At 37.3% G+C, this 57,671-nt stretch carries 56 protein-coding genes, 1 tRNA gene, 1 pseudogene, 1 riboswitch and 1 other annotated feature (2 of these 60 cut by a window edge); of the genes and pseudogenes, 42 read left to right on the top strand and 16 right to left on the bottom strand.

The genetic code is table 11. The features are described from left to right. On the top strand, positions 1 to 231 hold the 3' end of the coding sequence (gene thrC, locus RV04_RS05950) for a threonine synthase (RefSeq protein WP_071857555.1). 828 nt of this gene lie to the left of the window's left edge; only the last 231 of its 1,059 coding nucleotides appear in the window; its start codon lies off the left edge, out of view; its stop codon occupies positions 229 to 231. Next, positions 228 to 1,091, top strand: a complete 864-nt coding sequence (thrB, locus tag RV04_RS05955) for a homoserine kinase (protein ID WP_071857556.1) — start codon at positions 228 to 230, stop codon at positions 1,089 to 1,091. The genes thrC and thrB overlap by 4 nt, the downstream gene beginning before the upstream one ends. 385 nt (positions 1,092 to 1,476) lie before the next feature. Here thrB and RV04_RS05960 read toward each other — a convergent pair whose 3' ends face one another. Further along, a complete protein-coding gene (locus tag RV04_RS05960; RefSeq protein WP_071857557.1) occupies positions 1,477 to 2,340 on the bottom strand; it encodes a pyruvate, water dikinase regulatory protein in 864 nt (287 codons plus the stop codon). A gap of 83 nt (positions 2,341 to 2,423) precedes the next feature. Between RV04_RS05960 and RV04_RS05965 the strand changes: the two genes are divergently transcribed. From RV04_RS05965 to glyS, 11 genes are all read left to right on the top strand, one after another. Continuing rightward, a complete protein-coding gene (locus RV04_RS05965) occupies positions 2,424 to 2,861 on the top strand; it encodes a Fur family transcriptional regulator (protein WP_071857558.1) in 438 nt (145 codons plus the stop codon). 138 nt (positions 2,862 to 2,999) lie between these two features. Further along, on the top strand, positions 3,000 to 3,176 hold the full coding sequence (gene rpsU, locus RV04_RS05970) for a 30S ribosomal protein S21 (RefSeq protein ID WP_002356740.1): 177 nt from the start codon (positions 3,000 to 3,002) through the stop codon (positions 3,174 to 3,176). Positions 3,177 to 3,196: 20 nt separating this feature from the next. Further along, a complete protein-coding gene (locus RV04_RS05975; RefSeq protein ID WP_071857559.1) occupies positions 3,197 to 3,640 on the top strand; it encodes a GatB/YqeY domain-containing protein in 444 nt (147 codons plus the stop codon). Between the two features lie 257 nt (positions 3,641 to 3,897). Further along, positions 3,898 to 4,818: a PhoH family protein gene (locus RV04_RS05980; RefSeq protein WP_245791065.1), complete on the top strand. Its 921-nt coding sequence runs from the start codon at positions 3,898 to 3,900 to the stop codon at positions 4,816 to 4,818. A 14-nt stretch (positions 4,819 to 4,832) separates the two neighbouring features. Next, on the top strand, positions 4,833 to 7,037 hold the full coding sequence (locus RV04_RS05985) for an HD family phosphohydrolase (protein ID WP_071857561.1): 2,205 nt from the start codon (positions 4,833 to 4,835) through the stop codon (positions 7,035 to 7,037). After that, a complete protein-coding gene (gene ybeY, locus RV04_RS05990; RefSeq protein ID WP_071857562.1) occupies positions 7,037 to 7,510 on the top strand; it encodes an rRNA maturation RNase YbeY in 474 nt (157 codons plus the stop codon). Before RV04_RS05985 ends, ybeY begins: the two co-directional genes overlap by 1 nt. Next, positions 7,488 to 7,883, top strand: coding sequence for a diacylglycerol kinase family protein (locus RV04_RS05995; RefSeq protein WP_071857563.1), 396 nt, complete (start codon positions 7,488 to 7,490; stop codon positions 7,881 to 7,883). Before ybeY ends, RV04_RS05995 begins: the two co-directional genes overlap by 23 nt. 95 nt (positions 7,884 to 7,978) lie before the next feature. Further along, positions 7,979 to 8,878, top strand: coding sequence for a GTPase Era (gene era, locus RV04_RS06000; RefSeq protein WP_071857564.1), 900 nt, complete (start codon positions 7,979 to 7,981; stop codon positions 8,876 to 8,878). A gap of 82 nt (positions 8,879 to 8,960) precedes the next feature. Continuing rightward, positions 8,961 to 9,740, top strand: coding sequence for a DNA repair protein RecO (gene recO / locus RV04_RS06005; RefSeq protein ID WP_071857565.1), 780 nt, complete (start codon positions 8,961 to 8,963; stop codon positions 9,738 to 9,740). An 817-nt stretch (positions 9,741 to 10,557) separates the two neighbouring features. Further along, on the top strand, positions 10,558 to 11,445 hold the full coding sequence (gene glyQ / locus RV04_RS06015) for a glycine--tRNA ligase subunit alpha (protein ID WP_071857567.1): 888 nt from the start codon (positions 10,558 to 10,560) through the stop codon (positions 11,443 to 11,445). A gap of 1 nt (position 11,446) precedes the next feature. Next, entirely contained in the window at positions 11,447 to 13,525 is a 2,079-nt protein-coding gene (gene glyS, locus RV04_RS06020) for a glycine--tRNA ligase subunit beta (RefSeq protein WP_071857568.1), read from the top strand. 38 nt (positions 13,526 to 13,563) lie between these two features. Here glyS and RV04_RS06025 read toward each other — a convergent pair. From RV04_RS06025 to RV04_RS06040, 4 genes and pseudogenes are all read right to left on the bottom strand, one after another. After that, positions 13,564 to 14,505 (bottom strand): annotated as a pseudogene (locus tag RV04_RS06025) (AEC family transporter). 48 nt (positions 14,506 to 14,553) lie between these two features. Then, positions 14,554 to 16,488: a fructose-1,6-bisphosphatase gene (locus RV04_RS06030; protein ID WP_071857569.1), complete on the bottom strand. Its 1,935-nt coding sequence runs from the start codon at positions 16,486 to 16,488 to the stop codon at positions 14,554 to 14,556. A 9-nt stretch (positions 16,489 to 16,497) separates the two neighbouring features. Beyond that, the gene (locus tag RV04_RS06035) at positions 16,498 to 17,316 is read right to left on the bottom strand and encodes a pyruvate, water dikinase regulatory protein (protein ID WP_071857570.1); all 819 of its coding nucleotides are present in this window, start codon (positions 17,314 to 17,316) and stop codon (positions 16,498 to 16,500) included. 11 nt (positions 17,317 to 17,327) lie between these two features. Further along, positions 17,328 to 17,957 (bottom strand): helix-turn-helix transcriptional regulator, encoded by a 630-nt coding sequence (locus tag RV04_RS06040; protein WP_071857571.1) that lies wholly within the window; start codon positions 17,955 to 17,957, stop codon positions 17,328 to 17,330. Positions 17,958 to 18,189: 232 nt separating this feature from the next. On the opposite strand from RV04_RS06040, the gene RV04_RS06045 reads away from it, so the two are divergent. Next, a tRNA-Glu gene (locus tag RV04_RS06045) sits at positions 18,190 to 18,261 on the top strand. Between the two features lie 87 nt (positions 18,262 to 18,348). Here the strand turns inward: RV04_RS06045 and yidC are convergent. Together yidC and RV04_RS06055 are read right to left on the bottom strand one after the other, a co-directional pair. Further along, positions 18,349 to 19,284, bottom strand: coding sequence for a membrane protein insertase YidC (yidC, locus tag RV04_RS06050; RefSeq protein WP_071857572.1), 936 nt, complete (start codon positions 19,282 to 19,284; stop codon positions 18,349 to 18,351). A 105-nt stretch (positions 19,285 to 19,389) separates the two neighbouring features. Then, positions 19,390 to 19,662 carry an acylphosphatase gene (locus RV04_RS06055; RefSeq protein WP_071857573.1) on the bottom strand — a complete coding sequence of 91 codons (273 nt, stop codon included), beginning with the start codon at positions 19,660 to 19,662 and terminating at the stop codon, positions 19,390 to 19,392. Positions 19,663 to 19,811: 149 nt separating this feature from the next. On the opposite strand from RV04_RS06055, the gene RV04_RS06060 reads away from it, so the two are divergent. From RV04_RS06060 to efp, 4 genes are all read left to right on the top strand, one after another. Further along, entirely contained in the window at positions 19,812 to 20,576 is a 765-nt protein-coding gene (locus RV04_RS06060) for a TrmH family RNA methyltransferase (RefSeq protein ID WP_071857574.1), read from the top strand. 128 nt (positions 20,577 to 20,704) lie between these two features. After that, the gene (locus RV04_RS06065; RefSeq protein ID WP_071857575.1) at positions 20,705 to 21,202 is read left to right on the top strand and encodes an HD domain-containing protein; all 498 of its coding nucleotides are present in this window, start codon (positions 20,705 to 20,707) and stop codon (positions 21,200 to 21,202) included. Between the two features lie 83 nt (positions 21,203 to 21,285). Next, positions 21,286 to 21,918, top strand: a complete 633-nt coding sequence (locus tag RV04_RS06070; protein ID WP_071857576.1) for a YczE/YyaS/YitT family protein — start codon at positions 21,286 to 21,288, stop codon at positions 21,916 to 21,918. Positions 21,919 to 22,014: 96 nt separating this feature from the next. Beyond that, a complete protein-coding gene (gene efp / locus RV04_RS06075; RefSeq protein ID WP_071857577.1) occupies positions 22,015 to 22,578 on the top strand; it encodes an elongation factor P in 564 nt (187 codons plus the stop codon). A 49-nt stretch (positions 22,579 to 22,627) separates the two neighbouring features. Here the strand turns inward: efp and RV04_RS06080 are convergent, their stop codons facing one another. After that, positions 22,628 to 23,527, bottom strand: coding sequence for a WaaS/CpsH family glycosyltransferase (locus RV04_RS06080; protein ID WP_071857578.1), 900 nt, complete (start codon positions 23,525 to 23,527; stop codon positions 22,628 to 22,630). A 175-nt stretch (positions 23,528 to 23,702) separates the two neighbouring features. Continuing rightward, the gene (locus tag RV04_RS06085) at positions 23,703 to 24,251 is read right to left on the bottom strand and encodes a folate family ECF transporter S component (protein ID WP_071857579.1); all 549 of its coding nucleotides are present in this window, start codon (positions 24,249 to 24,251) and stop codon (positions 23,703 to 23,705) included. A 26-nt stretch (positions 24,252 to 24,277) separates the two neighbouring features. Then, positions 24,278 to 24,379, bottom strand: a riboswitch (THF riboswitch). A gap of 172 nt (positions 24,380 to 24,551) precedes the next feature. On the opposite strand from RV04_RS06085, the gene RV04_RS06090 reads away from it, so the two are divergent. Together RV04_RS06090 and aroD are read left to right on the top strand one after the other, a co-directional pair. Further along, the gene (locus RV04_RS06090; protein WP_071857580.1) at positions 24,552 to 25,316 is read left to right on the top strand and encodes a formate/nitrite transporter family protein; all 765 of its coding nucleotides are present in this window, start codon (positions 24,552 to 24,554) and stop codon (positions 25,314 to 25,316) included. 225 nt (positions 25,317 to 25,541) lie between these two features. After that, positions 25,542 to 26,288, top strand: coding sequence for a type I 3-dehydroquinate dehydratase (gene aroD / locus RV04_RS06095; protein ID WP_071857581.1), 747 nt, complete (start codon positions 25,542 to 25,544; stop codon positions 26,286 to 26,288). A 39-nt stretch (positions 26,289 to 26,327) separates the two neighbouring features. On the opposite strand, the gene RV04_RS06100 is transcribed toward aroD, so the two are convergent. After that, positions 26,328 to 28,235, bottom strand: a complete 1,908-nt coding sequence (locus RV04_RS06100; RefSeq protein WP_071857582.1) for a M13 family metallopeptidase — start codon at positions 28,233 to 28,235, stop codon at positions 26,328 to 26,330. A gap of 187 nt (positions 28,236 to 28,422) precedes the next feature. Between RV04_RS06100 and RV04_RS06105 the strand changes: the two genes are divergently transcribed. The 6 genes from RV04_RS06105 to RV04_RS06130 all read left to right on the top strand — a co-directional run bounded on the left by RV04_RS06105 (position 28,423) and on the right by RV04_RS06130 (position 33,319). Further along, positions 28,423 to 28,983, top strand: a complete 561-nt coding sequence (locus RV04_RS06105; RefSeq protein ID WP_071857583.1) for a hypothetical protein — start codon at positions 28,423 to 28,425, stop codon at positions 28,981 to 28,983. A 108-nt stretch (positions 28,984 to 29,091) separates the two neighbouring features. Continuing rightward, positions 29,092 to 30,063, top strand: coding sequence for a ribose-phosphate diphosphokinase (locus RV04_RS06110; protein WP_071857584.1), 972 nt, complete (start codon positions 29,092 to 29,094; stop codon positions 30,061 to 30,063). A gap of 142 nt (positions 30,064 to 30,205) precedes the next feature. After that, positions 30,206 to 31,351, top strand: a complete 1,146-nt coding sequence (locus tag RV04_RS06115) for a cysteine desulfurase family protein (RefSeq protein WP_071857585.1) — start codon at positions 30,206 to 30,208, stop codon at positions 31,349 to 31,351. Positions 31,352 to 31,414: 63 nt separating this feature from the next. After that, on the top strand, positions 31,415 to 31,762 hold the full coding sequence (locus RV04_RS06120) for a DUF1831 domain-containing protein (protein WP_071857586.1): 348 nt from the start codon (positions 31,415 to 31,417) through the stop codon (positions 31,760 to 31,762). Between the two features lie 221 nt (positions 31,763 to 31,983). After that, on the top strand, positions 31,984 to 32,622 hold the full coding sequence (locus tag RV04_RS06125; RefSeq protein WP_071857587.1) for a hypothetical protein: 639 nt from the start codon (positions 31,984 to 31,986) through the stop codon (positions 32,620 to 32,622). 91 nt (positions 32,623 to 32,713) lie between these two features. Next, complete coding sequence (locus RV04_RS06130) at positions 32,714 to 33,319, top strand: metallophosphoesterase (RefSeq protein ID WP_071857588.1); 606 nt, start codon at positions 32,714 to 32,716, stop codon at positions 33,317 to 33,319. Positions 33,320 to 33,366: 47 nt separating this feature from the next. On the opposite strand, the gene RV04_RS06135 is transcribed toward RV04_RS06130, so the two are convergent. Continuing rightward, positions 33,367 to 34,740 carry a PH domain-containing protein gene (locus RV04_RS06135; protein WP_071857589.1) on the bottom strand — a complete coding sequence of 458 codons (1,374 nt, stop codon included), beginning with the start codon at positions 34,738 to 34,740 and terminating at the stop codon, positions 33,367 to 33,369. After that, on the bottom strand, positions 34,740 to 35,114 hold the full coding sequence (locus tag RV04_RS06140; protein ID WP_071857590.1) for a GntR family transcriptional regulator: 375 nt from the start codon (positions 35,112 to 35,114) through the stop codon (positions 34,740 to 34,742). The genes RV04_RS06135 and RV04_RS06140 overlap by 1 nt, the downstream gene beginning before the upstream one ends. A 181-nt stretch (positions 35,115 to 35,295) precedes the next feature. Between RV04_RS06140 and mnmA the strand changes: the two genes are divergently transcribed. Further along, the gene (mnmA, locus tag RV04_RS06145; RefSeq protein WP_071857591.1) at positions 35,296 to 36,414 is read left to right on the top strand and encodes a tRNA 2-thiouridine(34) synthase MnmA; all 1,119 of its coding nucleotides are present in this window, start codon (positions 35,296 to 35,298) and stop codon (positions 36,412 to 36,414) included. Positions 36,415 to 36,495: 81 nt separating this feature from the next. Here mnmA and RV04_RS06150 read toward each other — a convergent pair whose 3' ends face one another. Both RV04_RS06150 and RV04_RS06155 read right to left on the bottom strand, forming a co-directional pair. Beyond that, a complete protein-coding gene (locus RV04_RS06150; RefSeq protein ID WP_245791057.1) occupies positions 36,496 to 36,744 on the bottom strand; it encodes a hypothetical protein in 249 nt (82 codons plus the stop codon). 59 nt (positions 36,745 to 36,803) lie between these two features. Beyond that, complete coding sequence (locus RV04_RS06155) at positions 36,804 to 38,057, bottom strand: multidrug efflux MFS transporter (RefSeq protein WP_379952968.1); 1,254 nt, start codon at positions 38,055 to 38,057, stop codon at positions 36,804 to 36,806. A 238-nt stretch (positions 38,058 to 38,295) separates the two neighbouring features. On the opposite strand from RV04_RS06155, the gene RV04_RS06160 reads away from it, so the two are divergent. Together RV04_RS06160 and RV04_RS06165 are read left to right on the top strand one after the other, a co-directional pair. After that, positions 38,296 to 38,667 carry a DUF1033 family protein gene (locus RV04_RS06160; protein WP_071857593.1) on the top strand — a complete coding sequence of 124 codons (372 nt, stop codon included), beginning with the start codon at positions 38,296 to 38,298 and terminating at the stop codon, positions 38,665 to 38,667. Then, a complete protein-coding gene (locus RV04_RS06165) occupies positions 38,606 to 40,681 on the top strand; it encodes a DNA topoisomerase III (RefSeq protein WP_071857594.1) in 2,076 nt (691 codons plus the stop codon). The genes RV04_RS06160 and RV04_RS06165 overlap by 62 nt, the downstream gene beginning before the upstream one ends. 56 nt (positions 40,682 to 40,737) lie before the next feature. Here RV04_RS06165 and RV04_RS06170 read toward each other — a convergent pair whose 3' ends face one another. Continuing rightward, a complete protein-coding gene (locus tag RV04_RS06170) occupies positions 40,738 to 41,661 on the bottom strand; it encodes a ketopantoate reductase family protein (protein ID WP_071857595.1) in 924 nt (307 codons plus the stop codon). Between the two features lie 146 nt (positions 41,662 to 41,807). Between RV04_RS06170 and RV04_RS06175 the strand changes: the two genes are divergently transcribed. The 13 genes from RV04_RS06175 to rlmN all read left to right on the top strand — a co-directional run bounded on the left by RV04_RS06175 (position 41,808) and on the right by rlmN (position 57,376). Next, complete coding sequence (locus RV04_RS06175; RefSeq protein WP_071857596.1) at positions 41,808 to 42,302, top strand: TetR/AcrR family transcriptional regulator; 495 nt, start codon at positions 41,808 to 41,810, stop codon at positions 42,300 to 42,302. Between the two features lie 75 nt (positions 42,303 to 42,377). After that, positions 42,378 to 45,056, top strand: a complete 2,679-nt coding sequence (locus RV04_RS06180; protein WP_071857597.1) for a sigma-54-dependent transcriptional regulator — start codon at positions 42,378 to 42,380, stop codon at positions 45,054 to 45,056. Positions 45,057 to 45,175: 119 nt separating this feature from the next. Further along, the gene (locus RV04_RS06185; protein WP_071857598.1) at positions 45,176 to 45,493 is read left to right on the top strand and encodes a PTS sugar transporter subunit IIB; all 318 of its coding nucleotides are present in this window, start codon (positions 45,176 to 45,178) and stop codon (positions 45,491 to 45,493) included. Between the two features lie 19 nt (positions 45,494 to 45,512). After that, entirely contained in the window at positions 45,513 to 45,842 is a 330-nt protein-coding gene (locus tag RV04_RS06190) for a PTS lactose/cellobiose transporter subunit IIA (RefSeq protein ID WP_071857599.1), read from the top strand. A gap of 11 nt (positions 45,843 to 45,853) precedes the next feature. After that, entirely contained in the window at positions 45,854 to 46,996 is a 1,143-nt protein-coding gene (locus RV04_RS06195; protein WP_071857600.1) for a GNAT family N-acetyltransferase, read from the top strand. A gap of 24 nt (positions 46,997 to 47,020) precedes the next feature. Further along, positions 47,021 to 48,274, top strand: a complete 1,254-nt coding sequence (locus RV04_RS06200; RefSeq protein ID WP_071857601.1) for a PTS sugar transporter subunit IIC — start codon at positions 47,021 to 47,023, stop codon at positions 48,272 to 48,274. Positions 48,275 to 48,360: 86 nt separating this feature from the next. After that, positions 48,361 to 49,749, top strand: a complete 1,389-nt coding sequence (locus RV04_RS06205; protein ID WP_071857602.1) for a glycoside hydrolase family 1 protein — start codon at positions 48,361 to 48,363, stop codon at positions 49,747 to 49,749. Between the two features lie 36 nt (positions 49,750 to 49,785). Continuing rightward, entirely contained in the window at positions 49,786 to 50,877 is a 1,092-nt protein-coding gene (locus RV04_RS06210; RefSeq protein ID WP_071857603.1) for a DUF871 domain-containing protein, read from the top strand. A 79-nt stretch (positions 50,878 to 50,956) separates the two neighbouring features. Beyond that, positions 50,957 to 51,182 (top strand) — a binding site (T-box leader). A 240-nt stretch (positions 51,183 to 51,422) separates the two neighbouring features. Continuing rightward, complete coding sequence (locus tag RV04_RS06215) at positions 51,423 to 52,064, top strand: amino acid ABC transporter permease (protein WP_071857604.1); 642 nt, start codon at positions 51,423 to 51,425, stop codon at positions 52,062 to 52,064. A 13-nt stretch (positions 52,065 to 52,077) separates the two neighbouring features. Beyond that, positions 52,078 to 52,713 (top strand): amino acid ABC transporter ATP-binding protein, encoded by a 636-nt coding sequence (locus RV04_RS06220; protein WP_071857605.1) that lies wholly within the window; start codon positions 52,078 to 52,080, stop codon positions 52,711 to 52,713. 33 nt (positions 52,714 to 52,746) lie between these two features. After that, complete coding sequence (locus RV04_RS06225) at positions 52,747 to 53,577, top strand: amino acid ABC transporter substrate-binding protein (protein ID WP_071857606.1); 831 nt, start codon at positions 52,747 to 52,749, stop codon at positions 53,575 to 53,577. A 75-nt stretch (positions 53,578 to 53,652) separates the two neighbouring features. After that, on the top strand, positions 53,653 to 56,088 hold the full coding sequence (locus RV04_RS06230) for an FtsK/SpoIIIE family DNA translocase (RefSeq protein ID WP_071857607.1): 2,436 nt from the start codon (positions 53,653 to 53,655) through the stop codon (positions 56,086 to 56,088). A gap of 220 nt (positions 56,089 to 56,308) precedes the next feature. Continuing rightward, the gene (gene rlmN, locus RV04_RS06235) at positions 56,309 to 57,376 is read left to right on the top strand and encodes a dual-specificity RNA methyltransferase RlmN (RefSeq protein ID WP_071857608.1); all 1,068 of its coding nucleotides are present in this window, start codon (positions 56,309 to 56,311) and stop codon (positions 57,374 to 57,376) included. 50 nt (positions 57,377 to 57,426) lie between these two features. On the opposite strand, the gene RV04_RS06240 is transcribed toward rlmN, so the two are convergent. Next, a protein-coding gene (locus tag RV04_RS06240; RefSeq protein WP_071857609.1) for a DUF2798 domain-containing protein crosses the window boundary here: on the bottom strand, positions 57,427 to 57,671 show its 3' portion. Its footprint extends 235 nt past the window's final position; the window shows 245 of its 480 coding nt (coding positions 236-480); the start codon falls outside the window, past its right edge; it ends in the stop codon at positions 57,427 to 57,429.

The raw sequence follows: 57,671 nt of genomic DNA on the forward strand, positions 1-57,671 counted from the left end.
TCACAAGAAGGAATCTTTGTCGAACCTGGCTCAGCGGCCTCTTTAGCAGGCGTGATCCAACACGTTAAAAACGGTCGAATCAAACCTGGAGAGACAGTTGTTACTGTTTTTACCGGTAACGGATTGAAAGATCCTGACACTGCGATCAATCAAACAACGATTAAAATCAATAAAATGAGTGATCTTGAGGACATGCGGAGACATCTGCGTGAAGGAGTGGCGGCGTTATGAAAATCAGGGTCCCCGCAACGAGTGCCAATTTAGGTCCAGGTTTTGATTCTTGTGGAATCGCTTTGTCACAATATTTAACGATTGAGATCGGTCGTGAAACCAATCAATGGCAGATTGATCATCATTTAGGAGATGCGATTCCTTCAGATCAAACTAATTTGTTGATCAAAATTGCGTTAGGATTAGCGCCACATTTAAAACCACATCATCTGACGATGACTTCGGATATTCCGATTGCCCGTGGCTTAGGTAGTAGTTCATCAGTTGTAGTGGCGGGAATTGAATTAGCCAATCGCTTAGGAAATTTGGGGATGACGACTGAGCGTAAAGTTGCTTATGCAACAAAAATCGAAGGACATCCAGATAATGTTGCACCAGCTATTTGTGGGGATTTTGTAGTTGCAAGTTACAACGAAGGTGAAGTCAACTTTGTAAAACATTATTTCCCTGAGTGTGATGTGATTGCTTACATTCCAAACCATGAGTTATTGACTGCTAACAGTCGTGCCGCTTTGCCAATAGAAATGAGCTATCGTGATGCCGTTAAGGCTAGCTCAATCGGAAATGTTATGATTGCAGCAATCTTAAATGGTAATCTTCCATTAGCCGGAAAAATGATGGAACGTGATATTTTACATGAGAAATATCGCTTACGTTTGGTTCCTCATCTGGTTGAGATCCGTAAAATCTGTAAAGTTTATGGAGGGTATGGAAGCTTTTTAAGTGGTGCAGGCCCAACCGTTTTAGTATTATCGGCACCAGAAAAAACTAAAAAGCTAGTACATGCCTTGAAAGGCATCGATGTAAAAGCCACGATTGAAGTCCTTTCAATCGAAAAAGAAGGCATTCAAATATTTTAAATACGTAGCAATCCGCCAAGCGAATATGTATAAAAAGTGCATTGAGCCAAGGTGTACCACTGAAAAACCCAGCCTTTCATAATAGAAAGGCTGGATTTTTTGATTAGTCATTATTAAATGAATCACAAGTCCGATAAATCTAATAAAATCCGTTATAAAAATCAGGGGTAGACGGTAATTTTAATATCAGAAGATGAACACGATATTATTATACGAGAACATTTGCGTATGGGACGGACACATTAGAATACGAAGGTGGAAAATCAATCATTATCGGCGAGTACATGCGCATTTGTTTTACCGTAATTGGTTGAATGCTACCCCGTATCATTGTCAGAAATTCCCGAAAGGCAAAAAAAAAGAGAAAGCTGAGAGCATAGTAAGCTCAGCTTTCTGGATCTTCTTCTTCCATAAAGTAATAGCTATGATCGTCAAGGTCTAAGGCATTCATGATCATCGCAGCTGTTTCTTCGATTGAAAGTGTTGCTACATTGATGATCTCACACCCCAACTTATGGTAAAGATCATGAGCAAATTTTAATTCCGCTTGAATTTTTTCCCGATCTGAATAGGCTGTTTCAGGATTCAGACCGTAAGCACGCATGCGTTCTTTACGAATACCGATTAAAACTTCAGGATCATTGGTCAGACCAACAATTTTTTTCGGATCGATTTCAAATAATTGTTTTGGAATATGTGCTTGAGGAATCAAGGGTAGATTGGCTACTTTTAGGTTTTTATTGGCTAGATATAAACTTAATGGTGTTTTTGATGTCCGCGAAACACCTAGTAAAACGACATCTGCTTCTAAAAAACCACGGGGATCTTTTCCATCATCGTATTTTACAGCAAATTCCATCGCTTTGATTCGTTTGAAGTAATTATCATTTAAATGGTGCAAGGCACCGCGTTCGCCAGAAGGTTCTATCTGTGCGCGTTTTCCGATTTCATTGACGACAGGATTTAATAGATCCATCGTAAATAAATCTTCGTGGGCACAAAATTCTTGCGCGATTTTTGAAAGCTTTGGATCGATCAATGTATAGATGATCATGCCATTTTCGGCTTTTGCATCGTTCAATGCTTTCATGAGTAATTCTTCACTGTGGATAAAAGTTCGTCGAAATAAACAAAACTCAACGGTTGGATATTGCGCCATCGAAGCTTGTGCTAATTTAGAAGCAGTTTCTCCAGCAGAATCGGAGATGATAAAAATAGTGACTAAGTCATTTTGTTTTTCACTGTCCATAAAGGAATCCCCCTTGCAATCGATAATGATCTATTATACCATACAGGTTGTTCGGAATCATTACACTTGAGATGAGGGATATTATGGAACAGATGACGTTATTAGAAAAAGCCTTAGTAAAGGTAAAAGAAAATGGGTTTAAATATACAAAAAAGCGTGAGACGCTATTAGACTATTTGATCAAACGTAACCGGTATGTATCTGCTCGTGAAGTTTATGATTACTTGAATGAACAATTTCCGGGTTTAAGCTATGATACAGTTTATCGTAATTTACGAGAATTTTGTGAGATTGGCTTGATTGAAGACACTGAATTGCAAGGAGAAATGAAGTTCCGCTTTAGTTGTAGCGGAAATTTTGAGCATCACCACCATTTTATTTGTACGGTTTGTGGCAAAACTAAAGAGATCTATATGTGTCCAATGAACTTCTTTGAAGAACAGTTGAGTGGATGCGAGATTGAAGGCCATCGTTTTGAACTCTATGGACGTTGCGAAAATTGTCAAAAACTTAATGAATAAATTAAAAATTAAAATCATCGGGCACCTTGACTCAAAATAGCCCATTAGATATAATGACTTATGGACGGTCTTGTTTTTTGAAATTATATTCCAAAAACAAAAACGGTTACATTTCAAGCCCGGAGGGAGGGAATTTATATGTCAAAAACAGTGGTTCGTAAAAATGAATCTCTTGACGATGCTCTTCGTCGCTTCAAACGTTCCGTTTCAAAAGCAGGGACTCTACAAGAATCTCGCAAACGTGAATTTTATGAAAAACCAAGTGTGAAACGTAAGAAAAAATCAGAAGCAGCTAGAAAACGTAAGAAATTCTAGTCTGTGATTGGAGTGATTCGATGTCACTACTTACTACCTTGAATGAAGACATGAAGCAAGCGATGCGAGCAAAGGATAAAGAGTCTTTGCAAGTGATCCGGATGCTTAAAGCTTCGATTCAAAATGAGCAGATCAAAAAAGGTCAGGAATTAGATGATGAAGAAGAATTGACCGTTTTATCTCGTGAGATGAAACAGCGTCGCGATTCTTTGACTGAGTTTGAAAAAGCTGATCGCACCGATTTGGCTGATAAAGTCAAAAAGGAAATCGTAATTGTCGAAAAATATTTGCCCGCTCAACTTTCAGAAGCTGAGATTCGTGCAATTGTTCAAGAAGCAATTACAAAAACAGGAGCGACTTCACCAAAGGAATTTGGTAAAGTGATGGGTGCAGTGATGCCGAAAGTCAAAGGTAAAGCCGATGGCAATCAAGTCAATGCAATCGTTAAAGAGCTTCTGCAATAGCAGCAATCATGAGTCGAGAGAATTTTCTCTCGGCTTTTTTCTCGTTTAAATAGACTAATGGCCTGAAACTTGGAAGAATCTCATACTTAAATAACTAAAGGATGGATGATTTTTTTAGCAAAAGTTTAGACAATTTTTCTTTTATTTAGAGTGTGGTATTATAGGTAGGAATGATGAAACGAAGGGGAGAACGCTTGTTGAATAACAACGATTTTGAGTCGTTAGAAATAAAGCTTGACGGTAAAGACGACATCAGTATGCTTTTGGGAACCCATGATAAACATGTAAAATTTTTAGAAGACAATACCGAAACAACGATCAATACGCGTGGTGAGACTATTCAAATTATCGGACCTAAAGAAGAAGTTAAATTGGTAACGGAAATTATTCGCGCGCTACAAATTTTAATTGATCGCGGGATTAAAGTAGCCACACCCGATGTAATGACGGCACTACGTTTAGGGCGTGACAATCATTTAGATGAATTTGTGATGATGTATGAAGAAGAATTGCTAAAAGACCGCAATGGTAAACCTATTCGGCCTAAAAACATTGGGCAAAGTCGTTATATTGCAGCGATTCGAAAATCCGATGTTGTTTTTGGTGTTGGACCTGCGGGAACTGGTAAAACTTATTTAGCGATCGTTATGGCAATCGCAGCTTTGAAAAAAGGAGAAGTCCAGCGAATTATTTTGACACGTCCAGCGGTAGAAGCTGGAGAAAGTTTGGGCTTTTTACCAGGTGATTTAAAAGAAAAAGTGGATCCTTATCTTCGTCCAATGTATGATGCTTTACATCAAATTTTTGGGATGGAGCACACCAATCGTTTACTTGAACGCGGAGTGATTGAAATCGCGCCACTTGCGTATATGCGAGGACGTACATTAGATGATGCCTTTGTTATTTTGGATGAAGCTCAAAATACGACGATTTCACAGATGAAGATGTTTTTAACGCGCTTAGGCTTCAATTCTAAGATGATCGTGAATGGTGATACGTCACAAGTCGACTTACCTAAAGGTCAGCTTAGTGGCTTGATCCATGCAGAACGAACATTACGAGGAATCAAAAAAATCCGTTTTGTAAGTTTTGAAGCTGGAGATGTCGTTCGTCATCCAGTTGTCGCAGAGATTATTGAAGCGTATGAGCATGAAAACTTGAAGAACAACGAGAACTAGTCAGGAGGAATGGGATGTTAAATCGACCAATCAACAACCTGCTGAAAAAGTTAGGTTCAAAGTTTATTCCAATCATTTTGGGAATCTTTTCGCTTATTTTGATGCTGATCATGGTGACGAGTGTCATCCAAAAAAGTGTCGACTATAAAGAAGGCCAAGTGGCTACGGAAAGTATCCGTGCCAATAAAACCATCGAAAATAAAGCTGAAACAGAACAAAAACGTCAACTAGCAGAAGAAGCAGTGACACCAGAGTATACGTATCAATCTGATTTAGCACAAACGCAACATGATCGTATCAGTCAATTGATTGCATTAATCGAGAAATCAAACAGCGAGCTGGATAAAAATTATCAAACGAAAGTCTCTCAAGCTAAAGATGGGGAAAAAATTCCCCAGCCGACGACGGATGAGCGAGTAGCAGCATTAAAAAAGAAGTTTGAAGGCTTGGACCAAGATACAGTAACTTTTTATCAACAGTTTCCAGAAGAGTTCTATCAAGCAGTTGTACAATTAAATACAACGGATCTAGAAAAAGTTGAGACAGAAAGTTTGAAACTGATTGATGAACAAATGGCTAAAAGAATTCGTCAAAGTGATCTTTCCGGTTATAAGCAACAAGCTACGGAGAGCATTCAGTCACTATCGTTATCTGATGAGTCAAATCAAGTCATGCGTTATTTGATTGATTTAGGGATTGTAATCAATGACACGTTGAATCAAAAACGCACTGATGAATTAAAAGAACAAGCGAGTGATTCAGTCCAACCGGTGATGATCTATCAAGGTGAAGTAATCGTTCGTGAAGGTAGTCAAATCGATGCAAATGCGATCAATAAATTGAAGCTGCTAGGACTTACTAGTTCGAGTACATCAGTCTTTCCATTAATTGCAATGGTATTAGCTGTCCTATTGCAAAGTGTTGTATTATGGTTTTATAGCCGTCAGTTTGAGGTTGAGTTTCAACGTGTTCGTTTTGTCTTGTTTTATAGTGCTACGATGATTGTTGGTATCTCTATCATGAAGATCTTGCAAGTACTTCAAAATAGTAATTCTAATAATTTGGCCTTATTTTTCCCAGCAGCCTTCATGCCATTGGTTTTGACCGTTTTTGTCAATCGAAGAGCGGGAGCTCTATCCGCCGTTTTTCAAGGAGCCTTTGCGTTGTTGATTTACTATAGTGCAGTTGGAACAAATATGTTGTCCATTATTTTGATGACATATATTTTTTCTGGGATCTTAGCCATCATGGTCAAACAACAGCGCTTATCAGATCAACTGAAACAAGCACTTCTATGGATCGTTGCGTTTCCGATTGTTTGGTCCATTGTTTTAAGTGTTTATCAAGGCTTATCTTTCGCTGATGGAAAAACATGGAGTGCCTTGTTAGCAACGGTTGCAGCTAGTATTTTATCTTTTATTATGGGGATGGGACTGCAGCCTTATATCGAATTACTAGTAACTGATAGTGGAGTAATCACTTTAAATGAATTAAGTAACCCGAACCATCCGTTGTTGAAACAATTATTAGAGGAAGCACCGGGAACATACCATCATTCAATGATGGTGGCTAACCTCAGTGCCAATGCAGTTGCTGAAATTGGCGGGAGGTCTCTATTAACACGAGTAGCATGTTACTATCATGATATCGGAAAGATTCGTCATGCAAACTTTTTCGTCGAAAACTTGCCGACTGGAGCAGAAAATCCTCATAATTTCTTGTTACCAGAAGATAGTAAGCAAATTATTTTTGGTCATGTGATCGAAGGCGCTAAAATTTTACAAGAATACAAAATGCCTCAAATGGTGATCGATATTTGTTATCAACATCATGGGACGACATTAATGAAATTCTTCTATTTCAAAGCGAAGGAACGAAATCCAGAGATAACCGAGGCGGAATTTCGTTATCCGGGTCCTAAGCCGCAGACACGCGAAGCGGGCGTGGTCAACATTGCTGATAGTTGTGAAGCAGCTGTTCGAGCAATGGATCATCCGTCAATCGATAAAATTAAAGAGTTTGTGCATAACTTGATTGAAGAACGAATCAGTGATGGCCAATTAGATGAGTCGGGTTTAACCTTAAAAGAGATCCGAATCATCGAAAAATCATTGATCAGCGGATTGAGTTCTACTTTCCATTCAAGGATCAAATATCCTAGAATGAAATCAGAAGCTGAGAAGATGAAAGAAGAGCAAGAGAATAAAGGAGAAGCATAATGGATATAACTTTTATTGATGAAACAGAGCAAGTCTCTGAGGGGAAAATTCAAGAAATCGATAGTATTTTACAATTTGCGGCGGATCATTTAGGATTACCAAAGGATACAGAAATGTCGGTTACTTTTATGGATAATGCAGCGATCCAAGTGATCAATCGCGATTATCGTGGAAAAGATGCGCCAACAGATGTGATCAGCTTTGCCTTAGAAGAAGAAGGCGAAGGCGAAGTACCGATCATTATGGATGAAGAAAATCCAATTCCTCGCAACCTTGGGGACATCATGATCTCAATTGAACGTGCAGAAGAACAAGCGAAAGATTATGGCCATAGCTTTGATCGCGAATTAGGTTTTCTTGCGGTTCATGGATTCTTGCATATCAATGGTTATGATCATATGACGCCTGAAGATGAGAAAGAGATGTTTGGTCTGCAGAAAGAGATATTAGATGCCTATGGACTTAAAAGATAAAACGGAGAAAAATAAGCATTTTATCACTTCTTTAGAATTTGCATTGCAAGGTATTCGAACGGTTTTTCAGGAAGAACGAAACATGCGTGCGCATGTTGTGTTTGGGTTGATGGCGATTCTGGTCGCTTTCCTACTTCGAGTATCTGTCTTAGAATTATTATGGATTTTTTTAGCGGTTTTTCTTGTTTGGATAGTGGAAATCATCAATACTATTTTTGAAAATGTTGTGGATATGGTCACGGATTTTCACTTTCATCCAATCGGAAAAAAAATCAAAGATATGGCTGCTGGAGCAGTGCTAGTCACTTCGCTTTTTTCAGCCATTGTAGGGGCAATCATTTTTCTACCCAAAATCATCAAACTGTTTCTTTAACTTTTATTTGTAACATTTGAACTTGTAGTATTAGGCTTTACGAGAGCGTACGTGCTTAAATCGTAAAGCCTTTCTTAAACGAAAGGAATTTATTTATGACAGAACATAAATCTGGCTTTGTGGCCATCGTCGGGCGTCCGAATGTAGGAAAATCAACCCTATTAAATCGTATCGTTGGTCAAAAAATTGCGATCATGAGTGATAAAGCTCAAACAACTAGAAACAAAATCCAAGGAGTCTATACGATCCCAGAGGCTCAAATTATTTTTATTGATACACCAGGAATCCATAAACCTAAACATCGCTTAGGTGATTATATGGTAGAAATGGCTTATAGTGCATTGCGTGAAGTTGATGCGATCATGTTTATGATTAGTGCCGATCAAAAACGCGGTCGCGGAGATGATTTTATTTTGGAACGTCTGAGTAAGCAAGAAGTCCCTGTTTATTTAGTCATCAACAAAATCGATACAGTTCATCCGGATGACTTATTAGCAATCATCGACGACTACCGAAAGATCATGGATTTCAAAGAGATCATTCCTATCTCAGCAACAGAAGGAAATAATGTCGAACACTTATTAGAGACATTGGTCGATCAAATGGATGAAGGCCCCCAATATTTCCCAGATGATCAAATCACCGATCATCCAGAATATTTTATTGTCTCTGAATTGATTCGCGAAAAAGTTTTGACTTTGACGAGAGATGAAGTTCCCCATTCAGTGGCCGTCGTTACGGATTCGATGAAACGGGATGAGAATGATAAAGTTCATATTCAAGCAACGATCATTGTCGAACGAACTAGTCAAAAAGGAATCATTATCGGTAAAGGTGGAAAGATGCTGAAAAATATTGGTATCCAGGCCCGAAAAGATATTGAAACATTACTTGCAGATAAAGTTTATTTAGAACTTTGGGTCAAAGTTCAAAAAGATTGGCGCGATAAACAAACGTATCTACAAGATTATGGGTATCGAAAAGACGATTATTAAGTCGCTAAAAATGATTTGATCGGAGCAAAGGATGTGGCATAGTGCCACACCCTTTTTTCTTAATTAAGGAAGGTGAAACAACATGGCTCAAATCGGTGAAACAAGAGGAATGATTTTGTTTAGCCGCGACTATAAAGAAAAAGACAAATTGATCAAGATATTTACAGAATCCGCGGGTAAAGTCATGTTTTTTGCAAAGGGTGCTCATCGAGCGAATAATCCGTTGCAAACCGCAATTCAACCATTTACTGAAGCCGTTTTTATTGGGAATTTAAAAACGGATGGATTGTCGTTTTTGAACAGTGCCAAAGATATAAAGCCGTTACGTAAATTGCAAGAAGATATCTTTTTAAATGCCTATGGCTCTTATATTTTAGGTTTAGCGGATTCAGCCATCGAAGACCATATCTATGATCCGGCGTTGTATGGCTTCACAAAAGATGCACTTCAACGAATGAATGACGGAGCAGACGGTGAAACGATCATGAATATCTTTGAAGTTCAGATCATGCAGCGCTTTGGTGTCGCGTTGAATTGGCAGAGTTGCGGCGTATGCCAAAAGACGACAGGTGCTTTTGATTATTCATCAAAATATAATGGGATATTATGTCAAGAACATTGGTCAATGGATCCTCATCGTTATCATGCAGATCCACGAGCAGTATATTTTATTCGCATGTTTAATAGCATCAACTATGATGCCATCAATACGATCAATTTAAAATTAGAAACAAAAAAGGCGATTCGCCAAACATTGGATCAATTATATGATGAATATATCGGTCTGCATTTGAAGAGTAAAAAATTTATTGATCAAATGAGTGAGTGGCAAGATGTTTTAAAACCAAAAGAAGAAACCTAAGCTTAAAGTCTATCGAGACTTTTAAGCTTAGGTTTCTTTCTTTAAATAGTGCAAAATAATGCTCCAAAGCACGCCCCCGACAAAAGCTAAAAAGAAATAAACGAAAATTGCTAAGGTGGAAACAGGGTTCTGATATAAAACGAGTGAAGCAAACACTCCAACAATAAACAAAAAAAGGATGTAGACAGTGATGCGTAGATAGATGGATATAAAAAATTTAAATTCAAGTAAATAAGTAAGTGCTAGAAAAGCTAACATACTGATAAGCTCAAAAAATATTTTGTTCGACCAACCATTAGTAAATAATTTAAAGAGCCACTGAATGATGAAGCACCCGAAAAAAAGAATGAGATAATAAGTCAACCAACGTTTCTTTTTTGAAATCATTCCAGAGACACCTTTCTTTGATTTAGGATGGTGGATAATTAAAACAGTACGTTTAGTATAGCAAAAAAATAATAGTCAATCGGTTCAATTTTTCAACGAGTCTATTTTATTTGATGAATGATTTGACAAAAGGGGTCTGGTGTCGCTATTATAGTAACAAGTTGAATAGGTGCGAAGATCAAATTTAGAATTTGTGGAAATCATAGCGAGTTAGGGATAGTGAGAGCCTAACATGGAAACAGATGTGGATTGGCGTTTGTGAGCACACGTAAATAAAGCTGCCAGGCATTAATTGCTTGGAAGTAGGGTGGAACCGCGTTGATAATACGTCCCTATGCCGATTTTTCGGCATAGGGACTTTTTTGTTTCATATATTCGTTCAAACAACTAAAAAGATCACGTACATAAAAAATTTATAGGAGGAAACAAGATGAGTAAATTAACTGTGCAAGAAATGATTTTGACGTTACAAAAATTTTGGTCAGATAATGGCTGTATGCTGATGCAGGCTTACGATACAGAAAAAGGGGCAGGAACAATGAGTCCGTACACTTTTTTACGTGCCATCGGTCCTGAACCATGGCGTGCAGCGTATGTAGAACCTTCTCGTCGTCCAGCAGATGGTCGTTACGGTGAAAATCCAAATCGTTTGTATCAACACCATCAATTTCAAGTCGTGATGAAACCTTCACCAAAGAATATTCAAGAATTGTATTTAGAAAGTTTGCGTTTACTGGGGATCGATCCTTTAGAACACGATATCCGTTTTGTTGAAGATAACTGGGAAAATCCTTCAATGGGGTGTGCGGGTGTTGGTTGGGAAGTTTGGTTGGATGGAATGGAAATTACCCAATTTACCTATTTCCAACAAGTAGGTGGCTTACAATGTCATCCAGTTACTTCTGAAATCACTTATGGCTTAGAACGTCTAGCTTCATATATCCAAGAAGTTGAAAGTGTTTATGATTTAGAATGGAGTGCCGGTGTTAAATATGGTGAAATCTTCAAACAACCAGAATATGAACATTCAAAATATTCATTTGAAGAAAGCAATCAAGAAATGTTATTAGAAAACTTCGACAAATTTGAAACTGAAGCGAAACGTTGTATCGATGAAAACTTAGTCCATCCAGCGTACGATTACATTTTAAAATGCAGTCATACATTCAATTTATTAGATGCTCGTGGAGCTGTCTCTGTTACAGAACGTGCTGGTTATTTGGCTCGAATCCGTAATATGGCTCGTGCGGTAGCAAAAATATTTGTGGCAGAACGTGAAAAATTAGGCTTCCCATTATTGAATCAGGAGGGAAAATAAGATGGCGAAAAATCTATTATTAGAAATTGGCTTAGAAGAAATGCCCGCCCATGTGGTTTGGCCAAGCAGCAAACAATTAGAAGAAAAAGTAACTAAATTTTTGACTGACAACAGTTTGACTTTTGAATCGATCGAAAGTTTTTCTACTCCTCGTCGATTAGCTATTCGGGTAACGAATATTCCAGAACGTCAAGAAGATGTACAAGAAGAAGTAAAAGGTCCAGCTAAGAAAATTGCTTTAGACGCTGAAGGTAACTGGAGCAAAGCGGCCCAAGGATTTGTTCGTGGCCAAGGCTTAACAACAGATGCGATCACTTTCCGTGAATTAAACGGTGTGGAATATGTTTATGTAACGAAATATATTCATGGTAAAGAAAGCAAAGAAGTATTGACCGGGCTTGAGGATGTTGTTAAAGGAATGACTTTCCCAACAATGATGCATTGGGGCGAAACCATGTTTGAATATATTCGTCCAATCCATTGGATCGTGGCTTTACTGGATGAAGAAGTGATTCCTTTTAATGTCTTAGATGTTCAAACTGGTCGTACGACTGAAGGTCATCGTTTCTTAGGTGACCAAGTGGAAGTAGCCGAGCCAAATGAGTATGATGTGAAATTAACCGAACAATTCGTGATTGCAGATGCACAAAAACGTCAACAAATGATCAGCGAACAAATTGAAGCAATCGCTGAAAAAAATAAATGGGTCATTGATTTGGATCCTAAATTATTAGAAGAAGTCACCAACTTAGTAGAATACCCCACGGCTTTTGTCGGGGATTTTGAAGAACGCTTCTTATCGATCCCAGAAGAAGTATTGGTAACCTCAATGAAAGAACATCAACGTTATTTTGAAGTTCGTAATCAAGCAGGAATGTTATTACCACACTTTATTTCTGTTCGCAATGGGAACAGTGTCAAACTGGATAATGTGGTCAAAGGAAACCAAAAGGTATTGGCTGCACGTTTAGAAGATGGTGAGTTTTTCTATGAAGAAGACAAGAAATCATCGATCGAAGACTTAGTAGAAAAACTAAAAAATGTGACGTTCCATGAAAAAATCGGCAGCATGTATGAAAAAATGAAACGGGTAGGCTTGATCAGCCAAATCATCGGCAAACGCGTAGGTCTAAGTGACGAAGAATTAACTGATTTGAAACGCGCAGCAGAGATCTATAAATTTGATCTAGTGACGAACATGGTTGGGGAATTCCCAGAATTACAAGGAATCATGGGTGAAAAATATGCCTTATTAAAAGGTGAAAAACCAGCAGTTGCGACGGCGATCAGAGAACATTATCAACCAATCTCTGCAGAAGGAGAACTACCCAAAACAGCGATTGGTGCCGTCCTAGCTATCGCAGATAAACTAGATAGTGTTCTAGGATTCTTTGCTGTTGACATGATTCCAAATGGTTCAAATGATCCTTATGCATTGCGTCGTCAAACATACGGAATCGTTCGGATCATTGAAGCTCAAGGTTGGACATTCCCGTTCACTGATCTTCAAGGTGCCGTAGTTGATGCCATCAATGAAGATGAATTGAATTATGGGATCCATTTCAATCGTGATCAAAAAGAATTTATTGAATTCTTCAAAGGTCGTTTACGCCAACGTTTACAAATGCATCACGTTCGTCATGATATTATTGACGCAGTAGTAGAATCAGAACAAGATGATATGGTCCAAATTTTCCAATCGGCTAAACTTTTTGAAAAACATGTCAGTGATGATAATTTTAAAGAAACGATGGAAGCACTGACTCGGGTCATTAATTTAACTAAAAAAATGGAACCAACGACAATTACTTATCAAGTAGATCCAGCACTCTTTGAAAATGATAGTGAGAAAGAATTGTATGCAGCGGTCAAAGAAGCCAAAGATGAATTTACAAATCAAAGTATGGCTGAAAATTACCATACATTGACTAATTTACGTCCAGTGATCGAACGCTATTTCAATGATACGATGATCATGGTCGAAGATGAAAAAATCCGTGATAATCGTCTGAACCAATTAGCGATTATCGCGCACATGGCTAATGCTTTAGCTAGCATCGATAAAATCATGACTAAATAAAAAAAGGCCTTCGAGTTATAAAAACTCGGAGGCTTTTTTTATAAAATCAATTTGAGTAATAGTGGAATGTAGGCTAAGTAAAGCAAGACAGAATAGCCTAAAGCTGAAGCGGCAAAAGGTTGATCTGCTTGATATGATCGTGCCAAAATCGGAACAGAGTTTTGGACAGGCATCGCAGATTGAATGATGAATACGGAAAGCATCAAAGGTGGGACCGTGATCCATTGGCCTAAAAGCCATACGATTAAAGGAGAAAGCAGATAGCGACCGAGCAATACTCCGAGGATGTCTTTGTTAAGTGTTAAATTTTTGATACCAACATTATAGACGATAATTCCAATGATGAACATGGATAGCGGTGTAGTCAAATTAGCAAGATAACTTAAAAATGTAGCAAATGACTCGGGAATCGAAAGGTTCAATAAAACAAGACAGAGTCCTAATAAAAAGCCCATTAAAGCAGGTGAAAATACCTTTTTGATGATCGGTAGTAAATGGAAGTTGACAGTCGCATGTTCGATCTGAGGATTATCACGAGCGATAAAATAAATACCTAATGTCCAAAAAATCGTCGTATTGACGATATAATAAAGCAACACATAAGGAACGGCACGTTCACCAAAAATAGCTGAGTTGATCGGTAAGCCAATAAAAATCGTATTTGAACAAGTAAACATTGTAGAAAAAGTGCCTCGACGATGGGGAGAAATCTGAAAGATCCGTTGATAAAGAAAACTGATCACAAAAGTCAATAACATTGACAGTAGCGGAATGATCATCCCGCTGACTAATTGTAAAAACTCAGCTCGCGAAAAATTTTTAGTGATCGTTAAAAACATATTGCAAGGCAAGGCAATCTGTAAAACAAGCTTGGAAAAAGCATCACCGATTTGATTGGAAAACCACTATTTGTATGTTAAAAAATAGCCGATAAACATTAAAATAAAAATAAATAGAATATTGATATATGCTGCAGTCATTTTTTCACCTCGTGTTCAATATACCGAAAAAAACAGATTCCATCAATCCTAGATGGAATCTGTTTTTTTTGTTTGATAGGCTAATAAACCAGTTAAATTTTCGATTTGTTCTTGTAGAGTTTCACCGACAGTCGTATCTTTGATCATGTTTCGTGTAAGTTCACGATCAATCACCCGCTTCAAAGAGGTCTCATCGGTTTGTTTATGTAGCAGGTTTTCAATCGAATCAAAAGGATCATGGGTCACTAATTGGAAACCGTATGAATTGTTCAGCAAAGAATAGCCCGCGATACCAGTCGTTTTTTGATAAGCTTTTGACAAACCACCATCGATTACAAAAAGCATTCCATCCCCTTTGATCGGAGATTCGCCGCTTTTTACTTTTACGGGCGTATGCCCATTGATGATTCGCGAATTTGGTGAATATAAAGCAAATTCTTTTAAAATCATTTTACAAGTCTCTTGTGTATCACGGTATTGGTAATATGGGTTTTTGATTTCTTTATGCGTCTCTTGATCATCAATAAAGTAGCGTTCAAAAGTGGTCATGGCACTTTTACCAAATTGTGGGGAAATTTTTCCAGACCAACAATACCAGATCCAGTCAGCTTCTGAACTATCCGTTTGCTGTTTTTGGCATCCTAAACGAATTTTTTCTTCGAAGAAATTCAATAAATCTTTTCCAGCATAAGACTGATTTTCCACTTTTAAAGGAAGAAAACCGCCAGCTTTTTTCAATGGTAGACAGCCATGGAATAATAGGTGTTGATTATAAACCAAATACATTGAACCTTTATCCAGCAGTAATTGAATATGCTCTTGCATTTTGACTGATTGTTGAAAAGAGGCTAATAACATATCTACCACATATTCTTCTTGCTCGTTCAATGCATGAACATCCGCTTGAATCGTTTGAAAACAACTTCCTTCTAACGGATACTCTTTATTCGCTAGTTGGATTGTTTCCGCATCAAAATCGATTTTTTCTAGTAATAAGCGATCATCCATCTCAAATTCAGGATGTCGTTTGATCAATTGTCCTTCTAACTTAAATTGGATGATGGCTAGGGCTTGGTGCACTTTTTCTAGACTATCACGACTTTCAATTGAATAGTGATTGCTACTATCTTTAGGTTTGAAGACAGAATTTTTTTGATAGTGTTCTTCGGCATACATAAATAAAGGCCGTAGATTCAATGCATACGCTTGTTCGATTTCATAAAGATAATTGTATCGTGCCGCAATTCTAAGTAATGTCAGCAAGCAAGCTCGGGAGCCAGCAAATGCTCCAATCCATAAAATATCATGGTTGCCCCACTGGATATCTAAAGAAGGGTGTTTGGCTAATTTATCGAGAATTTTATCTGCTTCTGGTCCACGATCATAAATATCACCAACTACATGTAAATGATCCACCACTAAACGTTGGATACTTTGACAAAGAGCTGTAATAAATGCGACGCCTTGATTTAAATCTAACAAATGAGACAATATTTGATCAAAATAGGCTGCCTGATCTTGGAAACTCGTATCGGTATACATTAATTCTTCGATGATATACGCGTATTGCTTCGGTAATGCTTTGCGGACTTTAGAACGCGTATACTTAGTAGAACAAAAAGCGAGTAGTTCAAGTAATTGACGAATTTTTTTGCGGAACCATGAGCGATCTTTGTGCGCAAAAAAATGTTCATCCTTTAGAGCTTCTTTCGGATAAGCAACGAGGATCGTCAGTTTATTTTTTTCATGTTCGGTTAAACGATCCCCGAATAATAAGCCGATTTTTTCTTTAGTATTTCCAGCTCCCGTTCGTAGGATATGATCAAAAGCCGTGAACTCCCCATGAATATCACTGATGTAAAGTTCGGTTCCTTTTGGCAGATGCATGATTGCTTCTAAGTTGATCAATTCGGTCATGATTGCCTCTTGGTTACTAAATTCTTTTTCCAACATTTGGTAATATTTTTCACGGGTCGATAACATAAGCTCCTCCTAATCTTGCCAGTGGCTATCTAGGTGTTCGCAAATCAAGGTAGCAGATTCTTCAATCGATTTGTTGGTCACATCCAAAGTGAAGGCACCCAATTCATCATAAACACTTAAAGCGTAATCAACTTCTTCTTTGATTCGATTGATATCAGAGTAACGAGAATTTTCAGCCAGTCCTAATGAATGCAGACGACTCATCCGAATTTTTTTCTGTACGTCTGGTTCGATGACTAAACCGATGATTTTTTCTTTTGGCACAGCTTTGATCTGTTCAGGTAAAGGTACTTCAGGGATCAAAGGTAGATTAGCGACTTTCAAACGTTGGTTCGCTAAATACATGCTTAATGGTGTTTTAGAAGTCCGAGAAATGCCCAATAAGACTAAGTCCGCTTCTAAAAAGCCTTTTGCATCTTTACCATCATCATATTTGACAGCAAATTCAATCGCCGCGACACGATCAAAATATTCTTGATTCAACTTGTGAACGACACCTGCTTTACGCATCGGTGCAACTCCGGATTTTTGGTAGATGATATCCATAAATGAACTCATTAAATTGATATACTGTAACCCAGTTCGTTCACCAAAATCTTCAACGATCTTAGTCAAATTTTCACTGACCAACGTAGTAACCACGACGGCACTATCCTTTAAGGCATCACTGAGAATGTTATGCAATTCTTTTTCATCTTTGGTGAAAGGAAAACGATAAGACAAGTCAAATTCTACAGTTGGAAATTGGGCGGTTACAGCATTTACTAATTTTAGGGATGTTTCACCGACTGAATCAGAGATCATGTATAAAGGAACACTTTTTTTCATTCTTTTTACTCCTATCGATTGGTTTCAGTTTGTTTTGCTTGCTGCATAATATAATTAAAAATCCGGGATTTAGTGATTTTTCCGATCACTTTTTTAGGATCTTCTTCGCTAACAACGGGCAAAGAATCAACTTGATAGTCTAATAAAACAGCACCAGCTTCTAAAACGGTATAATCTTTGGTACACGTCCGAAGGTGTGGCGCCCGTGTCATGACTACAGCCACGGGAGTGTTTTGCAGATTGCTGTTTAGAGATGCACGTAATAAGTCTTTTCTTGATAGTAAACCTACCAAATGCTGATCATTATCAGTAACATAGATGGATCCGACATCGTACATAAACATATTTGTGATCGCATCATGAATCGAAGTATCCTGTGGCGTCAAAAGGGGAGAGAGCATGATTTCTTCTACTTTTACGGAGAAGATTTTATCGAATAAAAATTGTTCGATTCCCGTGCCAGTATAGGTATAGCCAACTTTGGGACTAGCTTCCAATATGCCTGCCATCGTTAAGAAAGAAAGATCCGTACGTAAAGTAGCATGGGAGATTCCTAAATGTTCGGCGATTTTTTCACCACTTAATGGTTGATCGCGTTTAACGATTTCGATGATTTGTTCTTGTCTGGATGATAGATTCATAAGTCCTCCTGAATAATAATGAATGATCGTAGTTACTATTCATATTACTATAATTATTTTTACAACTACATTCGAATCAATCTATCCGAATGATGAATACACAACCTATTATACACGTTAAAAGGATATAAACAACGTAAATAGATTAATAAGCACATGATTAACTACTAAGCAAAAAGGGAAAATACTTTCTAAAAAATGGATTTAGCAGTATACTATTTTTTGTTGGAATAACCTGTTAGTCAAGGGGTCAAGACGCCGCGTTCTCAGCGCGGAGGCACGGGTTCAAATCCCGTACAGGTTATCGTAAAAAAAGAGACGACTCTCAAGGAGTCGTCTCTTTTTGTCTAAAGAAAACCACCGTCACTGCTAAGCGATGGTGGTTTGGTTATTATTTATGTTGTTGTTTTCCAGCGTTACGTCCGCCGTTTGTATTCTTTTTGTTTTTTGGTTGATTTAGATTTGCTGGTTTTGTTTTTACAGGTTCAGCTTTTTTGATTGTTGGGGTAACAACTTGTTTTGGTGGATTTTTCTTTAAATCTTCTTGCACTTTAGCTTTGATCCGAGGTCGCATCAAAACATTTGTGATAAATGTTTGTAAACAACTAAAGACCCCACCGACTACCCAATACAAAGCGACACCGGCTGGAGAAGTAAATGACATGAAAATAATCATCAATGGAGATGCGATCATCATGCTACGCATCGTTTTCTTTTGTTCTTCTGGAACACCGATCAATGAAATATAGCCTTGTAATAAATAAGCGATTCCGACAACTACCACTAAAATCATACTTGATTTTGATAAATCAATGCCTAAGAAAGTAGAGTGTTGCATTCCTTCAGAAAAACGTGCTGTATAGTACAATGCTGAAAAAATCGGCATTTGAATCAGTAAAGGTAAACAACCGATTCCGCCCATCATACTCATATTGTTTTCTTTATAGACAGCTTGGACTTCACGTTGAGCAGCCATTTGTTCTTCTTGAGTAGAAGCTTGTTTCACTTTTGCTTGAGCCGCATCAATTTGTGGTTTGATGGCCTGCATTTTTTCAGTTTGGATCAATGATTTTTTTGATTGATGAATTCCTAAAGGTAAGATGATCAAACGAACAATTACTGTCAATACGATAATTGCCAATCCGTATGACCAATTGAAATTGTGAACCATCCAGTTAAGGAAATTTTCTAAGGGAACTACCAACGTCTTATACACGAGACCGGACGTATCTGGGTTTCCATTTTTATCCGATCGAACGCAACCCGAAAGGAGTAAAAGGATACCGAGTAAGCCGGAGCCTAAAAGCCAATTTTTAAATTTAGTCATTAAATTCTTCCTCTACTTAATAAAAATTTATACAGGGATTACTATACTAGATAATACAAGCCTTTTCAATCTAATTTGAAAAAATCAGGGAACCTTGTTAATTTTTTAATAGACAACTTTAAATCGCTCGTAATCTTTGATTGTAGCATCTTCTTGCTGTTCAATATGTTCCACTTTGGCAAAAGGGTTTTGAGGGTGTTTCAGTTGGTCTAAAAACTGATTGATTTGTTTGTCTGTGCCAACTGCCTCAATCGTTACCGTGCCATCACTCTCATTTTTCACTGTTCCTGTTATTCCGATTTCGCTCGCGATTTGTTGCGTAGTATAACGAAAGCCGACGCCTTGCACACGACCTGAAACATTCAAATGTAGTTTCATTAGAAAAAACCTCCTTATTTTATTTTCTTATCTTCTATGATAGCGACTTTTACTAGTTGTTACAAGAATTCGCGTGCTATAATGGCATGCATAGCAACAAAGTACAGAATATTTTAAAAGAATAATCAACTATCAGTGGGGTGAAATACTTGAAAGAAATTCAATCAAGTAAAAATGCACTAATTAAAGAAACGAAAAAATTGCAACAAAAAAAATATCGTCAACAAACAAAAAGCTATTTATTGGAAGGCTTTCATTTGGTCCAAGAGGCCGTAGCGGCAAATGTTTCGTTAAAAGAAATCTTTATCAACCAACGAGGTTTGACGGAATGGTCGGAATGGATTGAGAAAAATCTAACGGATTATTATCTGGTATCCGATGAAGTATTAAAAACTTTGGCTAGTCAACCAACACCGCAAGGAATCGTCGCCATTGCCGAAATTATAGAACCCGAAAATGAGATTGAACTTTCTGGAGCGTGGCTTTTATTAGACAATGTCCAAGACCCAGGAAATGTTGGGACCATGATTCGAACGGCAGATGCAGCTGGTTTTACGGGCGTAGTTTTAGGGCAAGGAAGTGCCGATTTATACAATCCGAAGACTTTACGCAGTACGCAAGGTAGTTTGTTCCATTTAAAAGTAATCAGCGAAGAGTTAAATCAATTTATTCCGCGCTTGAAACAAAGCGGATCGCCTGTTTTTGGAACGGCCTTGGATGTGAAGGCTAAGGATTATGCAAATATCGATCGTTTAGAAAACTTTGCATTAGTCATGGGCAATGAAGGCCAAGGGATGACAGCTGAAATTTTAGCAATGACAGATCAGAATCTCTATATTCCAATCAAAGGAAAAGCTGAATCCTTAAATGTAGCGATTGCTGCTGGGATTGTGATGTTCCAGTTGATAAAATAAGTCTTTACAATTTTGTAACTGTTATTAAGGAACTGTTAAACTTGCCTCTTCCTTAGATGGAAGCCTATCCAACTTTTTCTAATCGTGCTATAATTATCGTCAGAAACAAGAAAAGGGGCATTTAATCTATGGCGGAAAACTGGCGTGAAGACGAGGAATACGTTTCCTATATTGAAGATTTACTAGCCACTGAAGAAGTACAAAAATTAGCAAATTATACTCAACATATGAATTCGACTCGTTTAGAACACTCTATTAGTGTTTCATATAATAGTTACAAATTAGCAAAGCAATTTCACGGAGATGCGAAAGCAACAGCTCGTGCAGGTTTGTTGCATGACCTATTCTACTATGATTGGCGGACTACAAAATTTGATGAAGGTTCACATGCATATATGCATCCACGGATTGCAGTTAAAAATGCGGAAAAGATCACTGAATTGTCTGATCTTGAACGAGACATCATTGTCAAACATATGTGGGGGGCAACGATCACTCCTCCTAAATACAAAGAAAGCTATATCGTAACGATGGTCGATAAATATTGCGCAGTCAAAGAAGCTGCGGAACCTTGGTTAGAAAAAATCAATCGTTATAAATTACGCTTAAAAAAAGAATGGAACTAACCTTTAAATAAAAAACGACTAGGCATCAAACAAAAACTTGTTTGATGCCTAATTTATGCGTTAAAATAGCATTTGAGAGGAAAGTGAGGCGGAAGTTTATCAAACAAAATATAACAAAGCAAATACTATTCACGATTTTTGGAACCTTTATTGCTGCGATTGGTGTTCGTTTGATCGTTGTCAGCGGCTTAGGGGCGGATGCAATCAGCACATTAGTCTTAGGGATTTTACAACATGTATCTGTTCAATTCGGGACGGTCAGTATGCTATTCAATGGCATCATTTTGATTATTATTTTCTTTTATGATCGAACAATGATCGGGATAGGTAGTATTATCAATAGTTTCGGTTTAGGTTTTTGTTTAAATATTTTAGACTGGTTGGGGATTTTACATACGATTCCAGACGGAACGGCCTATCTATCAATCATTGCAGGATCAATTATTTTTGGAATCGGAACCGGAATCTATTTATTAGCAGATGCGGGTTCTGCAGCGTATGAGTCATTGATGATCTTACTTAAACGTCTGATCAAAAGCTCAGTCAAAACGGCTAGAATTTTATTAGACGCGTTGATTTTTTTGACTGGTTTTTTATTGGGAGGACATATTGGTTGGGGAACAGTGATTGTTTTGCTATTGATGGGCCCTTCATTAGAAGTAACATTGAACCAATTGCCAAAATTAAAATTTTTCCGGATCCAAGAAGCAAAATAGCTTCAATAATTTTCCCTAGTAAGTATAAACGTTATTTGCTACAATGAATAAGGTTCATTTCATAGAAAATGATATACAAATGAGGAGTGTTTATTAATGATTTCAGCAAGTGATTTACGAGCAGGAATGACTTTCGTACAAGACGGAAAATTAATCAAAGTATTAGATGCTAGCCACCACAAACCAGGTAAAGGAAATACTGTTATGCGTATGAAATTACGCGATGTCCGCTCAGGTTCTACGTATGATACAACGTTCCGTCCAGAAGAAAAATTTGAAAAAGCCATGATCGAAACAAAAGCGGTACAATATTTGTACAGCCAAGATGATATGGCGATTTTCATGGATTTAGAAACATATGAACAATATGAAATCCCAGTTACTACAGTCGAAGAAGAAATGAAATATATTCTTGAAAACATGGAAGTTAAAATTCAATTCTTTGGTGACGAAGTTATTGGTGTGACTTTACCAACTTCAGTTATCTTGAAAGTAGTTGAAACACAACCATCAATCAAGGGTGCAACTGTTACTGGTTCAGGTAAACCAGCGACAATGGAAACAGGTTTAGTCGTAAATGTTCCTGACTTTATTGAAGCTGGCGAAATGCTAGAAATCAATACTCAAGAAGGTACGTACCAAAAACGTGCTAATAAATAGTTAGAAAAAAGCAGCCAAAACTTTTTAAAAGTTTTGGCTGCTTTTTGATTTATAGTGCACTTTGATGAGCCATCAATTCTGGATAATATTCAAATTCAGCAAAAATTTGTGTGTTATGATCCATAAAACGTTTCGCCCAATTTTCTGCTTCAAAAAAGGCTAGAATCGTTTGATCAATCGGTTGATAAGGTATATTCAAAAAAGCAGTCAATTTACTTAAATCAGTTTCGAGCATAAATATATTTCTAGCATCATAGAGCCGATAGTAAGGCAACATTTCATTTGCTGTAATCAATTTTTTTTGGAGAAAAATCGATTCAAAGGTGCGCAATGTTACGCCGTATTGGCCAGCTCTTAAAATCTCTAAGATAGCTTTGCTATGATTGACTAATGTTAGGTATTCGCTGTAAGGTAAATAATCTGCGTGTTCGTTTCCATGGCCGGAAAGGATATGATAAAGGGATTTAAGGCCCAATTTTTCAAATTGCTTTTTTAAGGCTAGCGCTTGTTGCTTCCGCCCATTATCATTGGCACCAAAAAAAATATCATAATCAGGATGTTGCGCAGGTGCAGCAATTGCTTTGGTGTAAAAGGAACTATTATGCAATAAACCTAAATCACGGGCTTCCAGTGGATCAAAATGATAGATACTATCGATAGCTGGTTCATTTTGAGCGGCATTTAATTTTCGGTAATGTTCTAGTTTGAAATGGTTCCAAAAAAATAAAATGATTTTTGCTTTCGTAAAAGGCCGTATCTTAGCGGCCATCTCGACTTCGAAACCATAATCTAAAAAAATAATCAAATGAAAATGTTTTAGATAAACTGCTAAAAAGTCTTTTTTAGCAGTAAGCAAATCTTTCCCTGAATAAACACTGATATTTTTCAAGGCAGGGAAAAAGTAGAGCGCTGAATCTTTAGCAACTAACAACACTTCAGAATTATTCATATTCCTCCCAGCTTTCTAAATAGATTTGCCTTATCATAGCGTTTTCTTTAGTGATTGGCGATCAATTAGCTTGAGAAAAAACGTACAAAAAAGAAGTTAGCACTAGTGCTAACTTCTAATGGGATTTTTTATTCAATAGCTGATAATAATCAGCTTAAAGGTTTGATTTATTCTTTTAATGAGCACGGTTAAAACGTGCGATCCATTGCTTGTAAGGTAGTACACCACCTAAGAAATACGTGATGATAGTTTGAATCGGTATCCAAATAACGGTTTTAATCAAACGTGGTGCCCAAATCAACCAGCTATTTAAAGGAACATGATACATCATGGCCAACCAAAGTGGCGTCAAAATCAAATTGATCAAAATCGTAGTTGTTAAAACAGATTGAATCGAATTTTTCCAAGTTATTTCCTTCTTATAGAAGAAATAACCATAGATAGCTCCTTCAAGAAAAGCATTGATAGTAAAACCGATAAAAAATGCTGCTTTTGAAAAAAGTGCCATACCAATAAAATCAGCAATTACAGAACCAATTCCTGTCCATAAAGAACCGAACAGCATTCCCATGATAATTTCTGGGATGAATGTAAAACTGATTTTTAAAAATTGTGTCTCAATTCCTAATAACCGAGACAGTGTGACCATCATAGCAATTAATAATGCCATTGTTGTGATGCTTCTAGCATCGAGATGTTTCTTTTGATTCTTCATTTCTAGCATCTCCTTATAGAGCTGCTACATCTTCATGCAGCGAATGCGAAAATAAAACCGTAGACCAAACCAAGTCTTTCGTCCAAAGGGCAACATCCCATCCCTCTAGCACTTAACGCTTTATTTCCTACTCTGATTTTATTTAGGGACAAGCCCCGCAAAAATAGTAGCACAGAATCAAATAGTAAACAATCTTTTGATTTTGCTGAAGAAAAACAACCGTTTCTTTTAAAAAGTTCTTTCTTGTTTGTGAAAAAAATAGTAAGATAAAGCCACAAAAAGAAAACGATTTAAGAAAGTGGGAGTTTGATGTATACGCCAAGTGAAACAGCAGTTATTTGTGAGCAAAAAGGAATTGAAAAAGTTAAAAAAAATCTAGTTGCTAAGCTATTATTAGGATTTATTGGCGGTGCAATGATTTCACTGGGTTACGTCGCTTATATGAAAATTGTGGCCACCACACCAGAAAAATTAAGTTTTTTGGGGACACTTTTAGGAGCTTCTGTTTTTCCGATTGGTTTGATCGTCATTTTGTTAGCTGGTGGAGAATTAGTTACAGGGAATATGGTGGCGGTTTCTTTAGCTTGGTTAAATAAAAAAATTAGTTTAACCGAGGTTTTAGAAAATTGGCTAGTGATTACACTGGCTAATTTAGTCGGTGCATTATTTGTTGCATTTTTCTTTGGACATATTGTTGGATTAACCTCAAAAGGCGCTTTCCTACACGAACTATTAACGGTTAGTGATGCCAAAGTTGCTGCTACTCCGTTGCAAGCTTTTGTTTCTGGAATTGGCTGTAATTGGTTTGTGGGACTAGGCGTATGGTTAAGTTACGGCTGTAAAGATTCCATGGGTAAAATTGCAGGCATTTGGTTTCCAATCATGATATTTGTTTTATTAGGATTTCAGCATAGCGTGGCGAATATGTTCGTCTTATCGGATGCAATGATTGAAGGCCATCTTGGGATCGGTGCATTTTTTGCCAATATTATTCCTGTTTACTTAGGCAATATTGTCGGTGGAGTAGGTTTTGTAGCCTTTCCATATTTCATGTCTTATCAAAAAGGGCATTAAATAAATAACTATTCTAAGAGAAAAACTAGTCTATCCTGTTATAGGATAGACTAGTTTTTTGTCAAAATTAAGCTTATCTCTATAAAAGACAAAAGAATATGTAGCAATTAAGAGGAACCCATTCCCTGATCCAGATTATGATACAATAAAAATTATTTATATTGTATACGTGTTAACTAAGAAAAGCATCAAGTAGATCAAAAAATGAAGAGGATTGAGTGGACGTTGAAGAAAGTATCGATTGATAATGTAGTTTTTGGGGAAGGGATCCCGAAGATCATTGTTCCATTAGTAGGGAAAACTAAAGTCGAAATCTTACAAGAAATTGAAATTGTTGCACAAAGTGATTGCGATGTTGTGGAATGGCGAATTGATCATTATGAAAAAGTATTAGATTTTGAAGAGACAGCTACTTTTTCAAAAAAAGTAAAGCAAGCTATCAATAAGCCATTACTCATCACCTTTAGAACGGTAAAAGAAGGGGGCGTTTGTCCTTTACAGGATGAAAAGTATTTTGAGTTGTATCATGCATTGATGGAACGAGGAGATTTAGATTTGTTGGATATTGAATTGTTTATGCCAACAGAAGCGGTAAAAAAAGCCGTCTCAAAAGCACATGAAAAAGGAATCAAGGTCATCATGTGTAACCATGATTTTGATAAGACACCTACCAAAGAAGAAATAATTCAACGTTTAAGAACGATGCAAGAAAAAGAAGCTGATATTTGTAAAATTGCGGTTATGCCTCAAAATACACATGATGTCATCGTGCTTCTTGATGCAACGCAAGAAATGTATCATAATTATGCAGATCGACCACTGATCACGATGGCTATGGGGAAGCTAGGTGTTGTAAGCCGTGTTTCCGGTGCGACTTTTGGTTCTTCGGCGACTTTTGGCGCAGCCAAACAGGTTTCAGCCCCTGGGCAAGTTTCAGTAAATAAGTTAAAAAATATATTAACAAGTTTATAAAAAACGTTCAATGAGTTCTACTCATTGAACGTTTTTTTATTACCAAATTTGAACGCGTTTTTCTGGGGCTAAAAACATTGGATCTCCTGGTTTTATGTCAAAAGTTTGATGGAAATCTGCTAAATTTTGAACTTGGACGTTTGCGCGTAATTTATTTGGAGCATGGACATCAACGGATAGTAATAATTGTGTATATTCTTGTCGAGCTTTCATCCGCCAAATCGTTGCCCAATTGATAAAGAAACCTTCTAAATCAACTGCAGGATCTTTTTTTGCGGCTTCTAAAGCACAGCTTAAACCGCCGGCATCGGCGATATTTTCTGAGACCGTCAATTTACCATTCACTTTTCCGCCAGCAATTTCTAAACCATTGAATTCAGCAATCATTTGATCCGCCAGAGTTTGAAATTGGTTTTGGTCAGCTTCTGTCCACCAATTATTTAGATTACCGTATTCATCAAAAAGGGCACCATTATTATCAAAAGCATGAGAAATTTCATGTGCGATCACTGCACCGATCCCGCCGAAGTTTTGACTGCTTGATTGTTCCAAACTATAAAAAGGTGCTTGTAAAATAGCAGCTGGGAAAACAATGATGTTTCTGAATGGGTGATAATAAGCATTTACGGTATCGGCGCTCATTTCCCATTCATCCCGCTCAACAGGTTGATTCCATTTTGAAAAGTTATCTTTGCGTTTCAAATGGCTGAATTCTAAAGCATTGCTAAGCAGTGTTCCGCCAGCTTCAGCAGTTGTTACGTTGAACTGTGTATAAATTGTGGGAATTTTTTCTGGATAGCCGACATGGACTCCCAAGGTACTCAATTTTAAAATTGCTTTTTCACGCGTTGCTTGGCTTAGCCAGTTATTGTTGCTCAACCGATCTTGATAGACTGTGATCATTTGCTGAACCATCTGTTCAACGTCTTTTTTAGCCTGTTCGCCAAAATATTTTTTCCCATAGTAATCACCGACAATTTGATCAAAACGTCCAGCTGCTAAGTAGTAAGCCGCTTTTTCTTGAGGTCGTGCTTCTGGTGCTCCAGAGAGCGCCCGGCTGTAGATTCCACCGGTTTGACGGAATTCCTCACTAAGATAACCCGTCAGTGCATTGATCGTCATAACTAGCATCCAACTTTTTAGTTTTGGAAATACAGTAGGATTGACTAACTCATCAAGAGCAGCAAAGAATTTTGGTTCAGTAACAATGATTTTTTCAGGTAATTCACCAATGACATCGATGAGTAACTGTCTCAAGTTAAGTTGAGTACTATGTTTAGTAAATGCTTCACCACTTTCAGGGTTATACATTTTACTATAATCGGCATTTTCTTCTGCACTTTTTACATAAGGAGCTAAAAGCTGATCATATTCTAAGGCTTCAGTGGCGATTTTTGCGGCTTTATCTGCATCATAGCCGGCTAAAGTGAAAAGTTTTACCGTCATTTCTTTGAAAATCGCTAACAATTGTGGAGCTTGAGGATGATCTTTTTGATAATAAGTTTTATCCGGTAAAATCAGTCCAGGTGCTGCTGCAAATAGCGCATTGATTTTTGTATTTTTCATATCTGCATCGACATCGATCCCAAACGGCAATGGTAAGCCAGCAAGAAGCCAGTCAGCTAATTGATCATTCAACTCTGTCAGATTGGATAAAGAGGCTACTTTTTCTAATAAGGGAAGAAGCGGTGTTGCACCGTCTTGATCACGTTTTTCGTAATCATTAGCCAAGTTGAAATAAGCAATATATTCACGCATGAGATCATTGGGAATCGTAGCCGGGTCGGCACTCATTTTTTTAGTCTCTGTGATCAATAAATCATCGATCTCGTCGACTAAATCTTGGAACCCTCCAGTTGCCGGTTTATCGGCGGGGATTTCGGCTTGTTCGGTCCACTCACCGTTGACGGCTTCATATAAATCTTCTTTGATTAGTTTTTTGTTCATAAAGTGACAACTCCTTACGCATTCTTATTCTTTCTATAATATCATAAATCATTTATTCAACGACTCCTAGAAAAGACACTTTTAGTCAATTTATTTCCATTAGAATTGACAATGTATCCTAATGCATAGAGAATGAACTAAATCTAAACTATGTATAACAGATATAAAATGATGGAAGGAGAAAGAAATGCCGTATTTGCTTGATCAATGGATAGAACTAGAATCGTTTGAGAATTATCGTAACTGGAAAACGCCGAAAGGATTTTTATGTGGAACGTATGCTAGCAGTGTACTGTTAGCATATTGGTATGACCAACTAGATGGACGTTGTTTGGCCCCAAATAGTCGAGTTAAAAATGATCCAAGATCAGAAAAAATAGTGGAGCAACTTCAGCCTTGGCTCCAACCGATCGACTTGCCGACTGTTTCACTACAAATCGCTATCGGTTTGAACCGTTTTTTTCGCTACTATAAAATTCCTTACCGTGCAAGACAAACGTCACTTGGTAGCTGGCAACGCGTAACCAAACGAATTTTGAAAGGTGAACCGGTTATGATCGGATTGATGTATCTGCGAGGTAGTACCTATAAAAATCACTGGGTCGTCGTGCATGGTTTTATGGAGACCTCGGCCGGTGAAAGATTTTATAAAGTGCATGATAATTGGGGAAATAGTGCGGCAGTCATACCGGCTAAATGGGGGAATGGTACGATTTCTTTAGTTTCTCAAAATGAAACAGCTTACTAAATAAAGCTCTAATTAGACTTTTTCGCATCTTTATTAATGAAAAGTAAAATTCATAATAAATTGCAAAAAATATGTTAAAATGATGTTACCAAAAGATGGAGGGTCACCATGTCTGAAGAAAGTAATGCAAAGTTTAAAATTTTTAGTCTAAATGGCAATCGGCCATTAGCTGAAAAAATCGCCGAAGTTTGCGGCGTACCGTTAGGAAAAAGTACAGTCAAACAATTTAGTGATGGAGAAATTTCAATTAATTTAGAAGAAACGGTGCGAGGATCTGATATTTATTTAGTTCAATCAACCAATGAGCCAGTGAATGATGCTTATTTAGAGTTGATGATCATGATCGATGCATTGAAGCGCGCAAGCGCAAAATCAATCAATGTGATCTTACCCTATTATGCATATGCACGACAAGATCGTACGGCTAAACCACATGAACCGATTACTGCTAAATTGATTGCTAATCTACTTTCAAATGCAGGCGCAACACGAGTATTGACACTTGATCTACACACAGTCCAAGTTCAAGGATTCTTTGATATCCCAGTAGATAATTTATTTACAATGCCATTGTTCGCACACTATTATCGTCGCCGCGGAATGGTCGGAGATGACTATGTCGTTGTTTCACCTAAAAATAGTGGGGTCCAACGAGCACGTAGCTTGGCGGAATATCTAGATGCCGCAATCGCAATCGTTGATGTTGCAGATGAAACGGATCCTGAATCAGGATATGTTATCGGTGATGTTGAAGGTCGATGCTGTATCATGGTTGATGATATCTTAAACACTGGTGAAGTGTTCTCAAATGCAGCGAAGATATTGAAGAAAGCAGGCGCAAAAGAAATCGTTGCTTGTGCTTCACATGGGTTATTGTCACCGCCAGCAAAAGCTAATCTAGATGCAGCAGACATTAAAGATATCTGTATCACGGATTCGGTATCTACAGCTCCTGAACGTCATCCTGAAAATCTATCGATTATCAGTTGTGCAGAATTAATGGGAGAAGCAGTCAAACGGATCCATTCTGAAAAATCAGTTAGTCCATTATTTACGATGGAACGAAAAGATTATAAATAAAAAAGGGCAGTAATGCCCTTTTTGCTACTAAAAAAATAGTCATTAGCAAAAAAATATTCTTGCTAAACTCTACTATTTAGCTTTATTGATGAAAAAAGCAGAAAATTTTGAGAGAACAGCGTACAGAAAGGTTCGAGAATTTGTGGAAAATATTTATTTAGATCATGCAGCGACGACGCCGATGCATCCAGAAGTAATTACAGCGATGACCGACGTGATGAATGAAACGTTTGGTAATCCATCAAGTGTTCATTCTTTTGGTCGACAAGCAGCTGGAAAGTTAGAAATGGCACGCGAAGTTATTGGGAAAAGTCTAGGCGTGAAATATCATGAAATTATTTTCAACAGTGGAGGAACCGAAGGCGACAACACTGCTATTATAGGAACAGCTTTGGCACGAAAAAATGAAGGCCGCCATTTGATTACAACACAAATCGAACATCCTGCGGTGCTTAATACGATGAAGTATCTAGAAACGCAAGGGTTTGAAGTAACGTATTTGCCTGTTGATGATAAAGGAAATCTTTCAATGGCTGATTTTGAGGCGAGTTTACGTCCAGATACGATCTTAGTGTCAATTATGTATGGCAACAATGAAATTGGTAATTTGATGCCAATCAAAGAAATCGGTGAATGCTTAAAAAATCATCCAGCGTATTTCCATACAGATGCCGTTCAAGCATATGGCAATCAATTTATTCGTCCCCATGAGTTGGGAGTCGATCTTTTAAGCATTTCTGCGCATAAAATCAATGGACCAAAAGGTGTGGGCTTTTTATTTAAGAGTGACGAAGCCCATATTGATCCATTATTACGTGGTGGAGAGCAAGAAGAAAAACGTCGTGCTGGCACTGAAAACTTAGCAGGCATTTGTGGATTAGCTAAAGCAGTTGAGTTATTGACCGAAGAAGAACGCGAGAAGCGAAATCAGCTCTATAATCAATTTACTACGAATATTTTATCAGCGTTAGATGCTGAAGCAATTGACTATCATGTAAATGGTGATTTAACGAATAAATTACCACATGTTTTGAATTTACGTTTTACTGGGATCATCAATGACTTATTACTGATGAAATTGGATTTGCGCGGCATAGCGGTTTCTACCGGATCAGCTTGTACAGCTGGAACAATCGATCCATCCCATGTATTAGAAGCCGTATATGGTGAAAACTCCAATGAAGTTAAAGAGTCTGTTCGCGTAAGTTTTGGGTATGGAAATACTATCGAACAAGTCGACTATTTTATTGAACAACTGATCATGAGTTTGAAAGAACTAACAAAGTAGATTGAAATGCCCGATCGTACCCTCTATAATTAAGAATGAAAGAATAATTGATGAGGTGAGTAGATGGCATTTACGAAGCAAGCAACAATCAAAGGAGCAAAGTACAATTATGTATTAGCACCAACAGCTAAAAGATATACATTACGCGATAATGGTTTTACTGAGACCAGTTCAGGAAATTTCCAATTGGCTCGTCCGTTACAAGCAACACCCCAAAGTAAAGAAGGCTTTAAATTAAAAATTACTGTTGCAAAAGATCTAGGTACATTTAAAATGTCTGTTACAACGGCAAATGGCTTGAAAACAGTCGATATTTTTAAAGATAGCCAGCAAGAAATGGTCCAAGAAAAATTCTACTATTTAATGGATGGTATGATTGATCGCGGATTATTCATTAAAGAAGAAATTTAAGTAAACACGGGTTTTATCGATAGGTCGTTTTCATCGATAAGGCCCGTTTTAACTTTACAAAAATAAATGGGCACTAGACTTATAAAGCAAGACAAAGCATTTGATTTTATTTTTACCAATTAACGTTCTTTTTTTTTATATTTTTAACCCTTTACAATTCCATGTGTCAGAGATTGTGGTAAACTAATATTAAGAAAATTATTAGGAATGAAGGTGAGAAGTTGGTTCGCAAGATTCAAACGATTACGCACAATAAAATTATTTCTAATTTCCGGGTCTTGTCAGGACTGACGATCTCAATTGAAGATTGTGCCTATTTAACGAAGCAATTCCAGGCTTACGGAGTAGATGATTATTATATTAGTGATTATCAAGGAAATAGCTATTTGACGCGCTATGTCGACTATTTTATCGATTCGATTCCTTGCTGGACGTATAAAAGGAAATATTTCGTTCCTTTAATTTTTCGGGATACGCCAGATACTCAAAAAATGTTTCAAGATGATTATCGTTGGAAAGCCTTTTTTGTCTTATTGGATTGGTATTTAAAATATTCGCCAGAAAAGGTAATTATCCAAACAACAAATAATAAATTCAAAGTGATCGACACAGCATTTCTAACGTTTCGATTATGGGAAATCTGTGATGGTGCAGCTTTTCCAATTGCTAATTTGAATAACTTGTCTGAGTTTGAAAAATGGAATCAAGCCTCTCATTTAATTGATACAGGTCGTTCATTTAAGCAAACCCGTGAATTTGATGACACGAAAGAAGCGGATTTGACGCAATTAGAAGCTGTTATTTCGATCATTAAAATGAAATACCAAGCTATCTTACTAAAACAAGGTTACCAATTATGATTGGTAGCCTTTTTGATTGCCTTTTGGGGCTTTTTTTGATTAACGATGGTAGAATAAAACCAACAATCAAAATAAATGGTAGGTGATTTTGATGAAATATTTTATATCCGATACGCATTTTTTTCATGAGAATCTTTTAGGCGAAAACGAATTTGCCCCGCGTTTATTCGATACTGTGGAAGAAATGAATCAGCAGATGATCACAGCATGGAATGACGTCGTCAGCGATAAAGATACTGTCTATCATTTGGGAGATATTGCGATGCACCCTAAATACGATCGAGGCTCTGCAGAAGTCTTAGCGCAATTGCTTCAATTGAATGGAAAAATTATTTTTATCAAAGGCAACCATGATTCCCGGGCTTTTTTTAAATATTTAGCAGCTCATGATCCCAAATTAACGAATGGAGAACCTAAGTTTGAGTTTAATGATGTTGGGGTGATCGTAAAGTTTAACCATCATCAATATTATTTGACCCATTATCCAATGCTATTAGGAAAAACAGTGAATATTCGTAATCTTCATGGACATATCCATAATTATAGTATGCCAATTGCCGAGGATATCAATGTAGGAGTAGATGCACCAGAAAGAAAATTTTTAAAAAATGCTTTACCATTTGGGACCCCGATTTCTGAAAACTTGATTGATGAGATTGCAGCGTATAAAGAAACAGAAGTCCAAAGATTAAAATAAAAGGATCTATAATAAAAAGCGTCAGCAAATTTGCTGGCGCTTTTTTATTATTGTGCTTGGAGGTGCTTGAATAAAGATTTAGTTTTAGCAGCTTCTTTATTCGTATAATAAAAATCGCGGTCTTTAGTCGTAATTTTTAAAATTGGTTTTGATTGATACTCTACAAATAGAGTAGTCGATTTTCCTTCAAGTTTAAAATTACCAAGTGCATAATCGTCGGTTGCCAAACCATTTACTTTGATAATATTTTGTGGCATCTGATCGATTAATTGAACATTTTCGATCTGGTCATAATCAATTTTTTGTTTATGTGTCAAAGGACCATCCAAAATCAATTGATTGTGAGTCATTTTATAGGTTAATGGATCTGGGTGATAATCCAACGTGTATAACGGAATCACAGTGACCAACATTGCGCCAATCAGAAGGATCGGAAGAAGGACAAGAAAAATTTTTCCGATTGTTTTTCCCAGATTGATTGAGAGATTCATGCCGATTCGATCAGGAATCATCAGACGTGAGTCATCTGGATTCAAATACATGCCATAACGCCAATAGTAATCATCACCAGTATAGCGAAAGGTAGTTGTTTGGGCTAAAACTTGGTCTTGTTTTTTCCGTAAGCGCAACAGCCACCATAAAGTCAGCCCACAAAATAATAAAATCAATAAAAACTCTATTATTGTAAGGAATACAAAAAATTTAGCCGCCGCAGTCATTGTTAGCAAAGGGAGATAAATGATCAATACGATCGCCAGGCTTGAGAGGATCATATAAGTGGACCAATAAAATTTAGTCAGATCGTTGTATCGTTGATTGACCAGCGAATCATTAGTCAAAGCGCGAACAGGTAAATGACTGATTGAACGCCAAATCATGATAAATAAAAGTAGTACAAGTAAGCCAAGCAACAATAAAAACCAAGCCAATGAATGTAAACTTCCTGCTTGTAGAACAAAAGTAAAAAGAAATAAACACGCCAAGGCGGGGGCAAACCACCAAATGGGAACTAGTTTACGATTTTTTTCAACGATTAATTTTGTATCGACTCTGATTGGTTGTTCGGCCAGCTGCCACTGATTTTTAACGAGCAATTGATGGCCTTTACGAATATAGCGAAGCTGTACTAAGTAACTAGCACCAATTGAGAAATACAACAGTACGAAAAAGAGCAACATAAAAATAGATTCTTTCATTGGAAACAGCAACACAAGATCTAAAACTGATAGTATACCTGCTAATTGAAATTGTCTTTTTTGATAATTTTTTCGAAAAAGAATTACTTCGGGATCGTTCAATTTGTCGGCTGGAAAAGTATTTTCGACGATTACCTGTTTATGCGGTTTAGCCGCCAAGGATGTGGTGAACGCGATAACTAAATTACAAAAAATCAAAATGGCTAAAATCATATTCGGAAACATCAAATTTCCTCCTCTCTAAAGCTAGCTAAAATAGTTTGAACTTTTTCTTGAATCATTTGTTCATCTAAATCAGTCAAAGCAAGCTCTGCTAATAATAAAGTCAGATTCTTTTCGTGATTTTTTTTCAGTTTTACGGGTAATGGAGCAACTAAGGTCCCTCTCCTGCGATCAGTAATCAAATACCCTTCTTCTCGTAATTGCTGATACCCTTTTGAAACAGTCATCGTATTGACTCCTAATTCATCGGCAAATTGTCGAACCGTAGGCAGCTGTTCCTCCGGTTTTAATTCGCCACGTGCAATACCAATAATGATTTGATTTCGTAACTGCAAATAGATCGGTTCTTCAGCATGAGGATCAATTTCTAAAATCATTTTGTCCCCTCCTTTGTATTATTTATATTAATACAAATAATACAAAATGGCAAATAAAAATAATTATGAAGAATTATCTATCGAAAATTTAAGATTTATGTTGTATAATTCGTTTTACTGAAAAGTTGCGACCTTCAAATCGTAGAATTTTCGGAATCTATTTTGAAATGATGGTGATACTGTGTCTAACAGCAACACACGAGTCGTCGTAGGAATGAGCGGCGGCGTCGATTCATCTGTAACTGCGTTGTTATTAAAGGAACAAGGTTATGATGTGGTCGGCATTTTTATGAAAAATTGGGACGACACTGATGAAAATGGTGTTTGTACCGCAACAGAAGATTATAAGGACGTAGCAAAAGTCGCTGCGCAAATCGGAATTCCTTATTATTCTGTCAACTTTGAAAAGGAATACTGGGATCGGGTATTTGAATATTTCTTAGCCGAATATCGGGCAGGACGGACACCAAATCCTGATGTTATGTGTAACAAAGAAATCAAATTCAAAGCTTTCTTAGACTACGCGATGGAACTAGGAGCAGATTACGTAGCGACTGGCCACTATGCACAAGTTGAAAAAGATGAGAATGGGGTCGTGCATATGTTGCGCGGCGTCGACAATAATAAAGATCAAACGTATTTTTTAAGCCAATTGTCACAAGAACAATTAGCAAAAACATTGTTTCCACTTGGCGGAATGCAAAAACCGGAAGTTCGTGCAATCGCTGAACGAGCTGGTTTAGCTACGGCGAAGAAAAAGGATTCTACGGGTGTATGTTTTATTGGAGAAAAGAATTTCAAACAATTTTTGAGTAACTATCTTCCAGCTAAAAAAGGTAAAATGGTTACTTTAGATGGGGAAGAAAAAGGCGATCACGACGGTTTGATGTACTATACAATTGGTCAACGCCAAGGATTAGGTATTGGTGGTGGTGGTAAGACACAAGAACCATGGTTTGTTGTTGGTAAAGATTTATCAACGAATACATTATACGTGGGCCAAGGATTCCATCACGAAGCACTATATGCTACAAGTTTAGATGCCAGTGAAATCCACTTCACTACTAATGAAACAAAACCAAAAGAATTTAAATGTACTGCAAAATTCCGTTACCGCCAACAAGACTTGCCAGTAACAGTCCGTCTATTAGATGGGGATCGTGCAGAGGTTATTTTTGATGAACCTGTTCGTGCGATTACACCAGGTCAAGCAGTTGTATTTTATGATGGCATGGAATGTTTAGGTGGGGGCTTGATTGATCATGCTTACCAAGAAATGAAAGAATTACAATATATTTAAAGTGAAAATGAGACTTCCTTTGATGGAAAGTCTCATTTTTTTGTATAAAAAAAGCCAGTCAAAAGCGACTGACTTTTCTTTCTATGCAATGCTCTGAGCAAAATGAGCCATTGCGACTTTTACTTCGTTTAATTTTTCTGGTTTGATTAACGGGAATAGCGTTTTTTGGAGTTGTTTGAAATCTTCTAGACTTAAAGCATTAGTCTCTTGATCAGCAAAACTTTTGACCAAAATTTCTTTGGCTTCATTTTCTTTTCCTTCAATCGTATTGTTAAGGAAAAAGTCTAAAAATTTTAATTGTCCGTCTAACATATCGTTCACTTCTTTCATTAGAATCATCCTCTAGTATAAGAGTTTGTCTAAAAAGATGCTATTGATACGACTTATAATTAATGACTTTGCTGTATTTCTTGTTGTTTTTTCTTTTCGATAATTTCCTTTGTATTACGATGAACCAGTAGATAATTGACTAACACCAATGCTGAAGTCGAAATAAAGACACCACGGTAACCAAAGATAGACGACACACTAGAACCAATCATCGGTCCAACAACATTTCCAGCAGCTTGGAACGATTGATTGTAGCTAAAAATTCTACCTGCAGCATTTTGTGGAGAATATTTTGTGATCAACGTTTGGACAGCAGGTAAGAGACAAGCATCTGAGATTCCGACTAAAAAGCGTAAAGCGGCTAATTGCCAAACGTTGGTAACGATCGACATGGGCAAGAAAACGAGCATCGCAAAAATCAAACCGATCCCCAAGATTTTTTCACTGCCTATCCGGTCACCTAGACGACCAAAGCGTGGGGCAGCAATCAACGTAGCAATACCAGGAATCGAAGCGATAATTCCGCTGACTAAAGTGATATTTCCATGATTGTGCATCAACTGACGAATGTATAAACTGATAATCGGGCTAATCGAATTATTGGAAGCTTGAATGATCAGTGTAGTGACAAACATACCAATCACAACATGTGGGTATTTTAGATTATGAAAAATTTCTTTTGCAGGGAGCATATCTTTCTTTTCAACAGGAGTAAATTCTTCGTGGACAAACAGTAGGCTAAGCAAGAAGACTAAAAATAGGATACTACCAGTAATAAAAAAGGTTGGACGATAACCAACAATGGATGCGATCACGCCACCGACTAAGGGCCCTAATAAGTTTCCGGTCACAGCGCCAGTAGCTAAAGTCCCTAAAACTTGACCACTTTTTTCGCGTGGGGTTCCCGTAGCAACTAAAGCCGTAGCGTTACTGATATAACCAGAAAAGACACCTTGGAGCAAACGTAAGCCAATTAATTGATAAACATTGGTTACGAGTCCCATCAGACTAATCACGACAGCCATTCCAAGAGAAGCGCGTAATAACATTATTTTCCGACCCTTTTGGTCAGCTAAGCGTCCCCAAAGAGGTGAAACGATGGCAGTGATCAAAAAAGTAGAAGAAAAGGTGATTCCACTCCAAAAGTTCAATTGCTGGTTAGAGTAGTTTCCTAGTGAATCAATATATAAGGACATAAAAGGCATCACGAGACTAAAACCGATACCGGCCATGAATGTACCAAACCATAAGACAATCAGATTTTTTTGCCAAGTCTGACGAGGTTGAAATAATGCATTTTTGATTTTACTCAAAATAATAAAGGCCTTCTTTCACTAATATTCAATTTTAAAAACCGTTATACATTATAACGCTATTTTCTAGTATGTAAAATCACCGCCTATTGTGATAAGATATAATTAAGAAAAAAACAACTTTTTCAGAAAATTTAAAGAAAATCATCCTTTTTCTGAAATTATGCAATTTTGAAACATTATCCTTGAATTTTTATTTCATCATCCCTATGATTGAGGTGGAAAGAAGGGTAGCAGAATGTATCAAGTAATGACAATGTACGGTGATAATGAACCATGGTGGTTTTTCGAGGATTGGCAAAGAGACGTTCAAACGACTGCGACTTTCGATGATTTAGAAGCAGCGGTTGCTTATTATGAATATCAATGGAACGAACTAAAAAACAAAAATACATACAGTAATGCGAAACACAATTATTTGAGTGCGTTTTGGAATGAAGAAGATGAACGCTGGTGCGAAGAATGTGATGACTATTTGCAACAATATTGGGGTATCGCATTATTAAAGAACGGTCAGCCACTTCCGGTTGAAAGCAGAAAGGAACTTTATGAAACAGCTAATTATAGCGGAAAAGCCAAGTGTTGCAAGAGACTTGAGCAAGGTGCTTAACGCTACACAAAAACATAAGAACTATTTTGAAGGACCCAATGTTGTCGTGACTTGGGCCCTTGGTCATTTATTGGGTTTAAAAATGCCTGAAGACCTTAATAAAGAATGGCAAAGTTGGCAGATGGAAACACTACCGATGATCCCTAAAACGATTGGGATCAAACCTTTGCCAAAAACACGCGGGCAATTAAAAGCAATCCAACAACTGGCAAAACGAAATGATATTTCAGAAGCAGTCATTGCAACCGATGCAGGTCGTGAAGGGGAATTGGTCGCACGCTGGATTTTAGAATATGTGCGCTTTAATAAACCTGTCAAACGGCTATGGATTTCTTCTCAAACAACCAAAGCGATCCAAGATGGCTTCAAAAAATTAAAACCAGCCAAAGAATACGATAATCTCTATTATTCTGCTTTGGCTCGGGCAAAAGCAGATTGGTTAGTAGGGCTGAACGTTACACGCGCATTGACCGTTAAATACGAAGACAGTCTGTCAGCTGGTCGGGTACAAACACCGACTTTGGCTATGGTCCGTCAGCAAGAAAAGAAGATCGAGGCCTTCCGCCCGCAAAGCTATTATGTGATTTCACTTGAAGTAGCTGGGCAAAAAGCAAAACTGAATCAAAAAAATCCTTACGGGATTACTGAACGTGAGTCAGCAGAAAAACTTGTTAAAGAGTTGTCACAACAAAAAGGGACTGTCACGCAGATAGCGACAAAAGAAAAAACAGAACCAGCTCCGCTACCTTATGATTTAACAGAGATCCAACGAGAAGCGAATGCACGGTATCAATTTTCTGCCAAAAAAACGTTGTCTCTTGTCCAAAGCCTCTATGAAACACATAAAATCGTAACCTATCCTAGAACGGATAGTAAATATTTAACGAATGATATGAAAGCGACGATGAAGGAACGCTTGCAAGCAATCAGTGATTTCGCGCCAGAAGTCAAAACCTATATTAAAAATGGAGGACAAGTCAAACAAACTCGTGTCTTCCAAGACAATAAAGTAACTGATCACCATGCATTGATTCCGACAGAGCAACGACCAAGATTTGAAAAATTGTCCTCTGATGAACAACGAATCTATCATATGATTGTGACTCGTTTCCTAGGTTTGTTTGCGGATGCGCATAAAGAAAGCCAACAAAAGGTGACCGTCACATTCCAAAAAGAGACCTTTACTTTCCGCCAAAATAAAGTTTTAGTGGCTGGTTGGAAACCGGTTGAAGAAGCCAAAAAGGCCGTTCAATGGACGGAAGGCATGAAACTTGTTCCTGCTTTTACGATTGAAAAAGCGCTAACGACGCCGCCAAAATCGTTGAATGAAGGAACTCTGCTGGCTCAAATGGAAAAGCATAGCTTAGGTACACCAGCTACTCGAGCTGAAATCATTGAAAAATTGATCAAATCAGAATTGATGGAACGTACAACAACAGGGTTACTGGTCTCACCAAAGGGTAAACAATTGTTAGAATTGGTGAATCCATCACTAGTGACACCTGAATTAACCGAAAAATGGGAAAAACAATTAGAAGCGATTGCTGATGGTAAATACAGTAGTCATCAATTCTTGCAGGAAATCGAAGCTGATACAAAAAAATTAGTCAGTGAAGTAAAACATAGCGATAAAAAGTATCAAGATTTCTCAATCACAGCGAAAAAATGTCCTGAGTGTGGTGAACCATTACGCGAAAAAAATACACGCGATGGAAAAATTTATATTTGTACCAATCCTGAATGTAGTTACCGTCGTCGCAAAGATCCGAAAGTTTCAAATCATCGTTGCCCACAATGTCATCGTAAAATGGAAATCATTGATGGAAAAAATGGTTCATATTTCCGTTGTAAATATGACGGAACGACGGAAAAAATGTTAGACAAAAAAGAACGTTCGAAAAAAATGACAAAACATGAAGAACGTCGCTTATTAAAAAAGGTCAATGATCAAGAAGAACCACAAGAAAGCCCATTGGCAGCAGCCTTAAAAGCCGCAATGGAAAATCAACAATAATATCAAACCCCTCCGAGTGAAGTCACTTGGAGGGGTTGTTTCTATATAATTAATTATTAAATAGTCGCTTCATATTTTTCCTTTGCTTGAGTTAACAATTCTTTCAGTGTGGGCTGTTTTTCCAGTGAATACTGCATAAATGTACGGATCAAATAATAGACTTCTTTAAAATCACCTTGGACCATTTGACTGATAGGCAGTTGATAGTAAATAGTAAATAAACTTTTAGTCAGTGCTGGGTGAGAAAACAAATATTTTTGTTTTTTTGGAAGTATCTCGATCTGAGCGTGATCCATTACAGCAACGGCTTCTTTCATGGCTTGTGCTAGTTGGTCTAGCTGACTTCTAGTTTTTTCTTTTTTTGGGGCAGCAGAATAGACATATTCATAAGAATTTTGGATCATAATCAGTAAAGCGTGGCTCTCTAACCAATCGACCATTTGTGCTTCATATTGCCAAGAATAATCTGTCTTCGCAAATAAAGTATCTAGTCGTTTAGTAGCTGTAAATGAGCTACTTATTGATCCAATTTTCATTTTTCCTTTACCAAAGTGTAAAACGGTGGTGCCGTTAGATGTATTTGTTCCACCAGTCATTTGAAAGCCAAAAAGAATTTCTTTTTTTTCAAGGCTCTTTTTCTGTAATTCAGCTGCGAGGGCCGCGGGATTGACTTGATTTCCGACAAAGACAATCAGCGAACTACTATTGCGGGCTAAAGAATCAATGACTTGAGGGAAGTCACTATATTTCATCGTAACAAAAATAATATCATAGTGATCATCAGCTTTAAGGGTATCAATAACTCTTAGCTGATCTTTGGTTTGTTTTCGCTGCAAGGTGTGCTGCAATACTAGTCCGTCAGTGATCAATTTGTCTTTTTTCTTTCCCCTAGCTAAAAGGGTTACGTGATTCATTCCTTTGTTTAACGAATGTGCTAGAAAACTTCCTTGGATCCCTGCACCATAAATTAAAACGTTCATTCCTTCACTCCTTATAATTAATCAACAACTGTTGATTAATCAACTTGTGTCCACTATACTAAAATAACGAAGTATGATATTCAATTAACAGAAAATCAAAGTTGTTGATAAATGAACAGAAGTTAAAAATTGAATGGAGTTTCGCGATGGATCGGCGTAAAAGAAAAACGCAGCAGGGGATTACGGCTACTTTTTATCAGTTGCTAGAAAAAAAAGCATATGAGGAAATCTCAGTTAGTCAGATTTGCCAATTAGCAGATATCAATAGAGGAACGTTTTACCTCCATTTTATTGATAAGGATGATTTATTGGAAAAAAGTATTCAGCATGAAATGGATGAGTTGATTCATTATTGTGAAGAAAATGGTGAGAATAACAACCAACAAAAGCTTGAAAAGACCTTTGAATACGTAGATGAGCATATAAAATTATTGAGTAAATTATTCATAGCTGATAAACAAGGCTTTTTTGCCCGAGTCCAATTGGCTTATTTAAGTAAACAGTTAGTTGATGTCCCTGAATTGACCGCTATTTTTTTCACACACGGATTAATGGGCGTATTGGAGCAGTATCTAACACGAAATATTTCAAAAAAAGAGATTGCTAAGATATTGGGAGATATCACTCGTTATTTTCAATAAATAACTAAGCTATAGAAAAAAGTGTAAAAAAAGAGTACAATGAAAACGGTTTATGTATTTTCGGGAGGGATTGTAGTGAAGTCAAGAAAAGATGAAGTGCTAGAAATTTTAAAAACAAATCCGAACGAACAAACAGCACAAACACTAGTAGATCAGCTGAATGTCGATCGTACGAATATTAGTCGTTACCTGAATGAATTAACTAAGGAGGGTCTAGTAAAAAAAATCGATGGCCGTCCAGTTAAATTTCAAATTGCCAGTGTAACAGCAGAAACACATATTAATTTTGATAATTTGATTGGCCGTGAGGAATCACTAAAGAGCCAAATCCAAAAATCAAAAGCAGCTATTTTATACCCTCCGCGGGGATTACATACGATTATTTTTGGAGAAACTGGAACGGGAAAAACAATGTTTGCTGAATGTATGTATCGCTTTGCTGTTTCAGCAAATGTTCTAGATGAGACCGCGCCATTCATTACTTTTAATTGTGCAGACTATGCTCAAAATCCACAATTACTTTATGGACATATATTCGGTGTAAAGCGCGGAGCATTTACTGGGGCCGAAGAAAATCGTGAAGGATTAATGGAAAAAGCTGATGGTGGTATCTTATTTTTAGATGAAATCCATCGTCTGCCACCTGAAGGGCAAGAGATGTTGTTTACTTTTATTGATAAAGGTACGTTTCGTTCTTTAGGGGATGGGAAAGAAAAACATGCTTCTGTCCAGATTATTGGGGCAACCACCGAAACGAGTTCGACGTTTTTATCGACATTCAATCGAAGAATACCGATGCAAATCGAATTACCCTCACTGGAAGAGCGTTCATTAGATGAACGATTAGCAATCATTAAAGAATTTTTACAGCAAGAAGCAAATCGATTGATGCAAGAAATCGCGATTGACAAACGTAGTCTGTTGGCTTTTTTATTGTACCAAGCAGAAGGGAATATAGGCCAATTAAAGCGTGATTTGAAACTGGTTTGTGCCAAAGCCTTTTTGCATCACCAGACCAGCAATGATTCGGAAAAATTAATGATTATCGAGGATGATCTACCATTAGTAGTCCAAAAAGGTCTTTTGCGCATGAATGATGTTCAAGATGCGATGTTACCCTTTATGGATAAACGAAATCTTTATTTAACTTTAAAGCCAGGGACAGAAGAAGTTGTTTGGGGGCAAGATCCCAATAAAGACATGGAAGTTTATCATTCGATCACCTACAAGCTTGAAAAATTAGGGCGCGAAAACTTATCAGAAATCGATTTAGAGGAATTGATCTCTGATGATGTGGATCAATATTTTGAAAATTATGTGGAGGAATTATCGCATACGAATGCGTATCGTGAGATCATTTCAGACGAACTTTGGAAGTTGGTCAATGAACTTTATGATTTTGCGGCGAATCGCATGAAACGTGATTACGATGAAAAAGTTCGCTTTGCTTTTGCGTTACATATCAACTCAACGATTGAACGCATTCGAGGCAACCAATTTATTTCACACCCCAATCTAAATGATATCCGACGTAATTATTCGAAAGAATTTCAAATTGCTATCGAATTTTCAAATCGGATTGAAGAAGCCTATAATATTATGATTCCGTTGGATGAAATTGGCTTTATTACAATGTTTTTAACGATGGATAATCATGAAAAACAAAAAATAGATGAACGGCAAGTGGCGGTTTTAGTAGTGATGCACGGTAAATCTACTGCCTCTAGTATGTTGGAAACCGTTCAAGAATTATTGGGAACTACCAAGGGCTTTGCTTTTAATATGCCTTTAACTGTTGGGACCGAGACGATGTATAGCCAAATTAAAAATTACGTTCAACAAAAACGAGAAGAATTCAGTGAAGGCATTATTTTGATGACGGATATGGGCTCACCGAATAACTTTGGGAACTTGATTTTCCATGAGATGGGGATTCGGACACGAGTGATCTCGATGGCTAGCACGATGTTGGTCTTAGAAAGTTTGCGCTTAGCAACGTTGGGACGTTCATTAGAAGAAATCTACACCAGTGTAATGACGATGTTCCAAACAATGGTTCGACTAGAAGAGCCGACTAAAAAGGATGAAAAGAAAGTAATCATCGTCGCTTGCTTTACTGGCGAAGGGGTTTCTAAACGTTTAAATGAGGTAGTTTCGCAAATCGTCAATTTAGATGAATATGAAGTGATTCAGATGCAGTCACTAGAGCGAGAGGGTTTTAAGCATCGAATCGATCAATTAGTGACCCATAAAGATATTGTAGCAATTATTGGAACGATGGAGATTCATTATCAAAAAATTCCTTTTATTCCTGCAATGGATCTATTCAAACGGGATAAAATTTTAGAATTTCAAGATTTGATTGGTAGTACGATTACACTACCTGAAATGGTAGATTCATTGACCAATGATTTTACCCCTGAGCTCGATGTTAAGACCTTATTTTTGATGATTGATGATGTATTGAAACTTCTCCGTCGGGATAATGAATTGATAATCGAAAATACAGCGATTCAAGCATTAAGCATTCATATTGCTTTTCTAGTTGATAAAGTAAAAAAAGAAGAAGAGCGACCACTCTTTGATGATGTAAAATACTTTCATCAAGAAAATATTCTGTTCTTCAATCAAGTAGCTTCTAAATTGTCATTGATCGAAAATCAATTTTCCGTGCGCTTTACAGAAGACGATATTGCGTACATTGTAAAAATGTTAGTTGATAATCAAGTGAAATTCGGATTACACACTGTGTAATCCGAATTTTTTTTTGTGTATTATGAAAACCTTATCATCACGCTTTCTGTGCAACTAAAAAAGTGGCACGGTAATTGCTTTATATAAAGTGAACAATAAAATATTAAGGAGTGTTCGTTATGAAAAGAATTATGTTAGTTTGTGCAGCAGGCATGAGTACAAGTTTATTAGTAACTAAAATGGAAAAAGCTGCAGAAGCACAAGGATTAGAATCAGATATTTTTGCAGTATCAGCTTCAGAAGCCGATGCTAAATTAGAAGATACGGCTAAACCAGTGGATGTCTTATTATTAGGTCCTCAAGTTCGTTTCATGAAAAATCAATTTGAAACTAAACTAGCGCCAACAGGTATTCCAGTAGATGTAATCGATATGAAAGATTATGGCATGATGAATGGCGAAGCTGTTTTGAATACGGCCCTTAATCTAATGAAATAAAAGCAAAAGGAGATTGACGATGAGTGATACGATGACGCAAGAACAACTAGAGGCAGTGATGGGATTGATCATCAATGCTGGAAATGCAAAAAGCGACGCAATGGAAGCGATTCAAGCGGCTAAAACAGGTGACTTTGTATTAGCAAAAGAAAAATTAGAAGCTGCTGACCAAGCACTAGTTGAAGCCCACCATTCACAAACGGGTCTATTAACTGAAGAAGCAAGTGGTAATCCAATGAACGTTACATTGCTAGCTGTTCATAGCCAAGATCATTTAATGACGAGCATCACATTTAAAGATTTAGCGACAGAAGTTGTAGAAATTTATGAACGTTTGGGAAATGAATAGGAAGTGATTTCGTGAAGTTAGTTCGCGATCATGAAACATTAAAGAGTATTACAAGTTTAATTGAATACGCATTCAAAAAGCAACAGCCCATCATTGATGATACGCTTTTCTTGTCTCGTTACGCGCATGCCGATTGTTATGGGGTCTATCAAGACCAACAACTGACAAATTTAGTGATGGCCAATCATTTTGAGATTCAATTATTTAATCAAAGTGTGAAAATGGCTGGTATTGGTTATGTAGCAAGCTATCCTGAATATCGCGGAAAGGGCGGGATCAGTACGATCATGTCTGAACTTTTAGTTGATTTGTATCAACAAAAAGTAGCGGTGTCGCAGTTAGCTCCTTTTTCTGAAGCCTTTTATCGGCAATTTGGGTATGAAGTGACTAGTAAGCAAAAAACATACCAAATACCAGCATCAGCCTTTACTTATTTAGCTAGTGAGAAACAAGGGCATGTAGTGCGAGGCACTTGGCAACAAATGCGATCAGTTATTCAAACAATTCATCAACGGCTACTAAAACAGCAACAAGTTGGCACAGTGATACGTGAAAATTGGTGGTGGGAACGTCTAGATCAATACTACCCACATCGCTTTTATGCTGTGACCTATGATGAAAAAGATCAAGCCTGCGGTTATCTTATTTATCGGATGCAGGGAGACACTTTATTAGTAGATGAACTTGCATATGAAGATGTTTTTGGGTTACGCAAGTTATTAACTTATTTAAAAGCCCATGTGTCATCATTCGAGGATTTTCTTTATCACGCACCGATGCATGAATGCATCGAGCAATGTTTTTCTGAACAATCAGCTATTTCGATTACTATTAAACCTTATATGATGAGTCGAATTATTGATATTGAGCAATTATTTTCTAAAATGCCAATTATCCAAAATGAAATTATTTTAGAGGTAGCTGAAGATAGAGAATGTCCATGGAATGTTGGTAGTTGGCTGATTAGTCAAGGGACTTGTAAAAAAGTACAACAAGCAGGAGCAATCAAAGCATCGATTCATGGATGGAGCGAATTACTATTAGGTGATTTGACATTATCAGAAGGAATTTTTCTGGGGAAAGTAACGACGAGTAAAGATGTTACTTCATCAGTAATTCCAAAAGGAAAACAAAATTTTTATGATTATTTTTGAGGAAAATTTAGGGGGAATTAAAAAATGGATAGATTTGTCAATTTTATGGAAAAACACTTTATCCCACATGCATCAAAAATTGGGAATCAGCGTCATTTAGTAGCAATTCGTGATTCATTTACAGTAACGATGCCTTTGATGATCTTAGGTGCTTTAGCGGTAATGTTAAACAACTTGCCGATACCAGCTTTCCAAAACTTCATGAACGGGATTTTTGGTGGTGAAGCGTGGAAAGGGTTCGGAGGAGCAGTATGGAACGGAACATTCGGTGTTCTTTCAGTCTTCATTGCTTTCTTAGTGGCATATAATCTAGCTCGTGGCTATGGAAAAGACCCAATTGGAACAGGTGTTGTTTCAGTTGCTTCATTCTTTACTTTAGGGGCGGCTCTTAGTGGAATGAATTCATCTGGTTTGTTCGTGGCTTTGATCGTAGGTATCCTTGTTGCAGAAATCTTCACTCGTTTAGTCGGCAATGAAAAATTGATCGTTAAAATGCCTGATGGTGTACCGCCAGCAGTTGCTCGTTCATTCGCATCATTATTTCCAGCGATGATCACGATTTCAATTTTCGGATTAATTGCAGCCATTATTGCTGGTTTTGGTGTAGAAGACATGTTTGCAGCCTTCTATGCAGCTGTTCAAGAACCATTTATGAGCTTAGCTAATTCTTATTGGTCAGCATTACTGATTGCATTCATCACACCATTCTTATGGTTCTTCGGCTTACATGGGGCTAACATGATCGATCCATTCATGCAAGCAATCAATGCGCCTGCAATTGAAGCGAACAACGCAGCACTTTCAGCTGGACAATCAGCACCGTATATCGTTAACAAACCATTTATTGATTCATTTGTAAATATGGGTGGTACTGGTGTAACAATTGGTTTGATTATTGCGATTTATTTAGTTGGTCGTAAGAATAAACCGTTCATGGTTGTAAACAACTTGGCAGCAGCACCTGGTATCTTCAATATCAATGAACCATTGATGTTTGGCTTGCCATTGGTATTGAATCCAATTATGTTTATTCCATTTATCTTGACTCCAATGGTCTGTGTAACAACAGCTTACTTTGCAACAAGCTTTGGTTGGGTACCAGCAGCAACGGTAATGCCACCATGGGTAACTCCTCCAATTATTGGTGGGTTCTTAGCAACTCAAAGTGTTTCAGGAGCTGTTTTAGCGGCAGTTAACTTAGTGATTTCAATTGTTATGTATGTTCCATTTGTTATCTTGTCTACTAGACAAGAATTAAAAAAAGGAACTGAAATTTAAGTAACAACTTAGGGGTTATGGATCATAAGATCCCTAACCCCTTTCTATTTTATTAAAATTTATCGTACAGATTAGGAGAATTAGTAATGAAAAAATTTCCAGCGAATTTTTGGTGGGGTGCAGCTACTTCAGGCCCTCAAAGTGAAGGACGTTTCAATAAAAAACATGCCAATGTCTTTGATTATCATTTCGAAATCGAACCCGAAAAATTTCATAATCAAGTAGGGCCAGATGTTGCCTCGAATTTTTATAACAGCTATGAAAAAGATATTCAAATGATGCACGCGATTGGAATGAACAGTTTACGGACAAGTATCCAATGGAGTCGATTGATCGATGATTTAGAAACGAATAGCGTCAATCAAGAAGCTGTGGATTTCTATAACAATGTTATTGATACGATGCTAGCTGAGGGCATGACGCCTGTAATGAATTTGCATCACTTTGATTTACCAGTGGAACTATATGATAAATATGGCGGTTGGGAATCTAAAAAAGTGGTAGATCTATATGTTGGATTTGCTAAAAAATGTTTTGAGCTATTTGGTGACCGAGTAAAATTCTGGGCAACTCACAATGAACCGATGGTTGTAGTTGAAGGCGAGTATCTATTCCAATTTCATTATCCAAATATTGTTGATGGAAAAAAAGCTGTCCAAGTTGCTTATAACTTGAATCTAGCCTCAGCTAAAGCCATTGAAGCATTTCGTCAACTGGACATTAAAGATGCGAAAATCGGAACAATTTTAAATTTAACACCAACTTATGCAGCTTCAGAAGCGCCAGAAGATCAAGAAGCTGCTCGAATTGCCGAACTTTGGAACAATAAAATGTTTTTAGAGCCAGCTATTTATGGCCATTTTCCAGCTGAATTAGAAAATTTACTTACAAAAGACAAAGTATTATGGGAAACATCAGATGAAGAAAAAGCGATTTTAAAAGCAAACACAGTCGATTTTCTAGGAGTGAACTTCTATCATCCAAATCGGGTCAAAGCACCAGATGTTGCACCGAATTCGGTAGGTGAATGGATGCCAGATCGTTATTATGATGCATATGATATGCCTGGTCGTCGCGTAAATCTAGATCGCGGCTGGGAAATTTACCCTAAAGCTCTTTATGATATTGCCCTAAATATCAAAGAAAACTATAAAAATATTCCGTGGTATGTTTCTGAAAATGGGATGGGTGTCTCAAATGAAGAGCGTTTCAAAAATACAGCTGGGATGATCGAAGATGATTATCGAATCGATTTCGTTCAAGAACATTTGGAATGGTTGCACAAGGGAATCGAAGAAGGATCAAATTGTTTTGGTTACCATATGTGGACACCAATAGACTGTTGGTCATGGTTAAATTCGTATAAGAATCGTTATGGATTCATCTCAAATAATATCCATACTCAAATCAAAACAATCAAAAAATCAGGTCATTGGTTCAAAGGGGTAGCTGAACAAAATGGACTGTCGGATTAATAAAATAATTTAGCTAAATGAGGAGGAAATAAATTAATGAAGCGTGAACTAGGCATTTCTATTTATCCAGATCATAGCGATCCGCAAGTAGATCGTACCTATATCGAAAAAGCAGCAAAGCTAGGCTACTCTAGAATTTTTATGAGTATGCTAGAAGTGACAGAAGGCAAAGAAAAAGTTAGTGAAAAATTCGGTAACATCATTCATTTTGCCAAAGGTTTAGGCTTTGAAACGATTTTGGATATCGCACCTTCGATTTTTGATGATCTGGGAATCTCTTATGATGATTTGAGTTTCTTTGCTGAACTAGGAGCGGAAGGAATTCGTTTGGATGAAGGATTTGATGGCAATAAAGAAGCGATGTTAAGTTACAATCCAGAAGGTTTGGCGATCGAATTGAATATGAGTAACAACGTCGCTTACTTAGATAATATCTTATCTTATGAAGCCAATGAGCCATTTATTTATGGCTGTCATAATTTTTATCCTCAAGAAGGTTCTGCGTTACCTTATGATTTCTTTATCAGCTGTAGTGAACGTTTCAAAGGCCATGGGATCAAAACAGCGGCTTTCGTAACAAGTCATGCAGCACAATATGGACCTTGGGATGTCAATGATGGGCTACCAACACTAGAGATGCATCGTCATTTGCCAATCGATTTACAAACAAGACATCTTTTTGCGACTGGATTGATCGATACTGTGATTATTGGTAATGCCTATGCCTCAGATGAAGAGCTTGAAAGAGTAGCAGCAGTTGATCGTTATAAAGTGAGCTTAGGGATCGAATTTGTTCCCGCTGCCACGGAGATTGAACGTAAGATCGTAGCGGATAAAAAACATTTCCGTCGAGGTGATATTACATCAATGGCTGTTCGTTCGACTATGGTTCGAGTAAAATATAAAGACATCGAAAATCCAGTCCATGACAATACCGAAGAATTTCAAATCGGTGATGTGGTCGTAGGAAACGATGAATTCGGCAAGTACAAAAATGAACTGCAAATTGTGTTAGAACCACATCGTGATTCACGTAAGAATCTAGTCGGTAAAATTCCGTCAGAAGAATTGATTATGTTGGATTTTTTGAAACCGTGGACGAAGTTCCAATTTGTTCCTAAAAATTAAATTTGATTTAAATGAAAAAAAGATGAAAGTATTAGTTGACAAAAACGATTGATGCGTGTAAAGTATGAAACAACTTAATCAAACGACAATGAAAAGAAGAGTAATGATTGATTTGTTTTCAGAGAGTCTCTGTTTGGTGGGAAGAGACAGCAGTTAATTGTGAACCACATCTTTGAGTCGATCAGCTGAAGTTAGTAGGTTGGTCCGGTAGAGCCCGTTAACGCAGAGGTCAGATTGACCAGTTGAGATCGTTCGTTGTGAGACGACGATAAAAAAAGGTGGAACCACGTAATTACGTCCTTTAGTCCTAGCGACTAAAGGATTTTTTTATACCTTCGATTGGATGACTGACCCATTGAGGTTCTTTTTGCGAAAAGGGAACAAAGATGAGGTGGAACCACGTATTTGACGTCCTCTGGTAAGTGATACCAGAGGACTTTTTTTATATCTTCGTTTATTTTAAGAGTGTAAGGAACTGCAACAATACTAGATTGAGTAAAAAAGATCGAACTGAAATGGTTCATAAAATGTAGGAGGATGTTAGAATGGATTATTTGATCAATGTTATGCCACAATTATTACAAGGGGCATCGACCACACTGAAATTATTTGCTTATACGATTTTAGGTTCGTTACCCTTAGGAATTTTATTATCTTTTGGATTAGCAAGTCGTTTTAAACCTTTAAAATGGCTCTTACAATTGTATGTTTGGATTATGCGAGGAACCCCTTTACTCTTGCAATTGATTTTTGTTTTTTACGGGTTGCCTTTAGTTGGGATCATCTTTGATCGTTTTGATGCCGCACTTTTCGCCTTTGTATTAAACTACGCTGCTTATTATGCCGAAATATTTCGTGGGGGAATCCAATCGATTCCAGTGGGACAATACGAAGCATCTCGAGTGATCGGTTTAACACCGGTCCAAACGATCACTCGTATCATTATCCCGCAAGTAACGAAAATTGTTTTGCCTTCTGTGGGAAATGAAGTAATCAATTTGGTTAAAGATACTTCTTTAGTTTATATCCTTGGTTTATCAGATGTTATGCGCGCTGGTAAAATCGCAATGGAACGAGACACCACATTACTACCACTCTTTGGTGTAGCTATTATTTATTTAGTTTTGACTGGTGTAACATCAGTAATCTTGAAACAATTAGAAAATCGTTTGAACTATTATCGTTAGGTTGGTGAAGAAAATGATCGAATTAAAACAAGTAAACAAATCTTTTGGTGACAAAAAAGTAATCAATAATTTAGATTTAGTAATTCCAGATGGACAAATTTTAGCGATTGTCGGACCTTCTGGCGGAGGAAAAACCACACTATTAAGAACTTTAGCAGGTTTGGAATCAGCAGATAGTGGCACCTTTTTATTAGATGGAAAACCTTTTGATCCAACGTCTACAAAAGAACAGGAACAAGTCGTTGGTGTAGTTTTCCAAGACTTTCAATTGTTTCCGCATTTAAGTGTCTTAGACAATATCACGATCGGACCACGTTTGGTTTTGAAACAAGACAAAGAAACCTATCTTGCAAAAGCCAATCACCTAGCTGAGCTTTTAGGGATTGAAGAACTTTTGAACAATTATCCTTATCAACTTTCAGGAGGTCAAAAGCAACGTTTAGCAATCGCACGAGCGATGGCAATGAATCCTAAAGTCTTAGCCTATGACGAACCAACGAGTGCATTAGATCCAGCTTTACGTCAGCAAGTGGCTAATCTGATTTTAGAACTAAAAGCAGATGGTGTGACTCAAATCGTAGTTACCCATGATTTAGTCTTTGCCGAAGAAATCGGTGACAAAGTATTGAAAGTGGAACCAATTAAATAAACCAATAAATCAATTCAATAGGAGGAATTTCGGATGAAAATGAAAAAATTTGTTTTGGGAATGGTTGCAGTCGCAGCACTAGTGACCCTGGCGGCTTGTGGTAGTAAAAAAGAAGCAAGTGATACAAATAGCTGGAAAACGATCGAGAAAGATAAAAAAGTAACGATTGGTTTGGATGATACCTTCGTACCAATGGGTTTCAAAGATGATGATGGCAAGATCGTTGGTTTCGATGTTGACTTAGCTAAAGCGGTTTTTAAAGAATATGGCATTGAAGCGAAATTCCAGCCAATCGATTGGTCAATGAAAGAAAATGAACTAGATAATGGAACGATCGATTTGATCTGGAATGGCTATACGGTAACAAAATCGCGTGAAAAGAAAGTGCTTTTCAGTGATCCCTATGCTCAAAATGAACAAGTTTTAGTAACGAAAAAAGATAGTGGAATTACCGATGCTAAAGGAATGAAAGGCAAAGTATTAGGTGCTCAAGAAGGTTCTTCTGGTTATGAAGATTTCAACAACCAAGCAGCTGTTTTAAAAGACAATGTCAAAGATAATGATGCTACTTTATATGCAAGTTTCAATGAAGCGATGATCGACTTAGAAAATAACCGAATTGATGGATTGCTGATTGATAAAGTTTATGCAGATTATTATTTGAAACAAGCGAATAAAATTGATAATTTTAATATTTTCAATGTTGGTTACAAAAATGAAGATTTTGCAGTAGGTGCACGTAAAGGCGATAAAGAATTGGTCTCAAAAATCAATAGTGCATTCAAAAAACTTCAAGATAGTGGTCAGTATGCTGAAATTTCTAAAAAATGGTTTGGCGAAGAGTTAACATTACCAAAAGATTAAACAAGAAAAGGCGAACAAAACTTTTGTTCGCCTTCTTTTTTTTGTATAATAAGACAGAATGGAAAGAGGGATAGCATGGCGCAGAAAAAGCGTACAAAGAAAAAAAGAAAAACCAAAAAACAAAAACAACTGCAGGAACAGCGCTTGATTATCGGCATGGGACTTTTATTTATTCTGTTTGCATTTTTCTCCTTGTTTAATTTAGGTTTTTTAGGAAATTTGATTGCAAATGTTTTACGCATGATCGGTGGAAATACCTATCAGTTCTTAGCGATAGTATTAGCAATATATGGTGTGTTATTAGTAATAAAGAATACAAGTTTACGCTTGTCGAAACCACGCCGTTTAGCGGGTGTGGGCGTCTTTTATTTAGGGATTTTATTACTGATGCATGCGCATTTATTTGCTAATGTTCAAGATAAAGATCCGAATATTTTAAAAACGACTTGGGATCTATTGATGACGGATTTCTTAGGAAACCGTATCACTCAAAATGTGGGTGGCGGAATGCTAGGCGGAATTTTATATGGTCTGACGCACTTCTTAGTTTCACAGGTTGGGAGCTATTTGATTGCAATCTTGCTTTTAATGTTAGGAATTTTCTTGTTCAGTTTATTAGAATTTAATCAAGTAGTCGATTATCTGGCTGATTTTTCTGAAATGATCCAAGAAAAATTTTCGGAGTCTGATGACAAAAAAGCTGAACGCGTAGCTAAAAAAGAAGCTCGTCAGGCACAGCAAGTTCAAAAAGCACAAGCTAAAGCAGAGAAACAAGCTATTGAACAAGCAAAAATGGAAGCTAGAGCTGTCGAACGAGAAAAGAATCAAGCACGCTCGATGAGTGCAGGGGAACAATTGGCACAAGAAAGTCAGGAAGTTCCGGTCGAACGAGAACCAACTGCTAAAACACCGGAACAAATGACCTTGGTTCCAATTGAAGGCTTTCAAGAAAATTTAGAGCCGTTAGCTACACCTATACCAAGTAAATCATTGGAAGCACAATTTGATGAAGAAGATATCGATGATCCTGGTGATTTAGAATTTGAGATCAGTGCCGAACCGGAAGATCATGATTATCAATTACCACCTTCAACCTTGTTAGATTCGATTCCAGCTGCGGACCAAAGTGATGAGTACAAAAAAATCGAACAAAACATCAAAGTACTAGAAAAAACCTTCAATAGTTTTGGTGTGGATGCCAAAGTAGTCAAAGCTAGTTTAGGACCATCGGTTACAAAATTTGAAGTTCAACCAGCTGTCGGAGTGAAAGTTAGTAAAATCGTCAATTTGACGGATGATATTGCTTTAGCTTTGGCTGCGAAAGATGTCCGGATGGAAGCACCAATTCCTGGAAAATCATTGATTGGAATCGAAGTACCTAATAGTACGGTCAGCACGGTTTCGTTCCGTGATATCATCGAATCACAACCCAATCATCCAGACAAAATTTTAGAAGTACCATTAGGAAGAGATATCTCTGGTTTGGTAAGAACCGCGGACTTAACTAAAATGCCCCATTTATTGATTGCAGGATCAACTGGTAGTGGGAAATCTGTAGCAATCAATGGGATTATTGCTAGCATTTTGATGCGAGCCAAACCAAATGAAGTTAAACTGATGATGATCGATCCAAAAATGGTTGAATTGAATGTTTACAATGGGATTCCTCATTTATTGACTCCCGTAGTTACTAACCCAAGAAAAGCTGCACAGGCATTGCAAAAAGTCGTTCAAGAAATGGAAGAACGGTATGAAAAATTTGCAGCTACTGGTGTTCGAAATATTACTGGTTTCAATGAATTAGTGATTCAAAAGAATTTAGAAGATGGGCAAAATCGTCCGATCTTACCATTTATTGTGGTAATCGTAGATGAATTGGCGGACTTGATGATGGTAGCAAGTAACGAAGTCGAAGATGCAATCATTCGTTTAGCACAAATGGCCCGAGCAGCCGGGATCCATATGATTTTGGCTACACAAAGACCCAGCGTTGATGTTATCACGGGGATCATTAAAGCGAACGTGCCTTCGCGAATTGCGTTTGCCGTTTCTAGTGGTACGGATTCACGGACGATCATTGATGGCAATGGAGCTGAGAAATTACTAGGTCGCGGCGATATGCTGTTCTTACCAATGGGAGAGAATAAACCGATTCGCGTCCAAGGGGCCTTTATTTCAGATCATGAAGTCGAAGAATTAGTCACCTTCGTTTCTGATCAACAAGAAGCTCATTATGAAGAAAAAATGATGCCGACAGAAGAGACGACTTCTTCGCCGTCAGAAACACCACAAGATGAACTATATGAAGATGCAAAATCATTAGTGATCGAAATGCAGACAGCAAGTATTTCACTTTTGCAACGTCGCTTCCGTATCGGTTACAATCGAGCCGCTCGGATCGTAGATGAATTAGAAGAACATGGTGTGATCGGACCTTCGACAGGAAGCAAACCACGAGAAGTTTTATTACAAAAAGTCGAAGAAGAAATCGAAAATCCATTGGATGAATAGTTAAGATAGTCTAGAGAAATCTAGGCTATTTTTTTCTTTTTTTCAAAGTTGATTGTTTTATCTTTTTGAATCAGTTATAGTATGTAACGAATATCTTGAACGTTTTTCACGAAAAAGCGTTTATTGGTACGAAATAGGAGCATTCCTTTTTTTATGAAGGATGCGGTTAATTGAAAAATCCTATAAATAAGTACGTTGAAATGAATTAGGAGGAATCACCTTGGAAAAACCCTCAATCTATGGTTTGAGAAGAGAAGAATTAGTCGAGTGGTTTATTGAACACGGAGAGAAAAAATTTCGCGCAACACAAGTTTGGGAATGGTTATATCGTCAACGCATTTCTGAATTTTCAGAGATGAGTAATATTTCAAAACAAACAATTGCTTTGTTGGAAGAAAACTTTATTATCAATCCGTTAAAACAACTTGTTGTACAAGAAGCAAGTGATGGAACAGTAAAATATTTATTTGAATTACCTGATCACTTGATGATCGAAACCGTTTTGATGCGTCAAGAATATGGTTTATCTGTATGTGTAACGACTCAAGTAGGCTGTAATATCGGTTGTACATTCTGTGCTTCAGGTTTATTAAAGAAACAACGTGACTTAACGGCGGGTGAAATCGTTGCTCAAATCATGTTGGTTCAACATTATTTTGATGAGCGTGGGGAAGAAGAGCGTGTCTCACACGTGGTAGTAATGGGAATCGGTGAGCCATTCGATAATTATGACAACGTGATGAATTTCCTTCATGTCATCAATGATGACAAGGGAATGGCGATTGGTGCTCGTCATATCACTGTTTCTACTAGTGGTTTGGTGCCAAAAATCAAAAAATTTGCTGAGAATGGGTTACAAGTAAACTTAGCGATTTCATTACATGCACCAAATAATGAAGTACGCTCATCGATTATGCGAATTAATCGTAGTTTTCCAATTGAAAAATTGATGGCTGCTGTTGATTACTATATCGAACAAACCAATCGTCGGGTAACATTTGAGTATATTATGTTATCAGGAGTGAATGATCGGCCTGAGCATGCCCAAGAATTAGCAGACTTGATGAAAGACAAGAAAAAATTAGTCTACGTCAATTTGATTCCGTACAATCCAGTAAGTGAACACGATCAATATTCTCGTAGTTCAAAAGCAGATGTTTTACGTTTTTATGATGTGTTGAAAAAGAACGGAATCAACTGTGTAGTTCGTAAAGAACATGGTACAGATATCGATGCTGCCTGTGGACAACTTCGTAGTAAACAAATGAAAAAAGAAGCTGCAAAATAAAGACAAAAAAGCCCCACATATTATTATGTGGGGCTTTTTTTGCTAGTATTTTAAGCAACAATGGTTCCAACTGGGAAGATTGTTCTAAAAATTTTACGAGCTAGTGGGCCAGCAATGATTAATTGAAAAGGCAAGGCCATGATTACGTTTTTCAAAATATTGGTCCCCCACATAATAAATAACTGATTCCATTGGTGGGTATGGCTTAATACTTCAATGCTTCCGTATAAGGACATAAAGATGACCATTGGTAAGACCATACAGGTTGAAATTGTAAGAACCATTCGCAATGTAC

The organism is Enterococcus hermanniensis, assembly GCF_001885945.1.
Classification (GTDB): Bacteria; Bacillota; Bacilli; order Lactobacillales; family Enterococcaceae; genus Enterococcus_A; species Enterococcus_A hermanniensis.

Excerpts from the sequence above, each read along its gene's own strand:
- thrB (WP_071857556.1), top strand. The coding sequence starts at position 228 with ATGAAAATCAGGGTCCCCGCAACGAGTGCCAATTTAGGTCCAGGTTTT.
- RV04_RS05960 (WP_071857557.1), bottom strand. The coding sequence starts at position 2,340 with ATGGACAGTGAAAAACAAAATGACTTAGTCACTATTTTTATCATCTCC.
- RV04_RS05965 (WP_071857558.1), top strand. The coding sequence starts at position 2,424 with ATGGAACAGATGACGTTATTAGAAAAAGCCTTAGTAAAGGTAAAAGAA.
- rpsU (WP_002356740.1), top strand. The coding sequence starts at position 3,000 with ATGTCAAAAACAGTGGTTCGTAAAAATGAATCTCTTGACGATGCTCTT.
- RV04_RS05975 (WP_071857559.1), top strand. The coding sequence starts at position 3,197 with ATGTCACTACTTACTACCTTGAATGAAGACATGAAGCAAGCGATGCGA.
- RV04_RS05980 (WP_245791065.1), top strand. The coding sequence starts at position 3,898 with ATGCTTTTGGGAACCCATGATAAACATGTAAAATTTTTAGAAGACAAT.
- RV04_RS05985 (WP_071857561.1), top strand. The coding sequence starts at position 4,833 with ATGTTAAATCGACCAATCAACAACCTGCTGAAAAAGTTAGGTTCAAAG.
- ybeY (WP_071857562.1), top strand. The coding sequence starts at position 7,037 with ATGGATATAACTTTTATTGATGAAACAGAGCAAGTCTCTGAGGGGAAA.
- RV04_RS05995 (WP_071857563.1), top strand. The coding sequence starts at position 7,488 with ATGCCTATGGACTTAAAAGATAAAACGGAGAAAAATAAGCATTTTATC.
- era (WP_071857564.1), top strand. The coding sequence starts at position 7,979 with ATGACAGAACATAAATCTGGCTTTGTGGCCATCGTCGGGCGTCCGAAT.
- recO (WP_071857565.1), top strand. The coding sequence starts at position 8,961 with ATGGCTCAAATCGGTGAAACAAGAGGAATGATTTTGTTTAGCCGCGAC.
- glyQ (WP_071857567.1), top strand. The coding sequence starts at position 10,558 with ATGAGTAAATTAACTGTGCAAGAAATGATTTTGACGTTACAAAAATTT.
- glyS (WP_071857568.1), top strand. The coding sequence starts at position 11,447 with ATGGCGAAAAATCTATTATTAGAAATTGGCTTAGAAGAAATGCCCGCC.
- RV04_RS06030 (WP_071857569.1), bottom strand. The coding sequence starts at position 16,488 with ATGTTATCGACCCGTGAAAAATATTACCAAATGTTGGAAAAAGAATTT.
- RV04_RS06035 (WP_071857570.1), bottom strand. The coding sequence starts at position 17,316 with ATGAAAAAAAGTGTTCCTTTATACATGATCTCTGATTCAGTCGGTGAA.
- RV04_RS06040 (WP_071857571.1), bottom strand. The coding sequence starts at position 17,957 with ATGAATCTATCATCCAGACAAGAACAAATCATCGAAATCGTTAAACGC.
- yidC (WP_071857572.1), bottom strand. The coding sequence starts at position 19,284 with ATGACTAAATTTAAAAATTGGCTTTTAGGCTCCGGCTTACTCGGTATC.
- RV04_RS06055 (WP_071857573.1), bottom strand. The coding sequence starts at position 19,662 with ATGAAACTACATTTGAATGTTTCAGGTCGTGTGCAAGGCGTCGGCTTT.
- RV04_RS06065 (WP_071857575.1), top strand. The coding sequence starts at position 20,705 with ATGGCGGAAAACTGGCGTGAAGACGAGGAATACGTTTCCTATATTGAA.
- efp (WP_071857577.1), top strand. The coding sequence starts at position 22,015 with ATGATTTCAGCAAGTGATTTACGAGCAGGAATGACTTTCGTACAAGAC.
- RV04_RS06080 (WP_071857578.1), bottom strand. The coding sequence starts at position 23,527 with ATGAATAATTCTGAAGTGTTGTTAGTTGCTAAAGATTCAGCGCTCTAC.
- RV04_RS06085 (WP_071857579.1), bottom strand. The coding sequence starts at position 24,251 with ATGCTAGAAATGAAGAATCAAAAGAAACATCTCGATGCTAGAAGCATC.
- RV04_RS06090 (WP_071857580.1), top strand. The coding sequence starts at position 24,552 with ATGTATACGCCAAGTGAAACAGCAGTTATTTGTGAGCAAAAAGGAATT.
- RV04_RS06100 (WP_071857582.1), bottom strand. The coding sequence starts at position 28,235 with ATGAACAAAAAACTAATCAAAGAAGATTTATATGAAGCCGTCAACGGT.
- RV04_RS06105 (WP_071857583.1), top strand. The coding sequence starts at position 28,423 with ATGCCGTATTTGCTTGATCAATGGATAGAACTAGAATCGTTTGAGAAT.
- RV04_RS06110 (WP_071857584.1), top strand. The coding sequence starts at position 29,092 with ATGTCTGAAGAAAGTAATGCAAAGTTTAAAATTTTTAGTCTAAATGGC.
- RV04_RS06120 (WP_071857586.1), top strand. The coding sequence starts at position 31,415 with ATGGCATTTACGAAGCAAGCAACAATCAAAGGAGCAAAGTACAATTAT.
- RV04_RS06130 (WP_071857588.1), top strand. The coding sequence starts at position 32,714 with ATGAAATATTTTATATCCGATACGCATTTTTTTCATGAGAATCTTTTA.
- RV04_RS06135 (WP_071857589.1), bottom strand. The coding sequence starts at position 34,740 with ATGTTTCCGAATATGATTTTAGCCATTTTGATTTTTTGTAATTTAGTT.
- RV04_RS06140 (WP_071857590.1), bottom strand. The coding sequence starts at position 35,114 with ATGATTTTAGAAATTGATCCTCATGCTGAAGAACCGATCTATTTGCAG.
- RV04_RS06150 (WP_245791057.1), bottom strand. The coding sequence starts at position 36,744 with ATGAAAGAAGTGAACGATATGTTAGACGGACAATTAAAATTTTTAGAC.
- RV04_RS06160 (WP_071857593.1), top strand. The coding sequence starts at position 38,296 with ATGTATCAAGTAATGACAATGTACGGTGATAATGAACCATGGTGGTTT.
- RV04_RS06165 (WP_071857594.1), top strand. The coding sequence starts at position 38,606 with ATGAAACAGCTAATTATAGCGGAAAAGCCAAGTGTTGCAAGAGACTTG.
- RV04_RS06170 (WP_071857595.1), bottom strand. The coding sequence starts at position 41,661 with ATGAACGTTTTAATTTATGGTGCAGGGATCCAAGGAAGTTTTCTAGCA.
- RV04_RS06175 (WP_071857596.1), top strand. The coding sequence starts at position 41,808 with ATGGATCGGCGTAAAAGAAAAACGCAGCAGGGGATTACGGCTACTTTT.
- RV04_RS06185 (WP_071857598.1), top strand. The coding sequence starts at position 45,176 with ATGAAAAGAATTATGTTAGTTTGTGCAGCAGGCATGAGTACAAGTTTA.
- RV04_RS06190 (WP_071857599.1), top strand. The coding sequence starts at position 45,513 with ATGAGTGATACGATGACGCAAGAACAACTAGAGGCAGTGATGGGATTG.
- RV04_RS06200 (WP_071857601.1), top strand. The coding sequence starts at position 47,021 with ATGGATAGATTTGTCAATTTTATGGAAAAACACTTTATCCCACATGCA.
- RV04_RS06205 (WP_071857602.1), top strand. The coding sequence starts at position 48,361 with ATGAAAAAATTTCCAGCGAATTTTTGGTGGGGTGCAGCTACTTCAGGC.
- RV04_RS06210 (WP_071857603.1), top strand. The coding sequence starts at position 49,786 with ATGAAGCGTGAACTAGGCATTTCTATTTATCCAGATCATAGCGATCCG.
- RV04_RS06215 (WP_071857604.1), top strand. The coding sequence starts at position 51,423 with ATGGATTATTTGATCAATGTTATGCCACAATTATTACAAGGGGCATCG.
- RV04_RS06220 (WP_071857605.1), top strand. The coding sequence starts at position 52,078 with ATGATCGAATTAAAACAAGTAAACAAATCTTTTGGTGACAAAAAAGTA.
- RV04_RS06225 (WP_071857606.1), top strand. The coding sequence starts at position 52,747 with ATGAAAATGAAAAAATTTGTTTTGGGAATGGTTGCAGTCGCAGCACTA.
- RV04_RS06230 (WP_071857607.1), top strand. The coding sequence starts at position 53,653 with ATGGCGCAGAAAAAGCGTACAAAGAAAAAAAGAAAAACCAAAAAACAA.